A 56,411-nucleotide genomic window follows, 5' to 3' on the forward strand; every position below is an offset into this window, starting at 1 on the left:
CTACGTGTCCACGATTTGCGGGCAACCCCAGAATCTAGGATCAGATCTGCTAGTTTCGGAGCGCCCGTTGCGCCTTGGGCCATTTCGGACTCAATGTTCAGGCTTGCCTCTGTCGTTCGTCCGACTTCAATACCGTGGAAAACCAAGTTCATCCGGGTTAAATCCGATAAACCATAGTTGTTTCGAAAGGCACGAATATTAAATCGGAGTACAACCTTCTCGCCACTGACGTTCACGCCAAGCAACTCGTAGTACCCCTTCGCCTTTTCCAAAGCCTCATCCATTCGTGCGATATCGAAGTCTGCATCCTCGGTACGAGCAGCAATCATGAATGGGGTGTAAATCTTCAGAAATGCCATCGAGTTTTGAGCCGCGAAAACACTATAACCTTCGAGCTTCCTAATCTTCGCGTCCTCACCTGCAGATTTTAAATAGTCAGTGAGGATGGTGTTAGCCAGCGTTTTGCTAAGGATACTCTCGCCCGCAATAGAGGCTTCCGTGCCAGCCCCCAGATCGGCAGAGCCTCGCAGAAAAGGCAGCCAACTCAGCCTCGCGCTAAGTTTTGCATCGACGTCTGCGTGAGCTTCTGCGGTTCGGTTGCGAATATCTTCTTTAGTTGTAGAGAGATTACCTCCTGCAACGATGTCCAGGTAGTCGGACGCGGTCTCCTGGTCGAAATAGACAACCTTTACGATTTCCTGGCTCTCGCGCTTTTTACCTGCCATTTGCACTCCTGCGGATTAAACTTAGTCCTTTATATAATTATACGTTATTAATACATTGGTTCTGACCCACAAGACTCAGTCTCTGGTAGTGCTTTGTTAGGTGTCTCTTCGCCGGTGGCGCATCGAACCCGATTACCGCGAACTCAAGCATGGTTTGGGGCTGGATCAATTCGAGCGCCAGCACCACCATGTCACTTTGGTGATTGTGGCGCATCTGTTTGTCGGGATGAAACGGTCGGTGGATGATCCAAAAGTCCGGTCGGCGGGCTGGGTTCCTAAACCGTGCTCGCAGGGGCCCAGGCCGCCGTCATCCGCTTGGTGGGGTCACTGCCCGTACTGCCACCGGCCGAGAGACACCTAACAAAGCACTATAGGGCGTGTTACAAAATTCATTTCAGTCAGTACCGAATGGTTGCTGGCTGGCCGTTGCATCAAGCGCACCGCTAACTTGCCCAGATGGGTGGCGCACTCATGGTGTTGCTTTAACCGGTTGATTTCCGCACTATGGAATTACGCCTTCGGTATGCTTTCCGATCAAAAACAGTGTTCTACCACTGGCAGTGTCTCTACGCCTCTGATGAGCAGCTAGGTCGTTCGGTGGAGAGATTGTCGTCGTTGTCCACCGTGATCGCGGGAGATGGAAAGGCGTCGATGTGCGACAGTTGGAAACAAAAACCTTGCGCTTGGGAAAACGGCTGGCAGAAGTCTTGTAACCCTATGTTTCACAGGGGCCGTAATGTATAGGCGCTTTTCATCAGCGCCTGTCTTTGTCGGTGACCAATTATTCTCGTACACATGATGCAGAAAACGTTACTGGAGGCGTACGGCCTCGAATCCTGGTGGAACACGATGTTTACGGAGTCGGAGAAACAGCGCATCAGGGAGGTTTATGCGGAGCATACGGATGGTGACGTGATCGACAAGGACCCTCTTGTGCTCACAATTGGAGACAGTCAACTGGATCCCGAAGACGTCGATGTTACGAGAATTCTTCAGCTACTTACTCAGTGGTTCCATCGGAACAGTGACAAGGGTATTTGGATAAAGCTTTCAGAATCCTGGCATCATTTTGCTGACCCCTGCACGACACCCGTCGATAGGCATTTTGCTCTCAGCGACACAATGAAGGCGTACTACCGTAGGCGTGACGAACCAGAATTCCTGGCCAAAACAATTGCTACATGCAAGGTTATGATTTCGCTGGAAAAGACTGTGGCAGGGGCAATGTTTGACGCCGGGCTAGGACGATTCTTGCCTGAGAATGCTCACTTGTTCGAAGGTCGGGTGGTGCACACAGAGCTCGGTCCGCAGGTTCTCCCCGGACACCCGGGATTTAAGCAGCTGGCGATTATTTATGAGAAGCAGAAAGAGTTCCAAGCAGCCCTAGACCTCTGTGTCGAGGCCCGAGACGCAGGCTGGGACGGAGATTGGGACAAACGGATAGTTCGGCTCGAAAAGAAATTGAGCAAGTAAGGACTCGAAGCCTGAAGACGTCACCACCGGCCCGTGTTTTCGCCCGGCTAATGGGCTCAGGTCGTCATTCTTTTTAACGCATGCGTGCACTCGGATCACGGCGGGGCTCGTACGTATCGTCTACGAAAGGAATTGAGGAGGCCGAGTAGGTTATCTGACCTCGCGCCCACGCACGGATGCTGGGCGCACTATCTACCGGCTAGCGCTCAAGCTCACCCGCATTAGCACTATCGTGTTAGCACTATCGAGCAAGCCAGCCAATGGGGCGCACAACTGCATGAATTCGCCACGGTCTACCGCACCTGGTTAAACGAGAAGACCCTCGTCAAAGACCCCCAAACAGGCCGTTGGACACGAACTTGGATCCATGCCAACGTGCGCAAGGCCCACAACAGCCTCAACCACCTCTGGCGCAGCAACCTGCTATTTGTCTACCTCAACTCTCCCGAAGAAGTCATTGATACTGACCGGATCAAAGCCACCACCAACAGCCTTGAAGGCGGAATCAACTCCCAGCTGAAACTGCTAACACGAACACACCGCGGACGACGCGGAGAACACCAACGCCGAATGCTGGAGTGGTGGCTCTACCTAAAAAACTGAACTGCCCGGCGATCCCGTAGAAATCGCCAGGCAATCCAACTGGGGACAGGACCGACTCGCCAAAGTGCAAACCCTGACCCACAACGAGAACCAAGCCGGCCACGAAACAGGACGACCAGCCCTCTACGACAACGCTATCGACACCAACTACACCCATTAAATCGGCATCCAAAAGGCCAAATCTAGCCCCAGCGACACGCCGAACCAGACACACATTTTGGGCTTCGCGGTGCGGGCCGCGATGCACGGGGGCGGCGCAAAAAATTAACCCCGCATCCTGCTCAAGCAGGATGCGGGGGTCTATTCGGGGTGGCTGACGGGGCTCGAACCCGCGACACCCAGGATCACAACCTGGTGCTCTACCAGCTGAACTACAGCCACCATCGTTGCCCGAAAGCAACGAGATACAGGTTAACCCACGTCGCCGGTTTTACAAAAACGCCTGGTAATCGGCGGTTGTGGCAGCCTTTAATTCCTCGGCTTCCGTGGAGGAGGGGCCGTCGTCGGTGCGAAAAACGCTGCGGCGGTAAAAATCGAGCTCGCGGATGGACTCGATAATGTCCTGAAGTGCCCGGTGCGCCATTCCCTTTTCCGGTTGGTTGTAATAAGCCCGCGGGTGCCAGCGGCGGGCGAGCTCTTTAATAGTGGAAACATCAATCATTCGGTAGTGCAGCGCGGCATCCAGACGTGGCATGTAAGCGCGGATGAAGGCGCGGTCTGTGGCGATTGAATTGCCCGCCAGGGGAGCAGGGTGGCTCGGATCGCAGTGCTTTTCGACGAGCTTCAGCACTGCGTCCTCTGCTTCTTCGATGGTGAGCGTGGATTCCCGAATTTCCTTGTCCAGTCCCGAGTTTGCGTGCATTGTGGTGACGAAGTCGTCCATCTCCGCGAGTTGCTCCTCCGTGGCGTGCACGACGAGGTCGATGCCGTCGTCAAGGATGTTCAGCTCGGCGTCGGTTATCACGGCGGCAACTTCCACGATGACGTGGCGCTGTGGTTCCAGTCCGGTCATTTCCAGATCGATCCAGACAAGGCGATCATTCTTAGCGGGGATATCACTCATGGGATCCACCATAGTTTCTCCTTGGGCGAGGTTCGGGAGGTGCCAGCGCGGGGGTAGATGGGGGTAGGTCAGATCTGTTGGTAAGGGAGGCGCTCCTTAAACGATGTGAACTGGTGATTTGGGGCGATTGCGGAGGTTGCGGCAGGCCCTTTTCTCAACTTTTTCATGATTTCGCTCACGAAAGCCTCAGTCGATGGGACATTATTAGGACAGCCTTTAACGTGATGGCACTCACATATTTCGAAGGATGGTTACCCACCGATGTCAGCCTTTCTCGACACCCTCAATGCCCTTATCTGGTCACCAGCGCTGGTCTTTCTATGTCTCGGCGCGGGAATCTATTTCACTTTGGCGACCAAGTTCCTGCAGGTACGCTGCATTCCGGACATGATTAAGCAGCTGAAGGATGGTGAGAGCTCCGATTCGGGTGTCTCGTCCTTCCAGTCGCTCATGATTTCCTTGGCCGGCCGTGTCGGCGTGGGCAACATCGCCGGCGTTGCTACGGCTATTGCGTTCGGCGGCCCAGGCGCTGTGTTCTGGATGTGGGCGGTGGCGCTGCTGGGTTCCGCAACGTCGTTCGTGGAATGTACCTTGGCGCAGGTCTACAAGGAGAAGGACCAGGACACTGGTGAGTACCGCGGCGGCCCGGCCTACTACATCGAGAAGGCCTACAAACACACCAAGGCTGGCCCGTTCATGGTGGTCTACGGCATCGTCTTCGCCATTGCGATGATCCTGGCTACCAGCTACTTCCTGCCGGGAATTCAGGCTAACGGTGTGGCTGCGGCAGTCCAGAACGCGTGGGGCATCGAAGTTGGTTGGTCTGCGCTGGTTCTGGGCGGAATTCTGGCCATCATCATTATCGGTGGCGTCAAGCGCATCGCGAACTTCGCGTCCCTCGTGGTTCCGTTCATGGCGGCTGCCTACATTCTCTTTGCCATCATCATTCTGATCATGAACTTTAACCAGATCCCTGAGGTCTTCGGCATGGTCTTTAAGTCTGCTTTCGGCGCCGAGCAGGCCTTCTCTGGCCTGTTGGGTTCGGCCATCATGTGGGGCGTGAAGCGAGGCATCTACTCTAACGAGGCAGGCCAGGGTACCGGTCCGCAGTCTGCTGCGGCCGCGGAAGTGTCCCACCCAGCGAAGCAGGGTTTCGTCCAGGCTTTCGCGGTGTACATCGATACCCTCTTCGTATGCTCCGCAACCGCCTTCATCATCATCTCCACGGACATGTACAAGGTCTTCGAGGGCGAATCTGAGGACGGTCCCGTGCGTTATGCCGGTTCTATCCCGGATGGTGTTGAGGTGGGTCCGGGCTTTGTCCAGCACGGCCTAGACACCCTGTTGGCAGGTTTCGGACCGAGCTTCATTGCCATCGCCATCGCGTTCTTTGCCTTCACCACCGTCTTGGCCTACTACTACATGGCAGAGGTCAACCTGACCTACTTCAACCGGTGGATTAGCAACAAGACCACCCGTCGCGCACTGGTTTGGCTCCTGCGCATTCTCCTCGTGGTGTCCGTGGTTATCGGTGCTACGACAACTCCAGGCGCTGCCTGGGCGCTGGGTGATATCGGTGTTGGCGCAACGGCCTGGCTCAACATCATTGCCATCCTTTTCCTGCAGGTTCCGGCTCTCAAGTGCCTTAAGGACTACAGCGCACAGAAGGCTGCTGGCAAGGATCCGCAGTTCGACCCAGAGGCGCTGGGTATCCAGAACGCTGATTTCTGGGTAGAACGCAAGCTCGCCCGCCAGGAGGCCGCGCAGAAGGCCATCGCGCAGGACTCTCCGCTCCAAGGTAAGTAAAGCAAAGCCCGCGCTCCTTGAAACGGAGCGCGGGCTTTGGCGTGTTTTAGGCCATCTTGGAATAGAAGCTGCCGATGATCGGCGCAACAATCGGGGTCGGCACAATCTTGCCCAACGCGTTCATCACCTTGGAGAGCGGGCCGGGGACCACGCGCCGCTGGTTGCGGGCCATGGCCTCGAGGGTTTCTTCGGAGCAGGACTCGTAGGTGGTCCACAAGAAGTCCGGGACGACCTTATCCACGATGGACTGCTCCTCCTCGGGGATAACAGCATCGCGCACCGGGCCAGGAGCCAGCAGAGTGCAGGTCACCCCCGAGCCCTTGAGCTCATAGTGCAGGGCCTCAGTAAAGGCATTGACACCTGCCTTGGTGAAAACATAGGTGGCGTTGTTCGGAATGGAGACGTTGCCCGCAGCCGAGCCCACGTTACAAATAGCGCCGCTGCGCCGCGGCAGCATCTGCTCCAGTGCGGCACGGGTCAGACGGTGAACGGCCTTGCCGTTGAGATCGAACTGCCGGGTTTCATAATCCCAGTCCTGATCCATGAACTTACCAAAGCTGGCGATGCCCGCCGAGTTAACGATGATGGAGATTTCCTTGCCCGCCATGAATTCGATAACGCGGTCAACGTCCGCCGCCTCGGAGAGATCCGCAGCCAGCGCAATGGCATCAACCTCGTGACGGGAGCGTAGGTCCGCAGCGATGGATTCGAGGACCTCTTCACGGCGAGCAACGAGAATGACGTTGTAGCCGCGAGCGGCCAGATCTTTGGCCATCGCAGCGCCAATGCCCTGGCTGGCACCAGTTAGCAGCGCATACGATGAGCGGGTAGGGGCGGGCAGCCCAGGGGAGTGAGCCATGAAACGGCGTCCTTTCTCTCAGGGGTGGGAAGTCTCCACCCAGCGTAGAGCACTCAGGGTCTAAATCAGGGTAAACACTGATGTCTCCTCGGCCCCAACTCTGGATAATAGAAAGCGAAAGGAGACATCATGACCAACCAACGTTTAACTCGTTCCACTACTGACACGATGTTCGGCGGCGTCTGCGGCGGCATTGCGCAGACCTACAACCTCGATCCGACCCTGGTGCGCATTCTCTTCGTTGTTGCGACTCTGCTGGGCTTCTCAGGAATCCTGCTCTATCTCATCCTCTGGGTTGTTATCCCGGTGGAGTAGCTACTGCAGCGGGCCGAAAGCCATAAACCTCTTCCACGTTTCCCACTCCTCCTGCAGACGCGGCAAGGCGCTGGGCGGGGTGGCGGAGGCGTCGACAAGCACGGCGTCCTGCATACGTACGCCGTTGTCGAAGAAGAGTGCTGCGTGCCCGGAGGCGCCGTAGCGGAGCACCGGAACCAGATTGAGACCGTCGAAGGACAGCGGGGCGTTGGGGCGCACATCCAGCCCCGCGATTGCCGCGAGCGTGGGCGCTAGGTCGAGAGGGGAGACGAGCTCTGCGCAGACCCCAGACTCCGCTACGCCGGGCCATAGGAGGGACATCGCGGACTTCTCGCCCTGTAGGGAACAGACCGCCACGACGCCCTCCAGGTCATTCAGCAGCTGGGGATGCGGCTGCTCGAGGAGGCGAAAGACCGGTGAGGACGCGGGGAGGGCATCTTCTCTGACCTCGAAGCCGGCGGCCGCGAAAATCTCCGTGATGCGGGTGGTGGCGCCGCGCTGCGGGTACTGTCCGGTGAGCACCCCGCGGCGCGATTCCGCATAGCTTGGCGACGGCACCCAGGCGTTACTAAAGCGCAGTCCGCGCAGCGCGGATTCCGGGGCGTAGTCAAAAGTGGCGAGAGTAATGTCCATAGGAGTGTGCCCAAAAGGTTCCTAAAGGCCACTTTTTGGCGTTATAGAACACCTCAAAAAGTGGCTCTGAACTGCGTGCCCCCAGCAGGATTCGAACCCGCGACACATGGGGTAGAAACCCACTGCTCTAATCCACTGAGCTATGGAGGCGTACCGAGCCATCATAACGCACCGGAGAGCGAAGTCAGACTATCGGGCTACTGCTGGCGTTGATTCGGTGCTGGTGCTGAGGAGGGCGGAGACCAACGTGCGCGCTGCCGGACTCAAGGCGCGGTCCGTACGGTGGATGAGAAGCGCCTGCATAGTAGGCAGCGTTTCCGCAACGCGACGGAAATGAACGCCGCTCTGGCCCAAGGCCTGCGCGGTGTGCGGCATGAGGCTGATGCCATAGTCGCCGGCAACGAGCGGCAAGCCTGTTTGCAGCGTGGAAATTTCCTGGACGCCCATAGGTTTGCTGAGCGGGGCCGCGGCCCATACCTGGTCCAACACTTCGGGCAGGCTGCTGAGCTCCGGACAGCGCGGCGGCAGGAGCCACGTTTCGGCGGCAAGATCGGAGAGCTGGACTGGGTCGGGTAGGTCCGCCAGACGCTGGGGGAGTGCGACGCGCAGGTCCATCTCGGCGGCGCAGTCAATGGTGAGCTGTGTGCCGTAGTCCTGGCGGAAGCGCTGTGGGTTGGTGGTGAGGATGATGCCGATCTCCACGGAGCCATCCAGGACCTGCTTGAGCGTGGTGGTAGGTTCTAAGTCCTTTAAGGAAACACTTACCTCTGGCGCGCGTTGCCGCATGCGGCGCAGAACCGCCGGCATATACAGCCAATTGAACTCGGGCGCGGAACACAGCGTGACTGACCCGGCGCTGCCCGACGCAATCTCGGCTAGGCGCACGGCAGCGGTGTTGAGGAGGGAATCGATCGAGGTCGCGACACCATAGAGGTAATCTCCGGCCTCCGTGGTTTGGACTCCGCCGCGCCCGCGGGAGAGCAGCTTCACGTTGAGATCTTTTTCGAGTTTGCGCACGGTAAGGCTCAGGGAAGGTTGCGTGAGCTGCAGCGATTCCGCGGCCTGCGTAAACGAACCGTGGTCCACGACGGTTCGAAAGTGGTGAAGCTGGCGTGAGTCCATAAGTGCAGACTACCCGAAAGCTGAGAGTTGTCTACCTTTTAGGTAAGAGAACATGTGTGGCGGTAGACTGCCCACCATGCACACAGAGAAGGAAAACACCAGCTCACAGTACTCGCCTGGGCTGGCGCACTCGGCGTCGGGAGCGCGGCCCTCCCGTTTGTTGAATCTTTCTTTCGTCGTCTTCGCCGGTCTTGTGGGCGGGATCATTTCCCTGTTCTTCCTTGCAGATTCGCTCGCCGCCCTCGGTATCCCCGACCCGGGGCGCATGACGACCTTTGGTCTGCCCTTCTTCCGTGCCGTCGCTTGGATGCTGATGGCGCTGTCCATTGGCTCATTCATGTCCAGCGCGTTCTTGATCTACCCGGCCGTGCCTGATAAGGACAACGAGCGTTTGATCAAGGCGCGTCTCACCGTCGACGGGCACATCGCTGCGCGGACCGGTGCCTGGGCCGCTGTGGGGGCCGCGGTGGTGTCCTTGCTCGAGGTTCCCCTTGTTATGTCGGATCTCACCGGTACCCCGTTGCGGCAGGTCCTTAACCCGGAGCTGATGGGCATGGCGGTGGGCCAGATTGCGGCTTCGCAAGTCTGGCTCCTCACCGCGGGGATCGCAGCGATCGTCGCCGTGGCGGGGTTTGTTGCGCGCACGTGGGCGGGACAGGTCGGTACGTTCTTCTTGTCGCTGTTGCTCACCGTGCCCCTCGGGATGGAGGGGCACTCGGCCTCTGGCGGCGACCATGACTACGGCACGAACTCACTGCTCTTGCACCTGTTCTTCATCATGCTGTGGGTCGGTGGGCTCATGGGCCTCATTGCGCATGGCCGCCGCCTAGGGCCGGACATGGGCGTGGCGGTTCGCCGTTATTCTACGGTTGCGCTGCTGTCCATCTTGGGGCTGGCGGCGACCGGTGTGGTCAACGCGCTCATCCGCGTTGAGTTAGGGGATTTATTCACCACTCGCTATGGCTTGCTGGTGTTGAGCAAAGCGGTGCTCACGGTGGTGCTCGCGGCCATAGGCTTTGTGCATCGCCGAGTCACCATCCCGCAGCTGAAGAGTGCCCCGCGCCTGTTTATTCGGGTGGCCGTGGTGGAGGTCTTCATCATGGCGGCCACAGTCGGCGTGGCCATCTCGATGGGCCGTACACCGCCCCCGCCGCCGCGGGATCCGAATCTCAACGCCATGCAGATCCTCGTGGGCTACGAGCTTTTCGACGCCCCCACGGCCACCAACGTCTGGACCATGTTCCGCTTTGATCTCATGTTTGGCTCGCTGGGCCTCGTGCTGGCTGGTTTCTATCTCTATGCGTTGTGGCGCCTGAAGCAGCGCGGGCTGACGTGGTCGGCGGGGCGTACGACCTGGTTCCTGGTGGGCTCGTTGGGCATGACCATCATCATGAGCAACGGTATTGGCCTGTACATGCCGGCGCTGTACTCCATGCACATGCTCGTGCACATGATTTTGTCCATGGCGATTCCGCTCTGCCTCGTGTTGGGTGCCCCAGTGACCTTGGTTATGGAGGCGTTTGAACCGGGTGAGCCGGGCAAGCCCACGCTTCACGACGCCGCTGTCGCCCTCACCAAATCCACCACGCTGCGCATCCTGACGCATCCGGCGGTCAACGTCCTGCAGTTTCTGGCCATTCTCTACGTGCTCTACCTCTTTCCGAGCTTCTACGAGGTTGCCATTTCGGAACATGCCGGGCACGTCATCATGAACTGGGTCTTCCTGATTTCCGGCTACATCTACTACTGGGAGGTTATTGGCCCGGATCCGTTGCCATGGCGCGCGCCCACTGGCGTTCGCCTGCTTATCCTGTTTGTGTCGATGCCTCTGCACCTGTTCGCCGGTGTCTACCTCATGCAGATGCAGGTTATTCTGGGCTTGGATTTCTATGAATCCTTGAACCTGCCGTGGAACCCGGACTTTGTCACGGATCAGCGGACCGGCGGTGGCATTTCGTGGGGCTTTGGCCAGTTCCCGCTGGTGATCGTGTTTGGTTCACTATTCCTGGATTGGCTGCGAGAGGATCGCGCCACTGCTCGCCGCCACGATGCTAAGGCGGATGTTGACGGCGATGCCGACTTGGCAAGCTACAACGCCATGCTCAAGCAGATGAACGAAGGCGACGATTCCAGCTTCCGCCAGCACTAGGGGCGCCAGCACTAGAGAGCTGGCGCGTCCAGGGTGATGGAAAAGGGTCTATGAACTGTGTGAATGGATATTTTGTTGAGTCTTTCAACAAGTTATCCACAGGTTGGCGGTGACGCCATTGCGGGTGCGGTGATCGGTGGCGATGATGCGAGGTAAGGGAGGCGTATTGCTTCCTCGCACTCAAGAAGATCACCAACCACACATGGCAAAGGAATCACGCAATGTCTCAATACCCAATCTCACTTACTGGGCGTTTGACCCACGACCCGCACCTGACCAAGATTAGCGACACCATGTACAAGGCCCGCCTGCGCTTTGCCTCCTCCCGCAGCGTTCCGGAAAAGGATGAAGAAGGCAAGACGGTGTGGCGAGAGCTGGACCTCAACTATATCGACGGCGAGGTGTGGGGCCAGTGCGCCATCAACGTCAAAAAGTCCCTGTTTAAGGGCATGCCGGTCTTTGTTATGGGCTCCATCGTCACGGATCGATGGGAGGATCAGCGCGGAGCGACGCGTTCTAGGACCTATATCAAGATTGCTCACGTGGGGCTCGACCTCAACCGCTTCTGCATTACCTCCACCAAAATTGGCACCTCTTACGGCGAGGAGGGCAGTGAAGCCCTCTGGCTGGGGGAGAATCCACCGGTGCCGGACGTAGATTACACGGCGCCACCCAGCACCACGGAGAATGAAGCAATGCCGGCTGCCCTGCAGTCGGGAGATACTCCGCAGGACACCGCGGCGGACCGTCAGCAAGCGCAGTCTGCGGCCGAGTCACACGTCGAACCGGAACCTGAGGACGCGATGGTCTAAGGACAGAGGACCACCGCCGCCCATGTGATGTAGTCTTTGTACTGTTATTTACCAATCCTGACAGAAGCAAAGGGTGAAACATGGGCGAATTCATCTACACGATGAAAAACGTGCGTAAGGCCATCGGTGACAAGGTTATTTTGGACAACGTCACCATGGCTTTCTACCCGGGCGCCAAGATTGGCGTCGTGGGCCCCAACGGTGCAGGTAAGTCCTCGATCCTGAAGATCATGGCCGGCCTTGATCAGCCTTCCAACGGTGAGGCTTTCCTGGATCCGGGCAAGACGGTCGGCATACTCCTCCAGGAGCCGCCGCTCAATGAGGAGAAGACGGTCCGCGAAAACGTCGAAGAAGGCCTCGGTGAAATCTTCCAGAAGAAGCAGCGCTTCGAGGAGATCGCGGAGGAGATGGCCACCAATTACTCCGACGAGCTCATGGAGGAAATGGGCAAGCTGCAGGAGGAGCTCGACGCCGCCGATGCCTGGGAGGTCGATTCCAAGATCGAGCAGGCTATGGAAGCACTGCGCTGCCCGCCGTCCGATGCCCCGGTAACCAACCTCTCCGGTGGTGAGCGCCGCCGCGTCGCGCTGGCCAAGCTGTTGCTGAGTGAGCCCGACCTGCTGCTGCTCGACGAGCCCACGAACCACCTGGACGCCGAGTCTGTCCAGTGGCTGGAGAAGCACCTCGAGTCTTACCCGGGTGCGGTCCTGGCCGTGACCCACGACCGTTACTTCCTCGACCACGTCGCGGGCTGGATCTGTGAGGTTGACCGCGGCAAGCTCTACCCCTACGAGGGCAACTACTCCACCTACCTGGAGAAGAAGGCTGAGCGTCTGGAAATTGCCGGTGCCAAGGACAAGAAGCTGCAGAAGCGCCTCAAGGACGAGCTCGCATGGGTTCGCTCCGGTGCGAAGGCCCGCCAGGCCAAGAACAAGGCCCGTCTCCAGCGCTACGAGGAGATGGCTGCGGAAGCCGAGAAGTACAAGAAGCTGGACTTTGAGGAGATCCAGATTCCGACCCCGCCGCGCCTGGGCAACAAGGTGGTAGAGGTCAAGAACCTGACCAAGGGCTTCGATGATCGTGTGCTCATCAAGGACTTGTCCTTCACCCTGCCGCGCAACGGCATTGTCGGCGTGATCGGCCCGAACGGTGTTGGTAAGTCCACGCTGTTCAAGACCATCGTGGGTCTGGAGCAGCCGGATTCCGGCAGCGTGGACGTTGGCGAGACCGTCAAGCTGTCCTATGTTGATCAGGGCCGCGAGAACATCGACCCCGAGGCCACCGTGTGGGAGGTAGTCTCCGACGGGCTGGATTACATTCACGTCGGCCAGAACGAAATGCCGTCCCGCGCTTACCTCTCCGCTTTCGGTTTCAAGGGTGCCGATCAGCAGAAGCCTTCCAAGGTTCTCTCCGGCGGTGAGCGCAACCGCTTGAACCTGGCCCTGACCCTTAAAGAGGGCGGCAACCTGATCCTCCTCGATGAGCCGACCAACGACTTGGACGTGGAAACCCTGGGCTCGCTGGAAAACGCCCTGGAGAAGTTCCCCGGCTGCGCCGTGGTTATTTCTCACGACCGCTGGTTCCTCGACCGCACCTGTACCCACATCCTGGCCTGGGAGGGCAACGTGGCAGAAGGTCAGTGGTTCTGGTTCGAGGGCAACTTCGGTGACTACGAGAAGAACAAGGTTGAGCGCCTCGGTGAGGAAGCTGCCCGTCCGTCTCGCGTTACCCACCGCAAGCTCAGCCGTTAGGGCGAACTGGCCCTAACACTCAGAGGAAGAACTCCGAAAGGAACCTGGAATGTCCGCTCAAAAGGTTGTGTCGGAAAAGGCCACGGACAATGTCCATGCGCTCACCGTAGGTGTGCGCTGGTCGGACTTCGACATGTACGGCCACATGATGAACTCCAATTTCATCGAGCTGGCGCAGGAGGCGCGCTTGGCTTTTGCCATGCACAACTTCTACGCCCGCGGTGTCAACATGGTGGCATTCGTCCGCCATATCGACGCGGACTATGTCCGCCCCATTAAATGGGATGGGCAGCACGGCACGGTCACGGTGGAAACCACGGTGGTGCGTCTTGGCACCACGTCCTTCACCACCCGCCAAAAGATCAAGGATGCCCAGGGCCAGGTGGCCTGCGTCATCGACTGCGTGCAGGTCGCCATCGACCCGGGTACACAGATGCCACGCGAGGTTACTGAGGAGGAGCGCAACATCATCCTGGAACACGCCGTCGTCGAGCTGGATGAGCAGCGCGATCATGGAGAGTGAAACTCTCCGGGTGCGCAGCGGTGGGGGAGGGCTGCGTGCTCTCCTCGCCCGCGCGACGGGGCTCGATGCCTCAGCCTCGGTGCGTCTGCGCCAGCATGACGCCAACCAGGTCGAGGTCTTTGTCACGACGCCCTTCGATGTCGTTGTGGCACGGCGGTGCGGAGGCACCGTGGGCCGCGACGGGGCAGTGGTGTCCGCGCAAGCGCTTGCCGACGCCCTCCACACCGCCCCCGACCCTGTCCTTGCGGAGGACGGAGTGGAGCTTTCGCTGGGGCCGGCGCGCGATCCATCGTGGCCAGGCGCGTTGCCGCCGGCGCAGGGATTCCGCGAGATCGATTCCTTGCCGGTCGACGTCGTTCGCGAGCTCGCCGATAAGGGCCGCCAGCTGGCCCGCCAGTTTTCAGGGCCGATGGGCCCGCCAAAAAGCCTGTTGAATCAGACAGTGCTCACCGTGGAGAGCTCGGAGGCGCAGGTGGAGATTCCCATGCGGATGATCTTCGCCTGCACCAGCCTCGGCCTCATTCCGGGGTTTGCCGCATCACTCAAGATCCCCCGTCACTTGCGCGTGTCCGGCAAGGGGCGCTGGGTTCGCCTAGACGCGCCCTATGGCAGCGTCTACCACTCGACGCGCCTGTCACTGTTCTAGAGCAGTACGAATCCCGCCAGTGCGGCGCCGACGGCGACCGTCCACGGCGGGGCCTTGCAGAAGAGGGCTATGCCCGCGCCGACTGCAATGAGCGCCGAAGCCCACCCTGTCACCCCGTGGGTGATGATGGGATCCCAGAGCGCCGCGATGAGCAGGCCGACCACGGCCGCGTTGATGGCCGAGAACGCGCCGCGCAGCCAACCGAGATGATTCCAGCGCGCCCACAAATGCAAAGCCGCGAGCGTGAGTAAGGCGCCCGGCACGAAGATAAGAACGGTCCCCAGGAGCGCTCGGCCGATCCCGCCGTCGACTGCCCCAAGGTAAGACGCGAAGGTAAACAGCGGCCCCGGCACGCCCTGGGCTACCGAGTAGCCCGCGAGAAACTCCTGCTGGCTGAGCCAGCCCGCGCCGACGAATTGTTCCTCCAGCAGTGGCAGGACCACGTGCCCGCCGCCAAAGACCAGGGCGCCGGACTGGTAGAAGGCGTTGGCGCGGGTGATGAGGTAGGCGTCGCTAAGCTGTGCCCCCACCGCCAGCCCGCCTAGCAGGAGGAAGAACGCTGCTACACAGCCCCACGCCAGGCGGGCGGGTACCGCGCGCAGGCCACTATCGGCGGCGGGCGCCGAGGTCGTCGGCAGCCATGTTCTCAACACGGTGGCCCCCAGCAGCCCAGCCACGGCGAGGACAGCCAGCTGCCACGCGGACCCGGCGACGAGCAGCACGGCGGCGCTGATGAGCGCAAGCGCCCACGCGGTGGGGGTAAGCAGGAGCTTCTTTGCCATCCCCACGATGGCGTGGACCACCACACCGGCGGCGGCAGCGAGGAGTCCCCCTAAGATGCCCTGGATCCACCCACTGTTGGGCGCAACGAGGAGCCCAAACAAGGCGAGGATGAGCGCGGAGGGGAAGGTGAACAGGAACCATGAATAGATGAGGCCCAGGAGGCCCGCGCGCCCGTAGCCCAGCGCCATCCCGACCTTCGAGCTAGCCGGGCCGGGGAGAAACTGGGACATGGCCACGAGATCTGCATAGGCGGAATCGCTGAGCCACTTCCGGCGGCTGACAAACTCAGCGCGGAAATAACCCAGGTGGGCAGCCGGCCCGCCAAACGCAGTCCACCCGAGGGGGAGGAAGGAGCGCCGTACATCGCCTAGTGTGCTCATGCTCCGCATACTAATTCTTTAAGAATCACCCCGCTCGGTGAACAAGAGCGACGCACGCAGGAGGTGATCTGCGTTACTCTGAAGGGGTCGAATTCAGTTTTCTTCAACAAAAGGAGATGGCTCTCACCATGCGTATTGCTGTACCCAAAGAAATCATGAACAACGAAAACCGCGTCGCCCTTACTCCTAGTGCCGCGGACATCTTGATCAAGGACGGTCACGAGGTCCTGGTGGAAACAGCGGCCGGGGAAGGCGCCTCATTCCCGGACTCCGACTATGAAGCCGTCGGCGCGACCATTGTCCCTTCCGCTGCGGAGGCCTGGGCGGCGGATATGGTGGTCAAGGTCAAGGAGCCTCTCGAATCCGAGTACGGCTACCTGCGCGAAGACCTCCTGCTGTTTACTTACCTGCACCTGGCTGCGGATCGCCCGCTGACGGAAGCGCTCATGAAGGCCGGTACGACGGCCGTGGCCTATGAAACTGTGACCGATTCCCGTGGCACGCTGCCGCTGCTGACACCGATGTCCCAGGTGGCTGGCCGCCTGGCGGTTACTGAGGGCGCGCACCACCTGCTGTCTACTGAGGGCGGGCGCGGATTGCTGGTAGCCGGTGTGCCGGGCACGCGCCCGGCCCGCGTTGTCGTCATCGGTGGTGGCCAGGTGGGAGCTTCGGCGGTGGCGATGGCGCAAGGATTGCGCGCGGAGGTAACCGTGCTGGACCTTGACCCGCACGTGCTGCAGCGCTTCGACGAGCAGTACCATGGAAACGTGCGCACGATTGTCTCGGACCCCGCGGCGCTGGAGTCCGAGCTGCTGGAGGCAGATCTGGTCATCGGTGCAGTCCTGGTTCCGGGCGCGGCGGCCCCGAAGCTGGTGCGCGAAGACGTGGTCCAGCGGATGAAGAAGGGGGCAGTGCTTGTCGACGTCGCCATTGACCAAGGCGGTTGCTTCGAAAACTCCCGCAAGACGTCCCACGACGATCCCACCTTCAAGGTGCACGACACCATCTTCTATTGCGTGGCCAATATGCCCGGCGCGGTGGCGAACACCTCTGCCCGTGCGCTGGGTTCTGCCACTCTGCCCTACATTCGCGCAGTGGCTGCCGACGGCTTCGACGGTGCTGTGGAGCGCTTCTCGGGATTGGCCGATGGGCTTATGACCCGCGGGGGAGAACTGGTCTCCCAGCCGGTGAAGGAGGCCTTCGGGCTTTAAGGGGCGCGGTTGATGAGCATCGCCGCGACTCGCTCCATGTGGTCCCAGATCATGGCGCGGTAAGCGGGCGGGATGGTGTCCTCGTCGATCTGCGCCAGGGAGTTGCCCATGAGTTCGAGCCAGCGATCATGGGCAGCTATGTCGATGGGGTAGGGCGCATGCCGCATGCGCAGGCGCGGGTGGCCGCGCTGTTCGGAGAAGAGCTGCGGACCTCCCCAATACTGCACGAGGAACCAGGTCAAGCGTTGCTGTGCGCCTTCCCAGTCTTGCTGGGGGTACATCGGCCCGATGAGATCGTCTTCGCGCACCTGGGCGTAGAAACCACCGACGAGTTTCTCAAAGGTCTCCATTCCGCCAATGGCCTCGTACACGCTCGTTGGCTGCACGTCTAGTCTTCCTTTCGCGTCAGGCCGGGTTCTTCCAGATCAAAGATAGCCATCCCGCGCGGGTAGGGGGTGGTGATCCCCTCTTCGTGCATGGCTGTGAGGATCTTCGCCTGCATCGCGCGCTGCACATCCCATTGCTTGCCTGGCAGCGTCTTGACCGACACACGGTAGGACATGTGGTCGACCTCAAGGCCGGACATGCCGTTGACCGTGGGCGTGGCCAGGATGTAGTCCTTGATTTCGGGATCGCGGGCGGCCTCCTCGGCTGCGGACGTGATGACGTCGACTGCTCGCGTGGGATCGTTGCTCAGCGCAATCGGGACCTGGACGCGGGCCACGGAGTAGCGGTCGGAATGGTTGGCCACCTGCAGGATTTCGCCGTTGCGTACGTACCACAGCGCGCCGTCGATATCGCGGACGGTGGTAATGCGCAGGGAGATGGACTCGACATCACCGAAGACCCCGTTGCCGAGGTCGATGGTGTCACCGATGCCGTACTGGTCCTCCATGAGCATGAAGATGCCGGAGAGGAAGTCCTTGACCAGCGCTTGCGCGCCGAAACCAAGGGCGACACCAACCACACCGGCAGAGGCCACGAGCGGGGCGACGTTGACGCCGAGCTTGTCCAGGATGGCGAGCACGGCCCAGACCCAGACGAAGATGGAGACCGCGGAGCGGCCTACGCCGGCGAGCGTTTGGATGCGGGAGGTGCGCCGTGCCTCTTGTGTTCGCGCGAGAACCTTGTCGGTCTCGCGGTGCACCTTCCGCGGGGAAAGCGGCGAGCTGAGCTTGCCCTTTTTGATGCTGTTATCCGCCAGCTTGCTGATAAGCCGGCGCAGCAGCCAGTTGCCGATGACGGCGACGATGAGGATGAGCGCGATGCCGATGGGTTTGTCGATGAGCCAGGATTGCATGTTCTCGGTCTGCCACCAACGGGTGACCGCGTCGACGGCCCCGTTGGTCTGCTCGGCGGAAGCGCTGAGGTATGCGGTAGGTCTGGTCACGTGTGTCCTTTCTACTGTCGCTCACGACTGACGTCTACCGATGGTAGGGAAGAGAACTGAATATAAAAAGCTCGTCTTTCTCCCAACTGAACAGCTTGGTCTAGACTTGTGCCTCATGACTGACAACCGCACCCTTGGCTTTTCCTCCCGTTCCATCCATGCCGGTTACCAGCCGGATCCTCACATGGGATCCATCAACGTACCGATCTACGCTTCCACCACGTTCCAGCAGGATGGCCTCGCGCAGCTGCGCGGCGGCTATGAGTATGGCCGTGTGGCCAACCCCACCGTTCACTCCCTCGAGAAGACCCTCGCGGCGCTAGAGAACGCTGAATACGCCCGCTGTTTCGCCACGGGCATGGCGGCCGTCGATACCCTCATCCGCATCCTCGTGCGTCCGGGTGACCACGTGATTCTGGGCAACGATGCCTACGGCGGCATGTATCGCTTGCTGCACCACGACTATGGCCAGTGGGGCATCGAGCTGTCCATCGTCAACACCGCCGATACCGCGGCGGTAGAGGCGGCGCTGCAGGAGAACACCAAGCTGATTTGGCTGGAGACCCCGACCAACCCGGCGACAACAATCACGGATATCGCTGCGGTCGCTAAGGCAGTCAAGGCGGCTGGCGACGCCCAGATCGTCGTCGACAACACCTTCGCCACGCCCTACCTGCAGAATCCTTTGGAGCTGGGCGCGGATCACGTGCTGCACTCCACTACGAAGTACCTGGGCGGCCACTCGGATGTGCTGGGCGGCGCGGTCGTGACCAACTCCGCGGAGATGGACGAGCGCCTGCTGTACTTCCAAGGCAATGTCGGTGCGGTGTCCTCGCCTTTCGACGCCTACCTCACCGCCCGTGGCATCAAGACCTTGGAAGTCCGCATGGATCGCCACTGTTCCAATGCGCAGGCCGTGGCTGAGTTCTTGGAATCCCGTCCGGAGGTCAAGCAGGTTCTCTACCCAGGCCTGCCCTCGCACCCGGGCCACGAACTGGCGAAGAAGCAGATGCGTGGCTTCGGCGGCATGATGTCCGTGCGCTTCCACAGCGAGGAGCACGCCCGCCAGATTTGTCTCAACACTAAGCTCATCTCGCTGGCGGAATCCCTCGGCGGCGTGGAGTCCCTCATCGAGCACCCGCAGAACATGACGCATATCTCCGCGGAGGGCTCCGAGCTCGTCCCGCCGACAGACCTCGTGCGCATCTCTGTGGGCATCGAGTCCATCGATGACCTGCTCGCGGACTTGGAGCAGGCCCTCGACGCCCTGGATTAAACCGCCGCGTGATTAGAGGGAAGTGAGCAGGGAGCCGGCCGTGCGGTCGGTCTCCTGCAGCATGAGCGGATCCGTGCCGGGCATGGGGGAGATGGTGGTATCCGGCCACTGCGAATAGGTGGGGATGCCCACGATGTGCAGGCGCGGGTCCTCGGTGCCACCGGGGTTGACCGCGCGGCGGCTCCACGTCGTCTCCGGCGAGCCGGTGGCCTGGCCATGATCGACGAAGGCGCGCACGCGCCCATTGAGGGACACTGCGAGTGGATCGCCGGCGCGGCGGACATCGGGGGAGTGCATCCAGGCGTCGATAAGCCAGGTGGAGGAAGCCTCACCGTGCGCGGTGCGCAGCGTGAACTTCTCGCCGATCTCCAGCTGGGGGCGCTGGCCTAGGAAGGTGACGAGGCCGGCGTCGACAAGCGCGAGCAGCTGACGGGTGCGGAAGAGTGGCGGGCCGGAGCCCACCATCTGCCCGAAGGCCATGAACTCCTTGTAGGTGCTGGTGCGGGACTCCCACGTCATCCGGCCTTCCGAGCCGGCGATGGAGGAAGGCTTGCGCGCGGCCGAGATGGCCCACAGTGCGGACTTCAGCGGGGAATCGGCGGCGGCGACGGCCTCCCGGATATCGCGGGCGAGGCCCTCGGCGATGTACTCGGTGAGCTCGGCGTTCTCAGTGCCATCGAAATCCGCCAGCGGGTGCGCCCAGTGCGCCAGGTCGAGCGGCTCAGTCGATGCGCCGTCGAGCGCGACGCGCAGCTGATCCGCCATGCCCCGAAGATCCGGGGCAGTGAGCTCCGTGGAATCGATCGTGGCGAGGATATCCTCGAGCGGGCGCTGCAGAGCATCCGGTGCCACCCGCGCCTGGTTTTCGTAGTACTCGGCGTAGGCATCGCGCAGGATGTGCGGCAGCAGCTGCGTGCCGAAGTCCAGCTCCACCTTCGGATCGAGCGCGGCGGCTGCGGCACGGAAGCGGGTCAGCTCAGCCTTCGGCGGCAGCGCGTGGTACTCCGACTTCGGGATATAAGGGTAGCCGCGGCCGGAGGAGACGATGAAGTGCGGCTCCTCGCCGTTCGGCTCGTAGCGCAGCCCGGAGCGGGTGGAGGGGTCCTCGACGAACTCGCCGCCGCGGTCGATGGTGAGCAGCGCCATGACGTCAAAGAAGCCCATGCCCAAACCGCGGACCAGGACCTTCTCGCCCGCAGGGACCTCAGACACCGGCTGCTCCACGGGGTTATCCGGGCGCACCCAGTGCAAGCCGGAATCTGCGGCCTCGGCCAGCGCGCGTTCGGATTCGCTCAGCGCGGGTACCTGCCAGCCGTAGGCCAGGACGGTGGCGTCGGCGGTGACGGTAGTGCCGTCGGAAAGCGCAATGACATCGTGGCCCTCGGCCGCGTCGATGGACAGCGCGCGGGCACGGTGCTGGACGACGTCCACGCTCTCCGGCAGCTGCGCCAGTGCCACCTCGAAAACCCACTCCAGGTAGGCGCCGTAAAGCGCGCGGGAAGGGTTGGACTCGGGGCGGGTCTGCGCGAGCTCTTCGGCAAAAGAGGAGGCGAGCCCCTCGCGCGGCGGGTGGGAATCATAAAGCTCCAGCTTGGCGGGGGAGATGGAGGGGCGCTCGCCGCGCAGAAGCTGAATCCACTCGTAGAGGATGGGGCCTTCAAGTACCGGCGCAGTGGTCGTGGAGCCGGGCTCGGTGAATAGCGTGACCGCGCCAGCCAATGTGTTCATGCACAGCGTGCGGGTCTGTTCGGTGTCCCAAATGCGACCAGCGCCCAGCGGGGCATCATCGATGATGTGGAGCCGCAGGGGTGACTGAAGGGGGGTCGCGCGCAGGTGGGCTGCAAGGCGCTCGACCAGCGAGATACCACGCGGGCCGGCCCCGACGATGGCGATGGCGGGCATATAAATCAACCTCAAACTTTTAGACTGTGCTGTCTAGTGGAATAATACCGCTCAGTATGCGTTGTGTTAAATCCAGAGACGCACTGCACACCGACTATCTACTTTCTGAAAGCATTACCGTGAAAACTCTACGCGCACTCGCCGCCACCTTGGCAGCAGCCCTTGCCCTAGCGGGCTGCTCTGCTGCGGACCGGCCGGAAGGGGAGGACAACGTCCTTACCTACCTCGAGCCGCAGTTCTTCCGCACGCTCTACCCGCCGGCCGCGGGCTTCTACCCCAACGGTGGCGTGGTCAACCAGCTGACCGACCGCCTCCTCTACCAAGACCCCGAGACCCTCGAGCTCTCGCCGTGGATCGCCACGGAGATGCCCAAGGTTAACGAGGATGCCACGGAGTACACGTTTACTATCCGCACCGACGTGACCTACTCCGATGGCTCTCCTTTGACTGCCGAGAACGTCGTGGCCAACTTCGATCTCTTCGGGCGCGGTGACAAATCCCGCACGCTGACCAGCTCCGAGCAGATCGCCAACTATGACCGCGGCGAAGTCGTGGACGAGGACACCGTGAAGTTCTACTTCACCCAGCCTTCCCCGGGCTTCCTTCAGGCCACCTCCGCCTATAACGCCGGCCTGCTCTCCGATTCCACGCTGGCCTTGGACAACGAAGGCTTTGGCCCTGGCAACGCGGTCAACGTCATCGGCTCCGGCCCCTTCGTAGTGGAGTCGGAAGAAATCGGCACCGACCTTAAGCTTAAGACCCGCGAGGACTATGACTGGGCCCCGCCGGCGGTCAAGCACCAGGGCCGCGCGGACATCGACGGCGTCCACTATATCCTCGCCGCCGAAGAGTCCGTGCGCACCGGCGCTATCCTCTCCGGCCAGGCCGATATCGCTCGCCAGATCTCCGCCCCGCAGGAGCCGCTGCTTCAGGAACAAGGCATCAACATTATTGCCCGCGGCACGAACTCCATGAACAACCAATTCGCCTTCCGCTTCGACCACCCGCTGCTGCAGGACAAGCGCGTGCGTGAGGCCATCATCCACGGCGTGGACCGCGAGGAGATCCTCCGCGTGCTCTTCTCTGACTCCTACCCGCTCGCCACCTCCTCGGTGGCCAAGACCGGCCTGGCCTACAAGGACCAGTCTTCCGCTTATACCTTCGACCCCGAGGAATCCAAGCGCCTCCTCGACGAGGCCGGCTGGGAGCCCGGCCCCGACGGCATCCGCGTCAAGGACGGCCAGCGACTCGTCCTGCGCACCAACACCGCCTTGCCACAGCCGCGCTCCAAGGAAGTCATGACCATGGTCCAGGACCAGCTGCGCGCCCTGGGCATTGGCATCCAGGTCAACGCCGGCGACCAGGCCACCCAGAACGCCGATGCCAAGGACATCAACAAGGTGCAGATCTACCACTCGATGGTGGGCCGCGCCGACTACGACGTCATCACCTCGCTCTACGGGATCAACAACCGCGATGCCTTCCTCAACCAGGACGCGGAGGGCAATCCCATCGACGAGCACCTGCAGGAGCTTCTCGACGCCGTCCTCGACACCCCCGACAAAGAAGGCCGCATCAAGGCCACGGAAGAGGTCCAGGACTACCTCACCGAGCAGGCCTACGTGCTCCCGCTCTTCGAGGAACCTGTGGTCTACGCCGTGCGACCGGGCATCACTGGCTTTAGCCCGGAATCGGTAGCGCGCCCGTGGTTCTACGAGGTCAGCATCGACGCCGCGCCATCGGATGAGGAGGAAAAATAGATGACAACCCGCCAGATCTTCAGCCGCATTGGGCAGGCTCTCCTCGTGCTGCTCATTACTTACACCGTGGCCTTCCTGCTTCTTTCGGCGCTGCCGTCGGATGCCGTGCAGTCCCGCTTCGGCGATCCCGCCCTGGGCCTATCCCAGGCGGAGATTGAGGCTATTCGGGAGGAGATGGGCGTCGACAAGCCGCTTGTAGTGCAGTACTTCACCTCCCTGGGCGGCTTCCTCACCGGGCACTTTGGTAACTCCACGCAGTCCGGCGCCCCGGTGGCTACGCTGCTTGCCGACGCCCTTCCCCACACCCTCATCCTGGCCATCAGCGCCATCGGCTTGGCACTCATCGTGGCCGTATTCGTCGCCTTCCTTGCCACGCTGCCCGGTCTCGGCGCCATCGGCTCCTTCTTCCGGGGTCTGCCTTCCTTCATGGTCTCGCTGCCCGGCTTCTGGATCGCGATCCTGCTCATCCAGTTCTTTTCCTTCCAGCTGGGCTGGGTGCGCGTTATCGAACCTGGGTCTGTCGAAGGCCTCATCCTGCCGACCTTGACGCTGTCCGTGCCCATGGCCGCACCGCTCATCCAGGTTCTGATTCGCTCCATTGATGAGACGCAGTCGCGGCCCTTCGTCCAGGCGGTGCGCTCTCGTGGTGCCTCGGAGTCCTGGATCTTCTGGCGCACCGTCCTGCGTAATTCGCTGCTGCCTACCTTGACCATGGCGGGCCTGCTCTTTGGTGAGCTCGTCGGCGGTGCCGTGGTGACCGAAACCGTCTTCGGCCGTACCGGCTTGGGCTACATGGTGGCCCAAGCGGTGGCTAACCGCGATACCCCGGTTCTGCTGGCGGTGGTTCTCATCGCCGCAACTTCCTACATCATCATCAACCTCGTGGTGGATCTGCTCTACCCGGTGCTGGATCCGCGCCTGCGCGCCAGCACCCCGAAGCGCCGCGCTGCCGCCACTGAAGAAAGGACGGTGCGCTCATGAGTGTGACGTTCACCAAACCCCTGCGAACCTCGCGCCGCGCTCCCGCGGGGCAGGCCAACCCATGGCTGGCGCCGGGTTCCGTCATCGCCATTATCGTCCTCGCGGTGGCGTTCTTGGCCGCCCTGTTCCCGAGCCTGTTTACCTCGGCTGACCCGTACGCGGGCACCGACGTAGCCCTGTTGGCGCCGGGGGAGTCCGGCCACCTCATGGGAACGGACGCGGTGGGCCGCGACCTGTATGCGCGCATCGTCTACGGTGCCCGCCAGTCGTTGCTCGGCGCGCTGATCGCCGTGGCTGTCGGCCTCGTCGTCGGCACGCTGATCGGTCTTCTCGCCGGCTCCCTGCGAGGAGCGGTGGATAGCGTGCTCATGCGCGTCGTCGACGTGCTGCTGTCCATCCCCGGCATCCTGCTGTCGCTGTCGATCATCATCGTGCTGGGCTTCGGCTCCGTGCAAGCGGCTGTGGCCGTCGGCGCGACCTCGGTCGCGACCTTCGCGCGCCTAGCTCGCTCCCAGGTGATCACCGTGGCCAGCTCGGACTACATCGAGGCCGCATACGGCGCTGGCGCCACCCACGCCACCGTGCTCTTCCGCCACATCCTTCCCAATTCACTCACCCCGGTTATCGCCCTGGCTACCCTGCAGTTCGGTACAGCCATCCTGCAGCTGTCCATCCTCGGCTTCCTGGGCTACGGGGCCCCGCCGCCGACCCCGGAATGGGGCCTCATTATCGCCGAGGGCCGCGACTTCATGGCCACCGCCTGGTGGCTCATCATCCTGCCCGGCATTGCGCTGGTCGCCGTGGTGATGTCCGCCAATCGCCTGTCCCAAAACTTCCCCGTGGAGGCCTAACATGACTGTTATAAAAAATGCAGCGCAGCCCCTGCTCAGCGTGCGGGATCTGAACGTGTCCTATTCCACCGCAGGTGGTGACGTTTCCGCCGTGCAAGGCGTCAACCTCGAGGTTCACCCGGGGCAGATGACCGCCATCGTGGGCGAGTCCGGCTCCGGCAAGACCACCTCCGCCATGGCAGCCATCGGCTTGCTGCCCTCGAATGCCACCATCGATGCCGGAACCATCACCTTCGATGGCCGCGATATCACTTCGCTGCGTCGCCGCGAGTGGCGTGAGCTGCGTGGGCGGCGCATCGGCCTCATCCCGCAGGACCCGAACAACTCCCTCAACCCGGTGCAGACCATCGGCGCCTCGGTGGAGGAGGGGCTGCGCATCCACAAGGTTGGTACTGCGGCCGAGCGCAAGGCTAAGGCGTTGGAGTTGCTGGAGCGCGTCGGCATCGATGACCCTGCGCGCCGCTATCACCAGTACCCGCACGAGCTGTCCGGCGGCATGAAGCAGCGCGTGCTCATCGCCGCCGCCGTGGCGCTGGAGCCCGACCTCATCATCGCCGATGAGCCCACCTCCGCGCTGGATGTCACCGTGCAGAAGATCATCCTCGACCTCCTCGATGACATGCGCGCGGAGCTCGGCATGGGCATCCTCTTCATTACCCACGACCTCGCCGTGGCCGGTGACCGCGCCGACCGCGTCGTGGTCATGGAGTCCGGCCAGCTGCGCGAGGAGGGCCTAGCCGCCACGGTGCTGACGAACCCGCGCCACGACTACACCAAACGCCTGCTTGCCGACGCCCCCTCCCTCACCGTCGCCGACGCCGGCGCCGCAGCTAAGGCCAACGCAATCACTGACCGCGCGGCGGTCGAGCCCCTAGTGCGCGTCGAGGGCCTGACCCAGCGTTTCGGCGACTTCACCGCGGTCGATGACATCTCCTTCACCGTGGCCAAGGGATCCACCCACGCCATCGTGGGCGAGTCCGGCTCCGGCAAGACCACGACTGGGCGCAGCATCGCCATGTTCAACACCCCGACATCGGGCAGCATCACCGTGGGCGGGCGTGACATCGTGGGCCTGCGCGGCAAGGCCTTGCGTGAAGAGCGTAACAACATCCAGCTGGTCTACCAGAACCCCTACGGCTCCCTGGACCCCAAGCAGTCCATCGGCCAGACGGTAGCGGAGCCGCTGAGGAACTTGAAGGGGGCGCGTGCAAGTGCGGCCAAGGAAAAGGCTAAGGAGTTCTTGGACCTGGTGGCGCTGAACCCGGACTACTACGACCGCCGCCCGCGCGAGCTCTCCGGCGGCCAGCGCCAACGCGTGGCCATTGCGCGCGCCATGATCGTGGAACCGGAGCTGGTCATCCTCGACGAGGCAGTATCCGCCCTCGACGTCACCGTGCAGGCCCAGATCCTGCGGCTGCTGGCGCGGCTGCAGGAGGAGCTCGGCCTGACCTACATTTTCATCTCGCACGACCTCGCGGTGGTCAACCAAATCTCCGATACCGTATCGGTGCTCTCGAAGGGCCAGCAGGTGGAGTGCGGGCCTACGGCAGAGGTCTTCAGCAACCCGCAGTCACCGTTTACCCGGAAGCTCATCGAGGCCATCCCCGGCTCGCGCTACCGCGCCGGCGACCTCAACCTGGGCCTGTAGCCTGGGCGAAAACGAAAGGATTAATTCATGGCAGACATCATAAACCTGTTGGCGGGTGTTGAGGGAGACGTGGCTCAGCTGCGCGAGCGCCGGCCCGAAGCAAAGGAGAACGCACAAGCCTCCTTCGCCGCGCTCCTCGAGCCTTCAGCGCCCGGCACGTTTAGCTATGCGGAGCGCTACGCTATCGCGACGTTTGTTGCGGGCGTGTATCAGGCGGCTCCTGCCGTCGCCTTTTATTCTGACCTGCTGGCGGAGGAATCGGAGGAGCTCGCCGCCGAGATAGCCCGCGCTGTAGAGCGCGGCATCACCAGCGGCCCGTACATCGATGGCGGCTTCACGCTTTTCGAGGGCTCACCGCGCCTCGCCGCCGCCCTTGACTTCGCCCACCTTCTGGTCTTCCACCCCAAGGACGCCTCCCCGGCTGCGATTGGTCACCTGCAGGCGGCCGGGTGGTCCAACGATGACATCGTGACGCTGGCGCAGCTGGTCAGCTTCCTATCCTTCCAGCTGCGCGTGGTGTACGGCCTCTCCGTGCTTGCCGGTGCCGCGCAGCCCGCGCCCGTGACTGAGGCGCCGCGCCCCACCCAGACCCCGGAGTGGGTGCCGGGGGAGGGGACGTTGGTGCCGGACGTCGCCAAGCCGCAGGGCTTCGTGGCGCACTCGCTGGGCTGGAAGCCCTGGGTGCCGCCGCAGCCGAAGGAGGAGTTCACGGACGCGCAGCGTGATGCGCTGATTAAGCCCGAGCGCATCGACATGGAGTACTTCCGCCTGCTAGCCCGCGACCCAGCAGCGCTCAAGGCGCGCACGCTCACGGACCTGGACATCTTCTACAACACCGACGGCGGCCTCGGCCGCGCCGAGCGTGAGCTGGCCGCCACGGTAGTCTCGCGCCTCAACGGTTGCGAGTACTGCGCGTCGGTGCACCAGCAGCGCGCGAAGGAGGAGGGCGGTGACGCCGCGGCGATTGACCGCCTGCTCGAGGAAGGCGTAGATGCTGACCTGGGCTCGGCGCAGTGGTCTGCCATCCGCGATGCCGCTCTGGCCCTGACCGAGTCTCCCTTTGCGTTCGACGCCTCCCACGTTGAGCGCCTCGAGGCCGTGGGATTCGATACCCTAGCCATCATCGATGTCATCAACTCCACCGCGTTCTTCAACTGGGCCAACCGCCTGATGCTGACGCTGGGGGAGCCGGATGTACCGAAGCGTTTCCGCTAACGAGAAGGAGGAACAACCATGGTGAAAACTGCCGTTGTAACTGGTGCGACGGGTGGAATGGGCGCGGAGATCATCAAGGATCTTGCCCGGGACCACCGCGTGTATGCCCTGGGCCGGCGCGCCGGGGAGCTGCCGGAGGCGGAGAACATCGTGCCGGTGGAAATCGACTTGCTGTCGCTTCTCGACGGCGCAGCGCTCCCCACCGAACTGGCTTCGCTTGAACGCGTCGACGTGCTCGTGCATGCGGCGGCGCGGGCGGATAAGCGCTCTGTGGAAAGCGCTAGGCCAGAGGATTGGCGCGCGCAGATGGACCTCAACGTGCACGTGCCAGCCGAGCTGACCCGCCAGCTTCTGCCCGCGCTGCGTGCGGCGGAAGGGCTTGTGGTGTTCATTAACTCCGGTGCCGGCATTCACTCCTATGGTGACAACGTCATTTACGCCGCCACGAAGCATGCTTTGTACGCGCTTGCCGACGGCTTGCGCCTCGGCGAGCTCGGCATCCGCGTGTCCACCGTCGCGCCGGGCCCGACGGATACCCCGATGCTGCAGGGCCTGCAGGACTACAACCCGGAGCATGTCATCGCCCCAGTCGAGGTGGCGAAGGCTATCCGCGCCACCGTTGATGCCGGCCCTACCACGCAGCTCACTGAGATCCGCGTGCGCCCACGCATTGAGCTAAACCAGCGCAAGTAGGTGGCGCGTTTTCTCTCAAGATGCGAAAAACCCAGCACACGGTACAGTTATGAGGCGTGTCCACCTCTCAACGCCGCCGCCCCGCCTATTTGGTGATCGCGGATTCGCTGCGGAGCAAGATTGAATCCGGCGAACTGAAGCCGGGTGATCGCTTCCCCACGGAGCGGGAATTGGTTCAGGAATACAAGGTGGCGCGCATGACAGTGCGCCACGCCCTGGACATCGTCCAGATCGAGGGACTTATCGACCGCAAGCGTGGGCGCACCGGCGGCACCTTCGTGCGTGCCACCCCGCCGACGCTGAGCCTGACGAGCGGGCGCAGCGCCCTCGACCAGCTGCGTGAGCATGGCCTTGAGGTTGAGGTGCGGGTGCTGTCGTTGGCGTTGATTGAAACTCCGGGCCATCTTGCCTCCGCCTTCGGGATTGAGGAGGGTGATGCCGTGTGGGAGTGCCGTACGGTGCAGATGACTGAAGGATCGCCCATCATGGTCTCCACGCTTCTTATCCCGCAGGCCTTGGCACCGCACCTCACGGAAGAGGAAATGCAGAAGCCGCTGACTGAACTATTGACGGAGCTTGACCTGGCACCCGTATTTAAGCGGGATTCTCTCGTGGCCGCCACCGCGCGCACGGAGGAGCAGAAAGCCCTGGGCGTTGGACGCAACCAACCGGTCTTGCGCATTACGCGAACCGTCAAAGCAGAGGGCGGCCTCGTAGCCGCTCAGCTGGAGGAGACCCTGCGCCCTGATGCGGTCACGGTGGAAGTTGTCGTCGGCGAGGACCCCACGCCGACCCTCGACTAAACACTATGAGTCTGCGACCCTGCGGGGGCAGCCGTCATTAGGTGTGTCCCTTTGGGGAGGCGTTAAAGCACGCCAACTCGTCAGCCATCTTTCGGTTGGCGGGTTTCGTTCTTTAAGGGCTTAACCCTCAGCGGGAAGCGCGTGAATCGTGCTCAAGGATCGCCGATATGCCCGCGTGCCTTGATGTGGTCTGCGGGTGGCAGTGTTGTCGCTGGTGGTTAGCTGTTTCCTTTCTGCCGTTGCTGCGTGTGGTGGCTGTGGGTGTTAGCTGCTGTCGGGTGGTTCCTCTGGTGGTTGTCCTGCTTGTTCGGTGTTGAGTCTGGCGACTGCTTCCTGGTATTCGGGCATCGCGGTTATCGGTGTTCCCCAGGGTGGGATGAAACTAACCCCGGTATTCAGCCGGTACATGTAGCCGCGCCCGGTGGGTTTTAAAGGGTCATCATCGTTAATACCGTTGTGGTAGGCGCACAGGAAGGTCAGGTTCTTAATGTTGGTGTAGCCGCCTGCTTGCCAGGGGATGAGGTGATGGATTTGGCAGTAATCAGCTGGCTTATTACACCCTGGTCTAGAACACGTGTGGAATTCGGCGTGCAGGGTAAGGCGTTGGTTGAAGTTTGCTCCGCGTTCTAGCCGCCAGGTGTTAATAGGCCCTTCGACAGGGTGGACGATGGTGGCGTAGCCGATTTCGGCAAACTTGTGGGTGAGAAACTCAGCGCCTGTCATGCGCCCACCGTTGGTGAGGTTGAGTTCGATCTCGTCCCCGTCACCGTTGATGATTTGATCCAACTCGTTCAGGGTGACGATGACTTGGGTGCGCACGGAAGGCTTAGTGCCGGCTGTTTCTTGGTTGAAGAAGACGTCGTTGGCGGCTTGAAGCAGGTCGGTGTTGGTGGATTCTAGGACTGCGCGCATGTTGGCAATCGTGGTGGCATCGTCAGTAATGGAAAGGGTGTTGGGGCCTTGTGCGCGGTAGGTGATGCGCACCCCTGGTTTGGCTATGCGTTTGGAACGCAGTTCTTTCAGGCGTGTGGCGGCGACGGTGGGGATGCGGTGTGCGGGTGTGGCGGTAAGTCTGACTCTCAGGTTCCAGGCGTCGAGGGTTTTCTTTACTTTTGAAACGTAGGTTTCAATGAGTGTGAGGGTGCCCAGGCTGTGGCGTTGGGTGAGTGCGGACGCACGGGCTTTGCGTTGTTTGCCGGTAAAGCGGGTGGGGCCGAAGTACACTTGGTGCAGGCCTGCGAGTTCGGTGGCGTCGGCTGGGTCTGCACCGAGCGCGCGAAGCTCATCGGGTGTGCCAGGTATGTTTTCCACCAGCGCAATCCCCAAGTTGCGGAGGCGGAGGTAGGTTTCGATATCCCCCATGGGCACGAAGATTAAAGCAGCACCCGCAGCCTCGCAACCGGAGGAACAAAATCCCTGCTTAGAAGGGATGCGTCACGTGTAGTGGGGAGATTGTGGATCACAGGTCGGGATAAGCGCCAAACACGGGCTCGGAACTGGCATGAGAAAAGCCCCTCAGGGGAGGGGCTAGATGCGTGTGCTAACCGCGGTCGACGGCGCGGTTGCGCAGGGCGCGGGCGAGGCGGTCACGCTGCTCGGTCACGGCGCGGCGCAGGCCACCGGCCAGGTCGCGGGAGAGGAACTCGTCGGCGCGGTCGAGGGTCTCCTGGCTGACATCCCAGCGCGGGAACAAGCCGGTCACCGTGGTCAAGGCAATCTCGTTGGACTGCGCGGACCAGATCTTTTCCGCCACGTCGAAGAACTCTGCACTCGGCAGGAGCTCGTCGGCGCCTACGAACGTCAGGCCCGCCAGCTTCGACTCCAAGTCGCGGTTGCCCAGCTCACCGGCGACAATCTCGTCCCACACCGCGCGCTTGTTGTCCTCGGTGTTTACGGCAGCCAACGCCTTAAGCGAGGCCTGGTAGCCCGTCGCGGTGTTATCGCGTTTGAGTTCCTCCGCCACCGCCGTCATGGCGGCGCCGGCGGCCTCGGGGCCGGTGACGTCGGCAAGCGAGCCATCGGCGATAAGCGCGGTGAGCACCTTCCAGCGCAGGCCCGCATCCGAGGAAGTCTGAAGGAGCTCTTGGAAGAAGGTGCGGGAGGCGTCGTGAAGCTTGATGCCAGCCAGCGCCTGGGTGAAGACGATGGAGCGCTCGGCGTTATCGGAGCGGGCGCCGTCAAGGAGGGCGTCGGCAAGCTGCGTATCCTCCTTTGCCCACTCGGGGTCCGCATAGGTGGACTGGGCCGTTGCGGCCTGGGAGAGGATGCGCTCCAGCACGGCGAGCTCGGTCTCCGCCGCCGCGCCGCGGGCGACAAGCGCCACGAAATCGCGGGCGCGCATGGTACCTGCCCGGGTCATCTCCCAGGCGGTGGACCAGCACAAAGTGCGGGCCATGGGGTCTTCGAACTTGTCGACATTCTCCAATAGGAACTGCAAGGAACCGGCGTCCAGCTCGATGAGGCAGTAGGTCAGGTCATCGTCGTTAGGCAGCACAAAGTCGATGTCCGCCTGCTTGCGGCCAATGAGTTCCGGAATCTCGGTAAAGGCGCCATCGATATCCATCTCGATGCGCTCGGTGCGCACCACCTTCTCTCCTTGCAGGGCGTAGACGCCGACGGCGACGCGGTGGGTGCGCAGAGTATCGCCACGTTGGGTGAGATAGGCCTGTGTGATGGTGCCGGACTCGTCCGTCTCCAACGCCACACCCAGAGTGTTCACTCCCGTGGTCTTCAGCCACTGCTGTGCCCAGAAGGACAGGTCGCGCCCCGAGGCCTCCTCGAGGTGGCGCAGCAAATCCCCGAAAGTAGCGTTGGCCCACTGGTGCTCCTGGAAGTGGCGGCGCACGCCAGCGAAGAAATTCTCGCGGCCCACGTACGCCTGCAACTGCTTCAGCACCGACGCCCCCTTGGCGTAGGTGATGCCGTCGAAGTTCTGCTCCACAGTCTCAATATCGGAGGCATCCGTGGAAATCGGGTGCGTCGTGGGCAGCTGGTCCTGCTGGTAGGCCCAGGCTTTCTCCACGTTGGCAAAGGTCACCCACGCGGTGTCGTACTGGGTCTCCTCCGCCTGGGAAATCGCCGCCGACCAGGTGGCGAAGGACTCGTTGAGCCACAGGTCATCCCACCACTGCATGGTCACGAGGTCACCGAACCACATGTGCGCCAGCTCGTGCAGAATGGTGTCCGCGCGGCGCTCGTACTTGTAGTGCGAGGCTTGCGACGTAAAAACATACTCGTCGCGGATGGTCACGCAGCCGGCGTTCTCCATTGCGCCGGCGTTGAACTCCGGAACGAAAATCTGGTCGTACTTGCCAAAGGGGTAGGCAAAGCCGAAGTTGCGGTGGTAGAAATCAAAACCCTGCTTGGTCTCCGTGAACAGGCGCTCGGCGTCGAGCGAATCCAGCAGCGAGGGGCGGCAATAAATACCCAACGGCACCTCAACGGTTTTAGCAGGCGAGCCCTCCGGGTGCTCCGCCAGCGTGCCCGTCCACGTATCCGTCACGCCCACATACGGGCCCGCACACAGAGCAATCAGGTACGTCGACAGCGGGTAATCCACCGCCGCGCGCACGGTGTTGCCTGAACGCGTGATGGGGGAGTTCGTAATCACTGTCCAGTGCTCCGGAACCTCAAGAGCCAGCGAGTACGTAGCCTTCAGATCCGGCTGGTCAAAGCAGGCGAAGACGCGCTTGGCGTCGGCAGTCTCGAACTGGGTGTAGAGGTAAGCCTCGCCGTCGACCGGGTCGACGAAGCGGTGCAGGCCCTCGCCCGTGCGGGAGTATCGAATCTTCGCCACGACCTTCAGCTCATACTCCGCCACCTGCAAACCCGACAGCGGGATCCCGTACGTCGGGTCATAAGCACTGGTGGGCAGGGGAGCGCCGTTTAGGCGGACCTCGAGAAGCTCGTCACCGCGCAAGTCAATAAACGTAGAACCGGCCTTCTTAACTCGGAACTTCACCACCGTGGTGGAGGTGAAAAACTCTTCCCCAGTGAGGTCGAGGGCGACGTCGTAGTGGCTTACCTCCAGCATGCCGGAGCGCTGCTGGGCTTCCTCGCGGGTGAGGTTAATCGAGGTCATGTAGGTTACTCCTCTTCGTCGGTGATTAAGTCTCTGCACCAGCGTAGTCACACGCCTAGGGTGGGGTGCCACAGACTACACAAGCAAAGGAGATTTACTGTGGCCCAACAAGTAACCTTCTGGTTCGACTGCTCCTGCCCCTTCGCATGGCTGACCTCGCGCTGGATTAAGGAGGTGGAGAAGGTCCGCGATATCGAGGTGACCTTCCAGCCGATGTCCCTCTCCGTGCTCAACAAGGGCCGCGACTTGGACCCGGAGTACATGAAGATGATGGAGGCCAACTGGGGCCCTGCCCGCGTAGCAGCCAAGATTGCCGTGGAGGCCCCGGACAAGGTCGACGCCTTCTACACCGCCATGGGCACCCGCATCCACACGGAGGGCCAGGGCGGCAAGAAGGGTTACGGCGCCTACGACGACATCATCAAGCAGGCGCTTGACGACGTCTCCCTCCCCTCCACCTTCGCCTCCGTGGCCAACACCGAAGAGATGGATGAGAAGCTCACCGAGTTCCACAACCGCGGCATCTCTGAGGTTGGCGATGAGGTCGGCACCCCGGTGGTGAAGTTCGGCGATACCGCTTTCTTCGGCCCGGTCATTACCCGCGTTCCCACCGGCGAGGAAGCCGGCGAGCTTTTCGACGCCTCCGTGCGCCTCGCCAAGTTCCCGTACTTCTTCGAACTCAAGCGCTCCCGCACCGAATCCCCGCAGGTTTAGTGCGTGGGATGGCCCACAGGCCGGTAGGATGTGGGCCATGCGCGTTTATTTAGGAGCAGACCACGCAGGGTTCGAGATGAAAAACATCATCGCCGAGCACCTGAAGAAGCAGGGCCACGACGTCATTGACTGCGGTGCCCACGAGTACGACGCCGAGGATGACTACCCGGCATTTTGCATTGAGGCCGCGCTGCGAACCGTCAACGATCCGGGCTCGCTCGGCATCGTACTGGGCGGTTCCGGCAACGGCGAGCAGATCGCCGCGAATAAGGTGAAGGGCGCGCGCTGCGCCCTGGCGTGGTCCCCGGAGACCGCACGCCTGGCCCGCGAGCACAACAACGCCCAGCTCATCGGTATCGGTGGCCGCATGCACTCCGAGGAGGAGGCACTCGCGATCGTGGATGCCTTCCTGGATCAGGAATGGTCCCGTGCTGAGCGCCACCAGCGCCGCATCGACATTCTTGCTGAGTACGAGCGCACCAACATTCCGCCGGAGCTTCCGGAGGCCTAGTTCATGTCCTTGGGGTGAGTGCCGCCGCGGCCCTCTTCCCCGAGGTCAAGATCAGTAATCGCAGCCATCTCGGATTCATCGAGTTCGAAGCCGAATACATCGAAGTTCTGCGCGATGCGCTCCGGGTTTTCGGACTTCGGGAACACGATGACGCCATTTTGCAGGTGCCAGCGGATGATCACCTGGGCGGGGGAGACGCCATACTTTTCGGCAGGCTCGGTGATTTCCGGCTGCTCGAAAAGGTCCGTCTTACCCTGGCCTAGTGGGCCCCAGGCTTCGATGTGCACCTGGTGGGCGCGGAAGGCATCGAGCTCACGCCAGCGCTGTAGGTAGGGGTGCAGCTCCACCTGGTTGACCACGGGGGTCTCATCAGTCTGGGTTTCTAGCTGGTCCAGGTGCTCGAGTTCGAAGTTGGAAACACCGATGGACTTGGCCTTGCCGGCCTTCTTTAGTTCAATGAGCTGCTTCCATGCCTCGACGTAGTGGCCGTTATCTGGGCAGGGCCAGTGGATGAGGTAGAGGTCCACGTAATCGAGACCTAGCTTCTCCAAAGACTCGTCGAGAGCTGCGGCCGCATCAGTCTGGCGGTCGTTCCACAGCTTCGTGGTGATGAACAGCTCCTCGCGGGGGATGCCGGACTTGGCAATCGCGCGGCCCACACCTTCCTCGTTGCCGTAGATGGCAGCGGTATCGATGTGCCGGTAGCCCACCTTGAGGGCTTCGAGGACCAGTTCCTCGGTCTTGGCGGGGTCGACTTTGAAGACACCGTAGCCGAGCTGGGGGATGGTGTTGCCGTCGTTGAGTTCAATATTGGGTACAGTCATGCGGCCCACTCTACGTAGGGGCGGCGCCTTCTGACAGAAAAGATGCATGGCCAGGCATGATGCGGCGGCAATCCGAGCGGTCATCCCCAGCGGGTGCGAAAACGACTAAAACTGCACCGGCTACCTAAAAGAGGTGCTCAGTGCAGCTTTTCTTGGAGGGAATGACGGGAATCGAACCCGCGTCTTCAGCTTGGAAGGCTGAGGTATTAGCCACTATACGACATTCCCACAACCGGCAATCTTCAACTTTCAAGGCCTTGACTTTGAAAGCCGTTGAATCGGCGTGCCGATTACTTTAGCGCACGTGGTCGCTGAAAGAAAAATGGGAACTAGAACAGGGCCAAGGGCGTTAGTTTGGGTAGGTAGACAATTGCAACAACGCACAATTCGACTCTGAGATGAAAGTGGTGCTTTCGTGAGCTCTTTATTGCTCCTTATCCTTGTCGTCGGTGGCGGCGCATGGTTTCTGTCCTCGCGTAACGGGAAGAAGCAGCAGGAGCTGCGAGAATCCCAACGTTTTGATGACGCGATGGCGGATGCGCGCCGCTGGACTGAGCGTCTCGGCGGTCAGGTGATGAACCTCAGCGGCACGGATACCGCCTCCCAGCAGGCCATGGCGGATGCTTCCGAGCGTTTCACCGCCGCCAATTCGGCAATTTCTCAGGCCACGACAGCGAAGCAGGCGCACCTGGCGCGCGAATCTGCACTGGAGGGGCTCTACTACGTTGCGGCCGCGCGCGAGATTATGGGCATGGATCCGGGCCCGGAGCTGCCACCGCTGGAGGGCCAGCGCCAGGCCGGCAAGGTGACGGAGACCCGTACGGTGGAGGCAAACGGGGAGACGCTGACGGCGTCGCCAAGCGCATCTGCAGAAACCCCCAACTACTACCCGGGCGGTGTCGTGGCTGGACGCCCGGTCCCGGCCGGTTGGTATTCCCGCCCGTGGTGGGCCGATGCGCTGACCACCGGCGTGTGGATGGTGGGCTACTCCATGATGTTTAACGCGATGTTTGCCGGCATGGCGGGAGTGGGCTACTCCGCCGCGGCGGCTGAAAGCGGCGACTGGGGTGGAGACCTCGGCGGCGCTGAAGGCATGGACGGCGGTGCCATGGACGGAGCCGGTGATATGGGCGCTGGCGATGTCGGAGGAGGCGAGGAAGGCGGCTTCTTCGATGGCCTCTTTGGCGGCGACGGGGGTGATGGCGGAATGTTTGATTTCGACTTCGACTTCTAGCGCTAAAGCTGCCCCTGACGTGGGGAAACAAAGTTTAATTGGGGCCGGTGTTGGGATAGTCAAGCAGCTATCGGTACACTAGCCCCAGTATGAAGCGCAGCTGCGTGCGGAACTTCCGGGCGCAGAGGCTTTCCATACGGGGCGTGGCGCAGCTTGGTAGCGCACCTGCTTTGGGAGCAGGGGGTCGCAGGTTCAAATCCTGTCGCCCCGACGTATGGGGGCCTGGACACTCATCCAGGCCCCTTAATTTCATCTTTGAACGATCACAATCAGGAGAGTTTCTCGTGAAGACCACCGTAGACAAGCTGAGCGATACCCGCGTCAAGCTCACCGTCAACGTTCCGTTCGCTGAGCTGGACAAGGAAATCGATCAGGCCTACGCGGCGATCGCGCAGCAGGTTTCCATCCCGGGCTTCCGTAAGGGCAAGGCTCCGCGCCAGCTTATCGACGCCCGCTTTGGTCGTGGCCCCATCCTCGAGCAGGTAGTCAATGACATGTTGCCGTCCCGCTACGAGCAGGCTGTTACCGAAAACGATCTCAAGGTCATTGGTCAGCCGGAGATCGACATTGCCAAGCTGGAGGACAACGATTTTGTCGAGTTCACCGCTGAGGTAGATATCCGCCCCGAGTTTGAGGTACCGGACTTCTCCAAGATCTCCGTTAAGGTGCCGGCGCTGGAGACCTCCGAAGAGGACGTCGACAAGGCGCTTGAGGATCTGGCTTCCCGCTTCGGTGAGCTCAAGGACACCAAGCGCAAGATGAAGACCGGTGACTACGCCATCATCGACATCACCACTGAGGTTGATGGCACCAAGCTCGATGAGGCTTCCCACGAGGGTATGACCTACCGCATCGGTGACGACAACCTGATTAAGGGTCTCGATACCGCACTGCGCGGCATGAAGACCGATGAGGACAACGAGTTCACCACCACCATCCAGTCCGGTGAGCACGAGGGCGACGAGGCCACCGTGAAGGTCCACGTCCAGCAGACCAAGGAGCGCAAGCTGCCGGATCTCGACGACGAGTTCGCACAGATGGCCTCCGAGTTTGACACCATCGACGAGCTGCGCGAGGATACCAAGACCCGCGTCGAGGAGACCAAGAAGTCTGAGCAGGCTGCCGCCATCCGCGATGAGGTCCTGAAGGCCGCTCTGGCAGAGGTTTCCTTCGAGCTGCCGTCCTCCATCGTTGATGAGCAGGTTCACGCTCAGCTGCACCAGGTCATGGGTCAGCTGGCTCACGACGAGAAGGCGCTGGCCCAGCTGCTTGAGGCACAGGGAACGACCCGCGAGGAGTTCGACGCTGATGCTCGCAAGTCCGCTGAGGAATCCGTTCGCACCCAGCTCTTCCTCGACGCCCTGGCTGAGATCGAGGAGCCGGAGGTGTCCCAGCAGGAGCTGACCGACCACATCCTGTTCACCGCGCAGTCTTACGGCATGGACCCGAACCAGTTCATCCAGCAGCTGCAGTCCAGCAACCAGCTGGGCAACCTGTTCTCCGACGTTCGCCGCGGCAAGGCCCTGGCAACGGCTATCTGCCGCGCCGAGGTCACCGACGAGGCCGGCAACAAGGTTGACGTTGACCAGTACTTCGGTGAGATCGAAGAAGAGGACGCTGCTGAAGCTTCCGAGGAGAAGTAATCTCCCGCTTGTAACGCGCTGCTGCCACATGTGTGGTGGCGAGCGCGCATGAAACCCCGGATTCAGGTAACTCAAGGATGAGCCTGAATCCGGGGTTTTGTCATTGTGAACGCCCTCTAGGAGTCTTTGAGTACTTCGTAGAGGGCGTGATGGGTGTTGGCTAGGGATATCGCTAGCCGTTCGTGGCTCTACCGGCCTCGTCGGTTAGCTGCAGGAAGCGCATGACGTAATCCTTGACAAAGTCTGCGGTGCGTTGATTGAGATGTCCGGACTCTTCGAAAAGGGTGGGGGATTGGCCCAGAAATACTTCGGGCTGACCAGGGAGCGGCATATCGAAGTAGGACAGGGCGAGGCGAAGGTTCTTCTGTGAACTGTAGCCGCCCATGCGGCCTACAGAGTGGCTAATGATACCTGCGGGAAGGTTCTTCCACGCCACATCTGAGTTGGGTTTAGAGCCGATGTCCACTGCGTTTTTGAGGCAGGCAGGGATAGTGCGGTTGTTCTCGGGCGTAATGAAGAGGATCCCGCTCGAGTTCTTGATGGTCTCGCGAAAGGTGGTGTACTCAGCCGGAGTGGGCTTGTCCGTGACGGCGGGGTCATCGTAGTCGAAGTCATAGAGCGGCAAGTCACGGATTTCCACGATGTTTGCCTCGTAGTCTTCAGGGATCATCGTGAGCACCTCGTGTGCAATCTTGCGTGCAAATGACTCTCGGCGCAGGCTGCCGACGATAACGCTGATACGTGGGGTGGTCATGGTAAACCTTCTTTCTTAGTTGGGTGTAGGGAGACGTGGTCAAGGGAGAAAAGGCTTGCAGCCAAAGGCCGGTGGTGGGCCGGCAGCGTGGGCGGCGGTGAGGAAGCCATCTACTTTGTCTCCTTCTTCATGGCGGAAGTACAGTTCGATGAGCCCTAGAAGACCCCCGAGGACGGCCTCTCGTGCGGCGGATGTATTCAACAGCCGCATGGCTGCGGGTTGGTTTCCTTCGCGGATGGCTTCAAACAGCGCGATGGTCTCAAGCCAGCTTCCTTGGTCCGGTCGCGGAAAAGGTTTAGAAATCCCAGTCATCATCACTCGTTTCTTCAGCAGTACCAATGACATAGGAGGAACCAGATCCGGAGAAGAAGTCATGGTTCTCATCTGCTCCGGGGGCTAGGGCCGCGAGGATTTCTGGGTTCACTTCCGTTTCTTCGGGCGGGAAATAGTCCGGGTAGCCCAAATTCATGAGTGCCTTATTGGCGTTATAGCGAACGAACACGGCTACATCATCCATGAGTCCCAAAGGCTCATATAGCTCGCCGGAATAGTCCAGCTCTAGTGCATAAAGCTCTTCGAGCAAAGAAATGGTGAAATCATGCATTTCCTTCTGCCGTAGCGGGGTCGTGGATTCCAAACCGCGCTGATACTTGTAGCCCGAGTAGTAGCCGTGCACTGCCTTGTCACGCAGAATGAGGCGAATCATGTCTGCCGTATTTGTCAGGGTGGCGTGGACAGAAAAGTGCAAGGGAAGATAGAAACCCGCGTAGAGAAGCAATGAGGAAAGCAGCGTCGATGACACCTTGCGTTTGAGTGGATCCGGCCCAAAATAGTGCGCGAGCACTTTCTTGGCGCGTGCCTGGAGAAGGTCGTTATTCACCGCCCAGCGGTATGCTTCATCAATTTCCTTTGTACTGCTCAGGGTAGAAAACACTGAAGAGTATGAACGGGCATGGACTGACTGCATGAAGGCGATGTTGGTATACACGGCCTCCTCGTGTTCGGTGCGGGCATCTTGAATCTGACAGATTTCTCCCACAGTGGCCTGGACAGTATCCAGGGTGGTGAGTCCCGTGAACACCCGCATGGTGAGGTTGCGTTCCTCGGGTGTCATCTTCTGCCACGCCGGGAGATCATTAGAAAGCGGGACCTTCTCTGGCAACCAAAAATTGGCGGTGAGACGGTTCCACACTTCAAGATCCTTGCCATCGCTCACCCGGTTCCAATTGATGGCGCGGATGCGGGCTGAAGGATCATGCCGGTAGCTCGGCGGAGTAACTGAAATGCTGGTTAGTTCAGCACTGTTTGATGTTGAAGACATAGCTTCCTTCTTTCTGAGTGAATGGTTGTAGACAAGGGGAGGGCCGTGCTCCTACAAAGCACAGGAGACGCAGCCTTCGACCTCGGTTCCTTGGAGCGCGGATTGGCGTAAACGGATGTAGTAGAGGGTCTTGATTCCGGCTTTCCAGGCATAGATTTGTGCCTTGTTGATGTCCCGCGTGGTGGTATCAGCGGTAAAGAACAAGGTCAGGGAAAGTCCTTGGTCCACGTGTTGGGTGGCCATGGCGTAGGTGTCGATGATTTTTTTGTATCCCACGGCGTAGGAGTCATCGAAATACTCCAGGTTGTCGTTGGTCATTTCCGGCGCGGGGTAGTACACGCGCCCCAAGCGGCCTTCCTTGCGTATTTCAATTTTGGAGGCAATCGGGTGGATGGACGCGGTGGAGTCATTGATGTAGGAAATTGATCCAGTGGGTGGAACTGCCTGCAAGTAGGCGTTGTAGATGCCGTCTTGCATCACTTGTTTCTTGAGCCGTAGCCAATCCTCGCGTTGAGGAATCTGCACGCCTGCTTCATGGAAGAGCTGTTTTACGTGTTCAGTGGCTGGCACCCAGTCTTTGTCGATGTATTTGTCAAAGTAGGCGCCAGTGGCATAGGTGGATTCTTCGAAGCCTGTGAATCGTTGACCTTTTTCAACCGCGAGTGCATGGGATGCGCGGAGCGCATGGTAGGTCACCGTGAGGAAATAGATATTTGTAAAGTCCAGTGCCTCGGCGCAGCCATAAGGAATACGCTGTGAAGCAAGGAAGCCGTGGAGATTCATTTGGCCCAGACCAATGGCATGCATGGAGGCATTTCCGTGAGCGATGGAAGGAACAGCTTCGATATTCGTCAGGTCTGAAACCTTCGTGAGGGCACGTACTGCGGTTTCGACGGTCTCCCCAAAGTCCGGTGATTCAAAAGCCTTCGCAATGTTGAGCGAACCTAGATTGCAGGAAATATCCTGGCCGACGGTGGTGTAGTCACCCGAAGCTCCGTAGGTCGATGGCGTGTTGACCTGGAGGATTTCACTACACAGGTTGGACATATTGATATGTCCTTTGAGGGGATTAGCGCGGTTGACCGTATCCTCAAAGAGGATGTAGGGGTATCCGGATTCAAACTGAAGCTCAGCCAGCGTGGTGAAAAACTCGCGGGCCTTAATGGTCGTGTGAGAAATTCGCGGATTGGCAACCAACTCGTCGTAATACTCGGTGATAGACATGTCAGACATGGCTACGCCGTACTCGCGAGCGATGTCATACGGGCTAAAAAGATGCATATCCTTGTTCTCTTTGGCCAGCCGGAAGGTTATATCTGGAATAACAACCCCCAGCGAAAGAGTCTTAATGCGGACTTTCTCATCGGCATTTTCCCGCTTGGTATCCAGGAAGCGAAGAATATCTGGATGGTGCGCATGCAGGTAGACGGCTCCAGCGCCCTGCCGGGCGCCCAATTGGTTGGCATAGCTGAAGCTATCTTCGAGAATTTTCATGACTGGGACTACGCCGGAAGCCTGGTTCTCAATCTTTTTGATCGGGGCTCCGGATTCGCGCAGATTGCTCAGTAACAAGGCCACACCACCGCCGCGTTTTGAAAGCTGCAGTGCAGAGTTCACGCTGCGGCCAATGCTTTCCAAATTGTCTTCGATTCGCAGAAGGAAGCAGGAGACCATTTCGCCACGCTGGGCTTTGCCTGCGTTGAGAAAAGTAGGGGTGGCGGGCTGGAAGCGTCCGGTCATGATGTCATCCACCAGCTTCCCCGCAAGCTCTTCATCGCCCTGTGCAAGGTACAAAGCTGTGGTGGCGACGCGTTCTTCGTAGCCTTCCAGAAATCGCGAGCCATCAAAGGTTTTCAGTGCATATGAAGTAAAGAACTTAAATGCGCCGAGGAAGGTGCGGAACTGGTGTTTAGCTTGGTGTGCTCTGTCGTACATGGCGCACAGAAAGGCGTCATCATAAAGCTCAAGGAAATCCCGCTCGTAGTACTCGTTATCAACCAACCATTCCAAGCGTTGCTTGGTGGAATCGAACTGTTGCATGCGGGGAGCGACATGGTGCGTGACATAGTCTTGTGCTGCCTGAATGTCCTTGTCAAACTGGATTTTTCCAAAAGCGTCGAACAAGTTCAGCTGCGCGTTGAGTGCGTGGTAGCTTTTGCGCTTGCCGACACCGCCGGCATTGTCTGCTGAAGCAGTGCGGGGCGTAGCGCCAATAGTCTGTGTGGGGGTGGCATCAAGAGGCCGCATTGTGTTGTCCAATCTGTGTGATGCGGATGTGTTCTTCATCTTGTGGGGGATTAATGGGGTGTCATCGTTAGCTGCTTTTGCTGCTCCCAAAACTTTTGAAGGCCCTGCTTTACGGCGGCAATGTCCTTCTGGGTGCCGAGAAGCTCGAAGTGATACAGCTCCGGTACGTGGCACTTGGCGGAAATGATGCGTCCGGCGACGCAGTAAGCACTTCCGAAGTTGGTATTCCCTGAGGTAATAACGCCCCGGATAAAGGAGCGGTTGATTGGGTCATTGAGGAAGTCGATGACCTGTTTGGGGACTGCGCGTTTGAGCGAGCCTCCGCCGTAGGTGGGAACGATGAGTACGTACGGGTGTGAAACCTGGATCATCCCGGTTTTCTTGGGGCGCAGCGGAATGCGCACCGCGGGTCTATCTAAGCGTTCGACGAATCTTTTTGTATTTTCTGAAACGCTAGAAAAATACACCAAATCTGGTGAGTCTGACATAGCAATCCTGCTCATCCTGGCCTTAGCCATAAGTGGGATAGGTGATATTCGAAAAGACTAACTACGCAATGGCGTAGTTGCAACTACGGCCCAACGTAGTTTTGAAAAGGGCAGGTGAGAGTAGGATTAATGCAAAGGGGAAGGTCTAACGGCTGTGGTGTGCTACAAACACTGCGTCGGTAGCTGGGCGTCCAAGCACTACCCACTGAGTGCTGCCGGCCACCTGTATTTCGAGAGAGTCTGAAAAGGGCGCTCCCTCGCGCGTGCTAAGAACAGCCCCAGTGACAATGCCGCGCTCTTCAAGGAACTTCAGCAGTTCTGGGTCGGAATCAGAAATGCGTTCCACGGTCACTTGCGGTTGTGCACCGCTGTCGGTGAGACGGTGCGCACTGGGGATTGTGATCTGTCCATCAACCGTAGGGATAGGATCGCCGTGCGGATCCCTAGTGGGGTAATCAAGGAACTTATCCACACGTTCTATGAGCATGTCGGACACCGCGTGTTCGAGATTTTCGGCTTCATTATGGACTTCGTCCCACGTGTAGTCCAATGCTTGAACCAAAAAAGACTCAAGCAATCGGTGGCGGCGCACCATGACCAATGCGTACTGCCTGCCAAGTTCGGTTAACTCCACAGAGCCATAGGGCGTGTGTGACACGAGCCCTTGCTTCGACATTTTGCGCACTGCATCGGAGACCGAGGAGAGCTTGAGTCCCAGCTGTTTCGCTATAAGTGTGGCGGTAACGGGCTCGGATGACCATTCTTTTAGCCCCCAGATAGCTTTCAAATAATTCTGGGTACTGGTGGACAGCTCGGAAACAGACATGAGTAAATGTTAACCCAGCTTCCGTATGTGCCTTTGGCGCTGTGCCCCAACGCTTATAGCGAACAGAGGCCAAGTTTGAGAGGAATGCCGGTAAGGTGGGGCCAGTTAAAGCATTCTTCACTTCAAGGAGAACCACTAATGTCTGAGAATATTTCCATGGACTCATCCTCAACGGGTATGAACCTGGGTGATAGCGTCTATGAGCGCCTTTTGCGCGAGCGCATTATTTTCCTGGGAACCCAGGTTGATGATGAGATTGCGAACAAGCTGTGCGCCCAGATCCTCCTGCTGTCCGCAGAGGACCCAACGCGCGACATTTCGCTCTACATCAACTCCCCGGGTGGCTCCGTTACCGCGGGCATGGCCATCTACGACACGATGAAGTACTCGCCGTGCGATGTGGCTACCTATGGCATGGGCCTGGCTGCCTCGATGGGCCAATTCCTCCTGTCCGGCGGCACCAAGGGCAAGCGCTACGCGCTGCCGCACGCCCGCATCATGATGCACCAGCCTTCCGCTGGTGTGGGTGGTACCGCCGCAGATATCGCCATCCAGGCCGAGCAGTTCGCGCAGACCAAGCGCGAGATGGCTGAGCTCATCGCTGAGCACACCGGCCAGACCTTCGAGCAAATCACCAAGGATTCGGACCGCGACCGCTGGTTTACCGCCCAGCAGGCCAAGGAATACGGCATCGTCGACCATGTCATCGAGTCCGTCAACGGTCCTATCACCAACTAGGGAACAAGGAGCTTTATCACTATGTCTAGCCTTCAGATGCCTTCTTCCCGCTACGTTCTGCCGGAGTTCATTGAGCAGAATGCACAGGGATCGAAGACCACCAACCCGTATTCCAAGCTTTTTGAAGAGCGCATCATCTTCCTGGGCACCCAGGTCGATGACACCTCCGCCAACGACATCATGGCGCAGCTGCTGGTCCTGGAGTCTCAGGATCCGGACCGCGACATCACGATGTACATCAACTCCCCGGGCGGATCCTTCACCGCGCTGATGGCCATCTACGACACCATGCGCTACGTGCGTCCTGACGTGCAGACCGTCTGCCTGGGCCAGGCTGCTTCCGCTGCCGCCGTGCTGCTGGCAGCCGGTGCTCCGGGCAAGCGCGCCGCTCTGCCGAACTCTCGTGTGCTGATTCACCAGCCGCGCACGCAGGGCACGCAGGGCCAGGTCTCTGACCTTGAGATCGAGGCCAACGAGATCGAGCGCATGCGCCGCCTCATGGAGGAGACCCTGGCTGAGCACACCGGCCGCACTGCGGAGCAGGTGCGCATCGATACCGACCGTGACAAGATCCTCACTGCGCAGGAAGCCGTCGAATACGGTCTTATCGATACCGTCTTTGATTACCGCAAGCTCAACGCATAGCTGAATAGACGAATTCAGCCCCGCTTTCGGATGTTTCCGGTAGCGGGGCTTGACGTCGTTATAAGGCTCTTAGCTCTCGTAGGGAGGCAGGATAGCCTCCGGGGACTCAGGCAGGATCTGGCCGCCGTCAATGATGATGGTCTGTCCCGTTATGTAGCCTGCCTCGCGGGAGGCGAGGAAGGCCGCGGCGTTGCCGATATCGCGTGGGGAACCTAAGCGGTGCATGGGGATGGAGCGTGCCATTTGGTCGAGGTACTCCTGGCCTTGGCCCTCCAAGCCCTCGGTGAGGATGTTGCCCGGCAGAACACCGTTGATGGTGATGCCATCACGGGCAACTTCCAGTGCCGCGGAGCGCATGAAGCCTTGTTGTGCGGCCTTCGATGCGCCGTAGTGCGCCCAGCCTGGGTAACCGGTGTGCGAGCCGGTGATAGACGTCGTGATGACGATGCGCCCGTAGCCCGCCTCCTTCATATAGGGCAGCGCTTCCTGCACCACGGTGAACGTGCCGTGCGTATTGATGGCGAACATGGTGTCCCATTGCTCGTCGGTCATGTCCTCGAGTGGGCAGTTGGGGAAGACACCGGCGTTGGAACAGACGATGTCGATGCGGCCATAGCGCTTGACGACGTCCCTGTAGAGGTTGCGGACGGAGTCGCGCGAGGTGACGTCGACAAGCAGGGCGTCCGCCCCGAGTTCCTCGGCGGCCTTCTGGGCGGCCTCGAGGTTGAGGTCGGCGATGACGACCGTGGCACCTGCTTCGCGCAGAGCGCTGACGATGCCGCGGCCGATTCCGGCGGCGGCGCCGGTGACGATGGCGACGTGGTCCTGAAGATCAAACATGTGGTGCTCCTCAGCGGTTGGGTCTGTGTGCGCCCTCCAGCCTAGGCCGCCACAGGCTGGGGTGCTGTCTGCTTGGTGGTTGCCGTGTAGGCGCGCACACCGATGAGGGAGACTGCTGCAAGTACTGCGGTGACACCAGCAAGGGTGTACAGGCCGGTGGGGGTCCAGCCGCTTTCGAGGAGGTAGCCCGCCAGGATGGGGGCGAGGGTAGCGCCCACGCGAGCGATGCCGATGGCAGCGCCCGTGCCGGTGGTGCGCAGCGCCGAAGGGTAAGCCTCCGGGGTGACGGTGTAGAGGCCGGAGATGCAGGCGTTGAGAGTAAGGCCTACGCCGACGCCGAGAGCAAACATGAGGGAAGGCACGGTGGTGGAGTTAATGAAGCCGATAAGGACGACGGAGGAGATAAGACAGAAGACGATGAGCAAGGGACGGGCGTCGATGCGCGTGGTAAATAGGCCGAAGAGAATGGCGCCGATGGCACCGCCGAAGGAGAGCATGATGCCCCCGATGATGCCCTGTTGCGCGGTAAGTCCCTCGGCGGTGAGCAACTTCGGGGTCCACTGCGAGGTGAAGTTGTAGGCAAACATGATGAAGCTGAAGGCCAGCCACAGCTTGATGGAGGTGCGCAGGAACTGCGGCGAGACGAGGTCCTTGAAGGAGGCCTTGTGGGCGGTGCGGGGGCGGACGCTGACTTCGCCCGTGAGGCCGAGTTTGGCAGCGATGGTACGGACAGAATCCATGCGGCCGCGAGCGGCGAGGAAGTCGGCGGATTCGGGGACGAAAGCAACCGTGAGGAGAAGGGCGACGACGGTCAGTGCGGCACCGACCCAGAAGATGGGCTGCCAGGTATCGAAGGAAGAGGCGACGACGCCGCAGAAGGAGGCACCGAGGCCGTAGCCGGAGGCGTAGATGGCGACGGCGAGACCGCGGAAGCGCAGGTTGGAGTATTCGCTGACGAGCACGGTGACGCAGACGAGGACGCCGCCGACGCCGATGCCGGTGATCAGGCGGCACAGCAACAGCAGGCTAAAAGTAGGCGCGAGGGCGGTGAGCACGAGGCCGACGAGGTCGATGACGAGCGAGGCCGTGATGAGCGTGGTGCGGCCAAGGCGGTCAGCCAACGGGGCGAGGAAGAGCGAGCCAAGGCCGATACCGATGAGGGCAGCGGACAGGAGCCAGCCGAGGGAAGAGTCGGACAGCGCGAATTCTTCGCTGACGGTGCCGGCGCCGAAGGCCATGGCGACCATGTCGTAGCCGTCGAGGGCATTGAGGAAGAGGGCAATGGCGATGATGAGCCACTGGCGCGCGCCCATGGGGGAGCGGTCGATGAGTTCGCGGATGTCCATGAAAATCTTTCTGCGGATAGAGCGGTTTCGATGTAAGTTAGTGAACCGCTCTGTCTATGTCTACTAACTGCCGTTTTAAATTCAAGGGCGCGCCGTCGCGTGCGGAATAGCGCTTGGGTCCAAGTGGTTTACTAGAGTGGAACAAACTGCGGTAAAATCGCCCCACCATAGCCCCAGAGAAAAGAGTTGAAAGGCCTTCATGGCACGTATGCAAGAAAGCGCTGACTTGCTCAAGTGTTCCTTCTGCGGAAAGAGCCAGAAGCAGGTGAAGAAGCTTATCGCCGGCGGCGGCGTCTACATTTGTGACGAGTGCATCGAGCTCTGCAACGAAATCATCGAGGAGGAGCTCGGCGCGGCTCAGGCCGAGGCGGACGAAGAGAAGGAGATGCGCCTTCCGCGTCCTTCGGAGATTTCGGCTTTTCTGGATAAGTACGTCATTGGTCAGGATCAAGCCAAGCGCGTGTTGTCGGTGGCGGTCTACAACCACTACAAGCGCATCAAGGCTGAAGAGGCCGCGGGCCTGGAGGGCCGCCGGAAGAAGGCACAGGATGAAGAAGTTGAGATTTCCAAGTCCAACATCCTGATGCTGGGGCCGACGGGCTCCGGTAAGACCTACCTGGCGCAGACCCTGGCGCGTTTGTTGGACGTCCCCTTCGCCATCGCGGATGCCACCAGCCTGACCGAGGCTGGCTACGTGGGCGAGGACGTCGAGAACATCCTGCTTAAGCTGTTGCAGGCAGCGGACTTTGACGTGGAGCGCGCGCAGCACGGCATCATCTACGTCGATGAGGTGGATAAGATCTCCCGCAAGTCGGAGAACCCCTCGATTACGCGTGATGTGTCCGGTGAGGGCGTGCAGCAGGCGCTGCTGAAGATCCTCGAGGGCACCGTGGCGGCGATTCCGCCGCAGGGCGGGCGCAAGCACCCGAACCAGGAATTCATCCAGCTGGATACGACGAACATCCTCTTCATCGTGGCCGGTGCTTTTGCGGGCTTGGACAAGGTGATTTCGGAGCGCGTGGGCAAGAAGGGCGTGGGCTTTGGCGCCAAGCTGGAAACTAAGGATGAGAAGGAATCAGTCGACTTCTTCTCACAGGTGCGCCCGGAGGACCTGGTGAAATTCGGCCTCATCCCTGAGTTCATCGGCCGCCTGCCGGTGGTTGCCACGGTGGATAACCTGGACCGCGAATCGCTAGTTAAGGTGCTCGTGGAGCCGAAGAACTCTCTGGTCAAGCAATACCAGCGCCTGTTCAGCATGGATGGTGCGGAGCTGCACTTCGAAGACGCAGCGCTGGAAGCGATCGCTGAGCTCGCGCTCGAGCGCAAGACTGGTGCACGTGGCCTGCGCGCCATCATGGAGGAGCTGCTCGTGCCCATCATGTATGACCTCCCAGACCGCGAGGACATCGCCAGCGTCCACATCACGAAGGACTGCGTGACTGACGGCGGCGAGCCGGAGTTCGTGTACTCGGACGAGGCGAAGGAATCCGCCTAAACGGCATCTCTTAAAAGGCATCTTCAAGGCTGAAGATGCCTTTTGTGCTGTCTACATGGCGTTTTCAGCCCGAAAACGCCGTCTGTCAGATGCCATCTGCCTGTTGGGGGCAAAGGAACCAGATGAATGGGACCATGTAGCTGTGGCGTGAGATCGTGACCTGGGCTTTTGCTCAGGCCGGCGCGCACATGGTTCCTCTGCTTTGGTCTCTTTGCCCGCGCGGTGCTGGGAGAGGGCTCTACCCGTACAGGCCCGTGGGCACGTCGCCCTCGTCCTCGGTGGAGTAGACGTCCAAGGGTGCTGACTCGGCGTCAAGCTCAGTTTCGTTCTGAGCGAGGTAGGACTCAAAACCGATGTCGGGGATATTCGCAGTGAGGAAGGCCAGCACGGCATCGACGGCCATGCGGTGTAGGCCTTCGGTGTTGTTGTGGGTATGCATGTCGATGTCGAGCAGGTTGCTCATCATCGCGTGATTCGTCACCCGGTACATCGTGAGCGCAGAAATCAACGTGAAGATGTCGTTGGCGGAAATGCCCGGGCGGAACGCGCCGGAATCTTGGCCCAGCATAAGCAGCCGGTCTAGGTGGAGGGAGATCTCGGAAACGTCGACAAGCGCCTGCGAGGACTCCAGCACACTGTGGGAGGATTCCATCGTCAGCATCCGAATGGCTTCAGGGTTATCCACATGCTGGCGGAACAACCAATCCACCAAGGTGCGCACGCCCTCGACCGGAACGGCGGAGTTGATCTCCAGGCTGTCCTCCGGCGGGTTGAGGCGCCGCGCCGCCGCCGCCAAGGCTTGCTGGTAGAGGCCCTTCTTGTCCCCGAAGTAGTAGTGGATCATGCGCTTGGACATCCCAGAGAGCTTCGACACGGATTCGAGCTTGGTCTCGGCATAGCCGTGCTCAGCAAACTCTGCAATCGCAACATCGATCACGCGCTCAACAGAGCCGGAGTCGACCGATGCAGTCTCAGTGCTCATGGAAAGTCCCGTCTAGTCGATGAATATGCGTACAGTTGTCCACTATGCCGAAAAAAGACGGTCATGGAGCTCAAGTACAAAGAACTCGCATCTTTCGGGGGTAAAATTACACCCCATGGGGGCGAAAAACGGGACTAGGCTGGGAAGGTGAGTACCGAGCCGAAAGGATTCACACATGACTGCTTCCCAACCCGTCAAGATTACCGTGACCGGCGCCGCCGGAAATATCGCTTACTCCCTGCTGTGGCGCATCGCTGCGGGCGATGTCTATGGCAAGGACACCCCGGTGGAGCTGGCTTTGCTGGAAATCCCGGACGCCATTGGCGCAGCTGAAGGCGTGGCCATGGAGCTTCATGATTCCGCATTCCCGCTGGTACGCGGCATCACCGTGACCGATGATCCAAACGTGGCTTTCAAGGACACCAAGGCCGCTTTCCTCGTGGGCTCCCGCCCGCGCACCAAGGGCATGGAGCGCGCAGACCTGCTGGAGGCTAACGGTGCCATCTTTACCGTGCAGGGCAAGGCGCTGAACGACGTCGCCGCGCGCGATGTCCGCGTCCTCGTCGTGGGTAACCCGGCCAACACTAACGCTTATATCGCTGCCAACAGTGCACCGGACCTGGACCCGAGCCAGTTCACCGCGCTCATGCGCCTGGACCACAACCGCACCCAGAGCCAGGTCTCCCTCAAGACGGGCATGCCCACCGCGGAGCTGACCAAGGTTGCCGTCTGGGGCAACCACTCTGCATCCCAGTTCCCGGACCTGACCTTCTCCAACGCGGAGGTTGATGAGACCTGGTACAAGGAAGAAATGATTCCGAAGGTGGCTAAGCGCGGCGCCGAGATCATTGCTGTGCGCGGTAAGTCCTCAGCCGCTTCCGCAGCGTCTGCGGCGGTGGATCACATGCACGACTGGATCCACGGCACTGAGGATTGGCGCACCGCAGCCGTCGTCTCCGATGGCTCCTATGGCGTGGACGAGGGCCTCGTTGCAGGTTTCCCCACCGTCGCCCGCGACGGCAAGTGGGAAATCGTTCAGGGTCTCGAGCTCAACGATTTCCAGAAGGAGCGCATCGAGGCCTCCGTGCAGGAGCTGCGTGAGGAGCGCGAGGCCGTAGCTCACCTGCTCGAGGGCTAAGCCTCAAGCACTAAGTTATCGATGAGCCGCACCGGCCCCACCTGCGCCGCCACCAGCGCCAGGGCGGGCCGGTGTTGCGCATCAATGGGCTCCAGCGTGGCCGGGTCCACCACGGTGAGGTAGTCCACCGTGACGCCGGGGGAGGAGGCGAGCTGGGCTTCAGCCTCCTCGAGGGAAGCACCGTCGTGCAGAGCGAAGAGCGCCTGGGACAGCGCCACGGCTTGCTCGCGCTCGGCAGGGCTCAGGCGAGCATTGCGGCTGGACTCGGCCACGCCGTCCGCTGCGCGCACGATGGGCGCGCTGATGATCTCCAGCGGCAGGTCGAGGTCCGCCACCAAGCGCCGGATAACGGCCACCTGCTGGGCATCCTTCTGCCCAAAGTAGGCATGGTCGGGGCGCACGAGGTTGAACAGCTTGCTCACCACGGTGGCCACGCCGTCAAAGTGGCCGGGCCGCGAGGCACCTTCCAAAACCGAGCCCATCTCGCCGGTGCGCACCCACACCCGCGGGGTGCCATCCGGGTACATCTCCTCCACGCTGGGGGCGAAGACAGCATCAACACCCAGCGAGTCCAGCAGCGCGGCATCCGCATCCAGATCGCGCGGGTAGGCGCGGTAGTCTTCGCAGTCGCCCAGGTCGGTGAATTGGAGGGGGTTGACGAAGACCGAGCACACCACGGTGTCGTTCTCTTCGCGGGCGCGGCGGAGGAGGGACGCGTGGCCGTCGTGAAGCGCGCCCATCGTGGGCACCAAGCCCACGGTGCCGGAGGCTGCGGCGCGGAAGGCGCGGAGTTCAGATTTAGTTGTGAGGATCTGCATGGCCAAAACCTTAGTCCTCGAAGGACTCCTCGGCGTTGGGGAAGGAGCGTTCGCTCACATCCGCTACGTATTCCTTCGCACCTTCCAGTAGCGCACCGCGCAGGTCTGCGTAGCGGCGCACGAAGCGCGGGGCCTTGGGCCCGCCCAGGCCGAAGGCATCGGTCCACACCAGAATCTGGCCATCGGTCTGCGCACCCGCGCCGATGCCGATGGTGGGAATGGGCAGCTCCTTGGTGACCTGCTCAGCAAGGGCAGCCGGGACCATCTCCAGCACCACGGCGAAGGCGCCGGCCTCGGCGAGGGCGCGGGCGTCGTCGTGAAGCTTCTCCGCGCCGGCACCGCGGCCCTGGACCACGAAGCCGCCCAAGGCGTGGACCTGCTGAGGCGTGAATCCGATGTGGGCGCAGACGGGGATGCCAGCGGCGACAAGCGCGGCAACAATGGGAGCGCGCTCCGCACCGCCCTCCAGCTTGACTCCTTGCGCACCCGTTTCCTTCATGACGCGCACAGCAGACTCCAGTGCCTGGGTGGGGCCGGCCTCATAGGAACCAAAGGGCAGATCCACCACCACGAAGGCACGGGAGGTCGATGCAACCACCGCGCGGGCGAGGGGGATCATCTCATCCAGCGTGAGCGAGAGCGTGGTTTCGCGGCCCAGGACCACGTTGGCCAGAGAATCGCCGACGAGCAGGAGATCGACCCCGGCTTCGTCGAAGATTTCGGCGGTCATGCAGTCATAGCTCGTCAAGCACGCGAAGGCCTGAGAGTTTTCTTTGGCACGGGCGAAATGGCGGGTGCGGAGACGGGCGCGGCGGCCAGGATTGTGAGACATGCCCTTACTCTAGACAGGGCGCTGGTGCCAGTTGACGCACAGGGTAGAGTTGGCCAGGTGACTGATCAGAATAAAGAGCAACTCGTTGGCACCAACCGCGCGGACCAGCTTCCCAAGTCCTGGGAGCCGCAGGCAGTAGAGAAGGACCTCTACGAAGGCTGGGTGAACGCCGGTTACTTCACCCCGGACGCGTCCTCGGAGGCGGAGCCCTATTCCATCGTGCTGCCGCCGCCGAACGTCACCGGCCAGCTGCACATGGGCCACGCCCTGGACCATACTCTGATCGACTCCATCATTCGCCGCAAGCGCATGCAGGGCTATGCCACCTTGTGGCTGCCGGGTGCTGACCATGCCGGTATCGCCACACAGACCAAGGTGGAGGCCCGCCTGCGTGAGCAGGAGGGCAAGAAGCGCTGGGACTATGAGCGCGAGGAATTCATCAACAAGGTCTGGGAGTGGAAGGAAGAATTCGGCGGCACCATCCAGAACCAGATGCGCGCCATCGGTGACTCGGTGGACTGGTCCCGCGAGCGCTTCACCTTGGATGATGGTCTTTCCCGCGCCGTGCAGACCATCTTCAAGACCCTCTACGACGAGGGCCTGATCTACCAGGCCAACCGCCTGGTCAACTGGTCCCCAGTGCTGGAGACCGCCGTCTCTGATATTGAGGTCGTGTACAAGGACGTCGAGGGCGAGCTCGTGTCCATTCGCTATGGCTCGCTGAACGACGATGAACCGCACCTCATCGTGGCCACCACCCGTGTGGAGACCATGCTGGGCGACGTCGCCATCGCCGTCCACCCCGACGACGAGCGCTACGCCCACCTGGTGGGCCAGGAGCTGCCGCACCCCTTCCGCGATGACCTGAGCCTGAAGATCATCGCCGATGACTACGTGGACATGGAATTCGGTACCGGTGCAGTGAAGATCACCCCGGCGCACGATCCGAATGACTACGCTATGGGCCTGCGCCACGACCTGGACATGCCGACCATCATGGACACCACCGGGCATATCGCGAATACAGGCACGAAGTTTGACGGCCTGACCCGCGAGGAAGCCCGCGTGGAGATCCGCGAGGCGCTGCGCGAGCAGGGCCGCATTGTCAAGGAGATTCGCCCCTACGTCCACTCCGTGGGCCACTCGGAGCGCTCCGGCGAGCCCATCGAGCCGCGCCTGAGCCTGCAGTGGTTCGTGGCCGTGGAGAAGATGGCGAAGATGTCTGGCGACGCCGTCCGCGAGGGCGATACCACCATCCACCCGAAGTCCCTGGAGCCGCGCTACTTCGAGTGGGTCGATGACATGCACGATTGGTGCATCTCCCGCCAGCTGTGGTGGGGACACCGCATCCCGATCTGGTATGGCCCGGAGGGCGAGGACGGCCAGCGAGACATCATCTGCCTCGGCCCCGATGAGGAAGCCCCAGAAGGCTATGTCCAGGACCCGGACGTGCTGGACACCTGGTTCTCCTCCGCGCTGTGGCCTTTCTCCACGATGGGCTGGCCGGATAAGACCGCAGATCTGGAGAAGTTCTTCCCCACGAACGTGCTGGTCACCGCCTATGACATCCTCTTCTTCTGGGTCGCACGCATGATGATGTTCGGCACCTTCGCCGGCGCCCACACCCCGGAGCTGCTCGGCGAAGGCAAGGATGGCCGCCCGCAGGTTCCGTTCACCGACATCTACCTGCACGGCCTGGTGCGCGATGAGCAGGGTCGCAAGATGTCGAAGTCCCTGGGCAATGGCATCGACCCGATGGATTGGGTGCGCGACTATGGTGCGGACGCACTGCGTTTCACCCTGGCTCGCGGCGCGAACCCGGGCGTGGACTTGCCGCTGGCTGTCGACGCTGCCGCCGCCGGACGTAACTTCGCCACCAAGCTCTTCAACGCCACCAAGTTCGCGCTCATGAACGGCGCGGGTGTGGCTAAGCTGCCGGCACGTGACGCGCTGACCGACGCCGACCGTTGGATCCTCGACCGCTCCGAAGAAGTCCGCGCCAAGGTGGACGCCTACCTGGATGACTACCAGTTTGCCAAGGCCAACGAGCTGCTCTACCACTTCGTGTGGGATGAGCTGTGTGACTGGTACCTGGAGATTGCCAAGACCCAGATCCCGCGCGACTTCGATGCGGCGAGCGCCGAGGAGCAGGCCACCGGACGCACCACTCAGATCGTTCTGGGCCGCGTGCTTGACCTGGTTCTGCGCCTGCTGCACCCGACCATGCCTTTCGTCACCGAGGTCCTGTGGAAGGCTCTGACTGGCGGGGAGACCATCGTCACCGCGCAGTGGCCTACCCAGGAGCACACCAACGGTGGCGCGGAGAAGGATGAGGTGGCTGCCCGCCGCATTCAGGACGCCGACAAGCTCATCACCGAGCTGCGTCGCTTCCGCTCCGATCAGGGTGTCAAGCCTTCCCAGAAGGTCCCGGGCCGCCTCGACTTCGCCGCGGCCGACCTGCAGGAGCAGGAGGGGCTCATCCGCAACTTGGCCAACACCACGGAGCCGGGCGAAGACTTCACCGCCTCTGCTTCCATCGAGGTGCGCCTGTCCCAGGCCACCGTCGAGGTCACCCTGGATACCTCCGGCGCCGTCGACGTCGAAGCCGAGCGCAAGCGCCTGGAGAAGGATCTGGCCAAGGCCCAGAAGGAACTGGACCAGACCGGCAAGAAGCTGGGCAACGAGGCCTTCCTGTCCAAGGCGCCGGAGGCAGTCGTGGAGAAGATCCGCGTTCGCCAGCAGGTGGCCCAGGAAGAAGTCGAGCGCATCACCGCACGTCTGAAGGGACTCAAGTAGTGGCGGGGGAGAAAGACCGCGAGGAATTTGAGGTCGTCGATGCCCTCGCGGAGGGCACCGATGGCGGGCCGGTCGAAATCACCGACTCCGGCCTAACACTCAACCTCGGCGGCGAGGATGACTACGAGGAGGCAGCGCCCGAGCAGGCCACGCCGGAGGAGCTCGCGGAGCTGGCTCAGGTAACCGCGGAGCTCAACGCGCGCGCCCCAGAGACCATCATTGAGCCCAGCCTCGAGCGCATCGAGATGCTCATGGATCTGTTGGGCAATCCGGAGCGTTCCTTCCACGTCATCCAGGTCGCTGGAACCAACGGCAAGTCCTCGACCGCCCGCATGATCGATTCGCTGCTGCGCTCCTTCCACCGCCGCGTAGGCCTCGTCACCAGCCCCCACCTACAGCTGGTGACCGAGCGCATCGGCATCGACGGCCACCCCATCCACCCGCGCGACTTCGTGCGCATCTGGCGCGAAATCAAGCCTTATGTGGAGATGGTGGATTCCCGCTCCGACATTCCCATGTCCACCTTCGAAGTGCTTGTTGCCATTTCCTACGCAGCCTTTGCCGATGCCCCCATCGACGTCGCCGTCGTCGAGGTGGGCCTCGGCGGCACGTGGGATGCCACCAACGTGGTTAACGCGGAAGTGGCCGTGGTCATGCCGGTAGGCCTCGACCACACGGACTACCTCGGTGACACCATCACCGAGATCGCCGGTGAGAAGGCCGGCATTATCAAGGCCCGTGAGCACGATGCCGACGACGTGCTCA

The 56,411-nt window shown here is 61.2% G+C and carries 50 protein-coding genes, 4 tRNA genes and 2 pseudogenes (1 of these 56 running past the window's edge); 30 read left to right on the top strand and 26 right to left on the bottom strand.

All coding sequences use genetic code 11. The features are described 5' to 3' along the window. A partial coding sequence (locus HMPREF3056_RS11955) for a DUF6414 family protein (RefSeq protein ID WP_070754934.1) occupies positions 1-725 on the bottom strand: 725 nt, incomplete at its 3' end. Between the two features lie 112 nt (positions 726-837). Between HMPREF3056_RS11955 and HMPREF3056_RS13835 the strand changes: the two are divergent. From HMPREF3056_RS13835 to HMPREF3056_RS11965, 3 genes and pseudogenes are all read left to right on the top strand, one after another. Beyond that, positions 838-984: pseudogene (locus HMPREF3056_RS13835) on the top strand (IS701 family transposase); the annotation flags it as partial. Between the two features lie 536 nt (positions 985-1,520). Further along, positions 1,521-2,198 carry a hypothetical protein gene (locus HMPREF3056_RS11960; protein WP_070754935.1) on the top strand — a complete coding sequence of 226 codons (678 nt, stop codon included), beginning with the start codon at positions 1,521-1,523 and terminating at the stop codon, positions 2,196-2,198. A gap of 151 nt (positions 2,199-2,349) precedes the next feature. After that, positions 2,350-2,961 (top strand): annotated as a pseudogene (locus HMPREF3056_RS11965) (IS256 family transposase); the annotation flags it as partial. Positions 2,962-3,109: 148 nt separating this feature from the next. Here HMPREF3056_RS11965 and HMPREF3056_RS11970 read toward each other — a convergent pair. Together HMPREF3056_RS11970 and orn are read right to left on the bottom strand one after the other, a co-directional pair. After that, positions 3,110-3,182: transfer RNA gene (locus HMPREF3056_RS11970), tRNA-His, on the bottom strand. A gap of 49 nt (positions 3,183-3,231) precedes the next feature. Continuing rightward, positions 3,232-3,864, bottom strand: a complete 633-nt coding sequence (gene orn, locus HMPREF3056_RS11975; protein ID WP_070754969.1) for an oligoribonuclease — start codon at positions 3,862-3,864, stop codon at positions 3,232-3,234. A gap of 261 nt (positions 3,865-4,125) precedes the next feature. Between orn and HMPREF3056_RS11980 the strand changes: the two genes are divergently transcribed. Then, positions 4,126-5,670 (top strand): alanine/glycine:cation symporter family protein, encoded by a 1,545-nt coding sequence (locus tag HMPREF3056_RS11980; protein WP_070754936.1) that lies wholly within the window; start codon positions 4,126-4,128, stop codon positions 5,668-5,670. Between the two features lie 46 nt (positions 5,671-5,716). On the opposite strand, the gene cmrA is transcribed toward HMPREF3056_RS11980, so the two are convergent. After that, positions 5,717-6,529, bottom strand: a complete 813-nt coding sequence (gene cmrA / locus HMPREF3056_RS11985) for a mycolate reductase (protein WP_049155810.1) — start codon at positions 6,527-6,529, stop codon at positions 5,717-5,719. 129 nt (positions 6,530-6,658) lie between these two features. Between cmrA and HMPREF3056_RS11990 the strand changes: the two genes are divergently transcribed. Next, on the top strand, positions 6,659-6,844 hold the full coding sequence (locus tag HMPREF3056_RS11990) for a PspC domain-containing protein (protein WP_070754937.1): 186 nt from the start codon (positions 6,659-6,661) through the stop codon (positions 6,842-6,844). Here the strand turns inward: HMPREF3056_RS11990 and HMPREF3056_RS11995 are convergent, their stop codons facing one another. The 3 genes from HMPREF3056_RS11995 to HMPREF3056_RS12005 all read right to left on the bottom strand — a co-directional run bounded on the left by HMPREF3056_RS11995 (position 6,845) and on the right by HMPREF3056_RS12005 (position 8,599). Next, positions 6,845-7,477, bottom strand: coding sequence for an alkaline phosphatase family protein (locus HMPREF3056_RS11995; protein ID WP_070754938.1), 633 nt, complete (start codon positions 7,475-7,477; stop codon positions 6,845-6,847). 76 nt (positions 7,478-7,553) lie between these two features. Beyond that, a tRNA-Arg gene (locus tag HMPREF3056_RS12000) sits at positions 7,554-7,627 on the bottom strand. 39 nt (positions 7,628-7,666) lie between these two features. Then, positions 7,667-8,599, bottom strand: coding sequence for a LysR family transcriptional regulator (locus HMPREF3056_RS12005; protein ID WP_070516060.1), 933 nt, complete (start codon positions 8,597-8,599; stop codon positions 7,667-7,669). A 76-nt stretch (positions 8,600-8,675) separates the two neighbouring features. Between HMPREF3056_RS12005 and HMPREF3056_RS12010 the strand changes: the two genes are divergently transcribed. The 5 genes from HMPREF3056_RS12010 to HMPREF3056_RS12030 all read left to right on the top strand — a co-directional run bounded on the left by HMPREF3056_RS12010 (position 8,676) and on the right by HMPREF3056_RS12030 (position 14,480). Beyond that, complete coding sequence (locus tag HMPREF3056_RS12010) at positions 8,676-10,748, top strand: bifunctional copper resistance protein CopD/cytochrome c oxidase assembly protein (protein WP_070754939.1); 2,073 nt, start codon at positions 8,676-8,678, stop codon at positions 10,746-10,748. A 221-nt stretch (positions 10,749-10,969) separates the two neighbouring features. Beyond that, entirely contained in the window at positions 10,970-11,560 is a 591-nt protein-coding gene (locus tag HMPREF3056_RS12015; RefSeq protein WP_070754940.1) for a single-stranded DNA-binding protein, read from the top strand. Between the two features lie 80 nt (positions 11,561-11,640). Continuing rightward, positions 11,641-13,311 (top strand): energy-dependent translational throttle protein EttA, encoded by a 1,671-nt coding sequence (ettA, locus tag HMPREF3056_RS12020; RefSeq protein WP_070516054.1) that lies wholly within the window; start codon positions 11,641-11,643, stop codon positions 13,309-13,311. A 49-nt stretch (positions 13,312-13,360) separates the two neighbouring features. Beyond that, the gene (locus tag HMPREF3056_RS12025; protein ID WP_070754941.1) at positions 13,361-13,834 is read left to right on the top strand and encodes an acyl-CoA thioesterase; all 474 of its coding nucleotides are present in this window, start codon (positions 13,361-13,363) and stop codon (positions 13,832-13,834) included. Beyond that, positions 13,824-14,480 (top strand): DUF8185 domain-containing protein, encoded by a 657-nt coding sequence (locus HMPREF3056_RS12030; protein WP_070702307.1) that lies wholly within the window; start codon positions 13,824-13,826, stop codon positions 14,478-14,480. The genes HMPREF3056_RS12025 and HMPREF3056_RS12030 overlap by 11 nt, the downstream gene beginning before the upstream one ends. On the opposite strand, the gene chrA is transcribed toward HMPREF3056_RS12030, so the two are convergent. Then, on the bottom strand, positions 14,477-15,643 hold the full coding sequence (chrA, locus tag HMPREF3056_RS12035) for a chromate efflux transporter (protein ID WP_070754970.1): 1,167 nt from the start codon (positions 15,641-15,643) through the stop codon (positions 14,477-14,479). The two genes, HMPREF3056_RS12030 and chrA, sit on opposite strands and share 4 nt — an antisense overlap. A 128-nt stretch (positions 15,644-15,771) precedes the next feature. On the opposite strand from chrA, the gene ald reads away from it, so the two are divergent. After that, the gene (gene ald, locus HMPREF3056_RS12040) at positions 15,772-16,854 is read left to right on the top strand and encodes an alanine dehydrogenase (RefSeq protein ID WP_049155868.1); all 1,083 of its coding nucleotides are present in this window, start codon (positions 15,772-15,774) and stop codon (positions 16,852-16,854) included. Here ald and HMPREF3056_RS12045 read toward each other — a convergent pair. Together HMPREF3056_RS12045 and HMPREF3056_RS12050 are read right to left on the bottom strand one after the other, a co-directional pair. Beyond that, positions 16,851-17,240 (bottom strand): globin, encoded by a 390-nt coding sequence (locus tag HMPREF3056_RS12045; protein ID WP_049155831.1) that lies wholly within the window; start codon positions 17,238-17,240, stop codon positions 16,851-16,853. The two genes, ald and HMPREF3056_RS12045, sit on opposite strands and share 4 nt — an antisense overlap. A gap of 2 nt (positions 17,241-17,242) precedes the next feature. Then, positions 17,243-18,244, bottom strand: coding sequence for a mechanosensitive ion channel family protein (locus tag HMPREF3056_RS12050; protein ID WP_070754942.1), 1,002 nt, complete (start codon positions 18,242-18,244; stop codon positions 17,243-17,245). A gap of 115 nt (positions 18,245-18,359) precedes the next feature. Here HMPREF3056_RS12050 and HMPREF3056_RS12055 point away from each other — a divergent pair, with 115 nt between their 5' ends. Then, the gene (locus HMPREF3056_RS12055) at positions 18,360-19,520 is read left to right on the top strand and encodes a cystathionine gamma-synthase (protein WP_070754943.1); all 1,161 of its coding nucleotides are present in this window, start codon (positions 18,360-18,362) and stop codon (positions 19,518-19,520) included. Between the two features lie 12 nt (positions 19,521-19,532). Here the strand turns inward: HMPREF3056_RS12055 and HMPREF3056_RS12060 are convergent, their stop codons facing one another. After that, complete coding sequence (locus tag HMPREF3056_RS12060; protein WP_070546585.1) at positions 19,533-21,422, bottom strand: FAD/NAD(P)-binding protein; 1,890 nt, start codon at positions 21,420-21,422, stop codon at positions 19,533-19,535. Between the two features lie 56 nt (positions 21,423-21,478). Between HMPREF3056_RS12060 and HMPREF3056_RS12065 the strand changes: the two genes are divergently transcribed. The 7 genes from HMPREF3056_RS12065 to HMPREF3056_RS12095 are packed head-to-tail and all read left to right on the top strand — an operon-like array spanning position 21,479 to position 29,373. Beyond that, complete coding sequence (locus HMPREF3056_RS12065; protein ID WP_141759878.1) at positions 21,479-23,182, top strand: TIGR04028 family ABC transporter substrate-binding protein; 1,704 nt, start codon at positions 21,479-21,481, stop codon at positions 23,180-23,182. Next, positions 23,183-24,163: an ABC transporter permease gene (locus tag HMPREF3056_RS12070; protein ID WP_070754945.1), complete on the top strand. Its 981-nt coding sequence runs from the start codon at positions 23,183-23,185 to the stop codon at positions 24,161-24,163. Further along, complete coding sequence (locus HMPREF3056_RS12075) at positions 24,160-25,014, top strand: ABC transporter permease (protein WP_046647321.1); 855 nt, start codon at positions 24,160-24,162, stop codon at positions 25,012-25,014. Before HMPREF3056_RS12070 ends, HMPREF3056_RS12075 begins: the two co-directional genes overlap by 4 nt. Position 25,015: 1 nt before the next feature. Further along, entirely contained in the window at positions 25,016-26,662 is a 1,647-nt protein-coding gene (locus tag HMPREF3056_RS12080; RefSeq protein ID WP_070754946.1) for a dipeptide ABC transporter ATP-binding protein, read from the top strand. Between the two features lie 27 nt (positions 26,663-26,689). After that, positions 26,690-27,877, top strand: coding sequence for an alkylhydroperoxidase domain protein (locus HMPREF3056_RS12085; RefSeq protein WP_070511980.1), 1,188 nt, complete (start codon positions 26,690-26,692; stop codon positions 27,875-27,877). Positions 27,878-27,895: 18 nt separating this feature from the next. After that, complete coding sequence (locus tag HMPREF3056_RS12090; RefSeq protein ID WP_070511984.1) at positions 27,896-28,570, top strand: SDR family oxidoreductase; 675 nt, start codon at positions 27,896-27,898, stop codon at positions 28,568-28,570. A 56-nt stretch (positions 28,571-28,626) separates the two neighbouring features. Continuing rightward, positions 28,627-29,373 (top strand): GntR family transcriptional regulator, encoded by a 747-nt coding sequence (locus HMPREF3056_RS12095; protein ID WP_070546577.1) that lies wholly within the window; start codon positions 28,627-28,629, stop codon positions 29,371-29,373. A 264-nt stretch (positions 29,374-29,637) separates the two neighbouring features. On the opposite strand, the gene HMPREF3056_RS12100 is transcribed toward HMPREF3056_RS12095, so the two are convergent. Next, positions 29,638-30,735, bottom strand: coding sequence for an HNH endonuclease signature motif containing protein (locus HMPREF3056_RS12100; protein WP_070754947.1), 1,098 nt, complete (start codon positions 30,733-30,735; stop codon positions 29,638-29,640). 178 nt (positions 30,736-30,913) lie between these two features. After that, positions 30,914-33,454 carry an aminopeptidase N gene (pepN, locus tag HMPREF3056_RS12105; RefSeq protein WP_070701691.1) on the bottom strand — a complete coding sequence of 847 codons (2,541 nt, stop codon included), beginning with the start codon at positions 33,452-33,454 and terminating at the stop codon, positions 30,914-30,916. A gap of 99 nt (positions 33,455-33,553) precedes the next feature. Here pepN and HMPREF3056_RS12110 point away from each other — a divergent pair, with 99 nt between their 5' ends. Both HMPREF3056_RS12110 and HMPREF3056_RS12115 read left to right on the top strand, forming a co-directional pair. Then, positions 33,554-34,168 carry a mycothiol-dependent nitroreductase Rv2466c family protein gene (locus tag HMPREF3056_RS12110; RefSeq protein ID WP_070511991.1) on the top strand — a complete coding sequence of 205 codons (615 nt, stop codon included), beginning with the start codon at positions 33,554-33,556 and terminating at the stop codon, positions 34,166-34,168. A 37-nt stretch (positions 34,169-34,205) separates the two neighbouring features. Next, complete coding sequence (locus HMPREF3056_RS12115) at positions 34,206-34,679, top strand: ribose-5-phosphate isomerase (protein WP_046647313.1); 474 nt, start codon at positions 34,206-34,208, stop codon at positions 34,677-34,679. Here the strand turns inward: HMPREF3056_RS12115 and HMPREF3056_RS12120 are convergent. Both HMPREF3056_RS12120 and HMPREF3056_RS12125 read right to left on the bottom strand, forming a co-directional pair. Beyond that, entirely contained in the window at positions 34,676-35,503 is an 828-nt protein-coding gene (locus tag HMPREF3056_RS12120) for an aldo/keto reductase (RefSeq protein WP_070517926.1), read from the bottom strand. The two genes, HMPREF3056_RS12115 and HMPREF3056_RS12120, sit on opposite strands and share 4 nt — an antisense overlap. Before the next feature lie 153 nt (positions 35,504-35,656). Beyond that, a tRNA-Gly gene (locus HMPREF3056_RS12125) sits at positions 35,657-35,731 on the bottom strand. Between the two features lie 187 nt (positions 35,732-35,918). Here HMPREF3056_RS12125 and HMPREF3056_RS12130 point away from each other — a divergent pair. The 3 genes from HMPREF3056_RS12130 (at position 35,919) to tig (ending at position 38,380) form a co-directional block, all read left to right on the top strand. After that, on the top strand, positions 35,919-36,737 hold the full coding sequence (locus HMPREF3056_RS12130; RefSeq protein ID WP_070754948.1) for a hypothetical protein: 819 nt from the start codon (positions 35,919-35,921) through the stop codon (positions 36,735-36,737). 137 nt (positions 36,738-36,874) lie between these two features. Next, positions 36,875-36,948 (top strand) — tRNA-Pro (locus HMPREF3056_RS12135). Between the two features lie 73 nt (positions 36,949-37,021). Then, positions 37,022-38,380, top strand: a complete 1,359-nt coding sequence (gene tig, locus HMPREF3056_RS12140; protein WP_070754949.1) for a trigger factor — start codon at positions 37,022-37,024, stop codon at positions 38,378-38,380. 172 nt (positions 38,381-38,552) lie between these two features. On the opposite strand, the gene HMPREF3056_RS12145 is transcribed toward tig, so the two are convergent. From HMPREF3056_RS12145 to HMPREF3056_RS13910, 6 genes are all read right to left on the bottom strand, one after another. Beyond that, complete coding sequence (locus HMPREF3056_RS12145; protein ID WP_049154325.1) at positions 38,553-39,134, bottom strand: NADPH-dependent FMN reductase; 582 nt, start codon at positions 39,132-39,134, stop codon at positions 38,553-38,555. 39 nt (positions 39,135-39,173) lie between these two features. Beyond that, positions 39,174-39,446 carry a hypothetical protein gene (locus HMPREF3056_RS12150; RefSeq protein ID WP_034655492.1) on the bottom strand — a complete coding sequence of 91 codons (273 nt, stop codon included), beginning with the start codon at positions 39,444-39,446 and terminating at the stop codon, positions 39,174-39,176. Continuing rightward, positions 39,430-40,455: a class 1b ribonucleoside-diphosphate reductase subunit beta gene (gene nrdF / locus HMPREF3056_RS12155; protein ID WP_083306556.1), complete on the bottom strand. Its 1,026-nt coding sequence runs from the start codon at positions 40,453-40,455 to the stop codon at positions 39,430-39,432. Before nrdF ends, HMPREF3056_RS12150 begins: the two co-directional genes overlap by 17 nt. A 51-nt stretch (positions 40,456-40,506) precedes the next feature. Next, positions 40,507-42,702: a class 1b ribonucleoside-diphosphate reductase subunit alpha gene (gene nrdE, locus HMPREF3056_RS12160; protein ID WP_070517923.1), complete on the bottom strand. Its 2,196-nt coding sequence runs from the start codon at positions 42,700-42,702 to the stop codon at positions 40,507-40,509. A 50-nt stretch (positions 42,703-42,752) separates the two neighbouring features. Beyond that, the gene (gene nrdI / locus HMPREF3056_RS12165) at positions 42,753-43,190 is read right to left on the bottom strand and encodes a class Ib ribonucleoside-diphosphate reductase assembly flavoprotein NrdI (RefSeq protein ID WP_012715214.1); all 438 of its coding nucleotides are present in this window, start codon (positions 43,188-43,190) and stop codon (positions 42,753-42,755) included. Positions 43,191-43,335: 145 nt separating this feature from the next. Continuing rightward, entirely contained in the window at positions 43,336-44,016 is a 681-nt protein-coding gene (locus HMPREF3056_RS13910) for a metal-dependent transcriptional regulator (RefSeq protein WP_070512005.1), read from the bottom strand. Between the two features lie 138 nt (positions 44,017-44,154). On the opposite strand from HMPREF3056_RS13910, the gene HMPREF3056_RS12175 reads away from it, so the two are divergent. Together HMPREF3056_RS12175 and HMPREF3056_RS12180 are read left to right on the top strand one after the other, a co-directional pair. Beyond that, entirely contained in the window at positions 44,155-44,754 is a 600-nt protein-coding gene (locus HMPREF3056_RS12175; protein WP_070517922.1) for an ATP-dependent Clp protease proteolytic subunit, read from the top strand. Positions 44,755-44,775: 21 nt separating this feature from the next. After that, positions 44,776-45,399, top strand: coding sequence for an ATP-dependent Clp protease proteolytic subunit (locus HMPREF3056_RS12180; protein ID WP_070517921.1), 624 nt, complete (start codon positions 44,776-44,778; stop codon positions 45,397-45,399). A 69-nt stretch (positions 45,400-45,468) separates the two neighbouring features. On the opposite strand, the gene fabG is transcribed toward HMPREF3056_RS12180, so the two are convergent. Together fabG and HMPREF3056_RS12190 are read right to left on the bottom strand one after the other, a co-directional pair. Beyond that, positions 45,469-46,239: a 3-oxoacyl-ACP reductase FabG gene (gene fabG / locus HMPREF3056_RS12185; RefSeq protein ID WP_070517920.1), complete on the bottom strand. Its 771-nt coding sequence runs from the start codon at positions 46,237-46,239 to the stop codon at positions 45,469-45,471. 41 nt (positions 46,240-46,280) lie between these two features. Further along, the gene (locus HMPREF3056_RS12190) at positions 46,281-47,585 is read right to left on the bottom strand and encodes an MFS transporter (RefSeq protein WP_070754950.1); all 1,305 of its coding nucleotides are present in this window, start codon (positions 47,583-47,585) and stop codon (positions 46,281-46,283) included. 199 nt (positions 47,586-47,784) lie between these two features. Between HMPREF3056_RS12190 and clpX the strand changes: the two genes are divergently transcribed. Continuing rightward, positions 47,785-49,080 carry an ATP-dependent Clp protease ATP-binding subunit ClpX gene (clpX, locus tag HMPREF3056_RS12195; protein ID WP_046648969.1) on the top strand — a complete coding sequence of 432 codons (1,296 nt, stop codon included), beginning with the start codon at positions 47,785-47,787 and terminating at the stop codon, positions 49,078-49,080. A gap of 238 nt (positions 49,081-49,318) precedes the next feature. Here the strand turns inward: clpX and HMPREF3056_RS12200 are convergent, their stop codons facing one another. After that, a complete protein-coding gene (locus HMPREF3056_RS12200) occupies positions 49,319-50,062 on the bottom strand; it encodes a TetR/AcrR family transcriptional regulator (RefSeq protein WP_070754951.1) in 744 nt (247 codons plus the stop codon). Between the two features lie 175 nt (positions 50,063-50,237). On the opposite strand from HMPREF3056_RS12200, the gene HMPREF3056_RS12205 reads away from it, so the two are divergent. Beyond that, positions 50,238-51,200: a malate dehydrogenase gene (locus HMPREF3056_RS12205; RefSeq protein ID WP_070680872.1), complete on the top strand. Its 963-nt coding sequence runs from the start codon at positions 50,238-50,240 to the stop codon at positions 51,198-51,200. Here HMPREF3056_RS12205 and panC read toward each other — a convergent pair. Together panC and panB are read right to left on the bottom strand one after the other, a co-directional pair. After that, entirely contained in the window at positions 51,197-52,018 is an 822-nt protein-coding gene (gene panC / locus HMPREF3056_RS12210; protein ID WP_070754952.1) for a pantoate--beta-alanine ligase, read from the bottom strand. The genes HMPREF3056_RS12205 and panC overlap by 4 nt on opposite strands. A 10-nt stretch (positions 52,019-52,028) precedes the next feature. Then, positions 52,029-52,850, bottom strand: a complete 822-nt coding sequence (panB, locus tag HMPREF3056_RS12215; RefSeq protein WP_070754953.1) for a 3-methyl-2-oxobutanoate hydroxymethyltransferase — start codon at positions 52,848-52,850, stop codon at positions 52,029-52,031. Positions 52,851-52,907: 57 nt separating this feature from the next. Between panB and HMPREF3056_RS12220 the strand changes: the two genes are divergently transcribed. Beyond that, the gene (locus HMPREF3056_RS12220; protein WP_070754954.1) at positions 52,908-55,646 is read left to right on the top strand and encodes a valine--tRNA ligase; all 2,739 of its coding nucleotides are present in this window, start codon (positions 52,908-52,910) and stop codon (positions 55,644-55,646) included. Further along, positions 55,646-56,411 carry the 5' portion of a bifunctional tetrahydrofolate synthase/dihydrofolate synthase gene (locus HMPREF3056_RS12225; RefSeq protein WP_070754955.1) on the top strand. It continues 764 nt past the right edge of the window, so only the first 766 of its 1,530 coding nucleotides appear in the window; its start codon is at positions 55,646-55,648; the stop codon falls past the right edge of the window. The genes HMPREF3056_RS12220 and HMPREF3056_RS12225 overlap by 1 nt, the downstream gene beginning before the upstream one ends.

Source organism: Corynebacterium sp. HMSC056F09 (assembly GCF_001815785.1).
Lineage (GTDB): Bacteria > Actinomycetota > Actinomycetes > Mycobacteriales > Mycobacteriaceae > Corynebacterium > Corynebacterium hiratae.

Bases quoted from the DNA above. Each gene is read 5' to 3' on its own strand.
- HMPREF3056_RS11960 (WP_070754935.1), top strand. From the start codon at position 1,521: ATGATGCAGAAAACGTTACTGGAGGCGTACGGCCTCGAATCCTGGTGG.
- orn (WP_070754969.1), bottom strand. From the start codon at position 3,864: ATGAGTGATATCCCCGCTAAGAATGATCGCCTTGTCTGGATCGATCTG.
- HMPREF3056_RS11980 (WP_070754936.1), top strand. From the start codon at position 4,126: ATGTCAGCCTTTCTCGACACCCTCAATGCCCTTATCTGGTCACCAGCG.
- cmrA (WP_049155810.1), bottom strand. From the start codon at position 6,529: ATGGCTCACTCCCCTGGGCTGCCCGCCCCTACCCGCTCATCGTATGCG.
- HMPREF3056_RS11990 (WP_070754937.1), top strand. From the start codon at position 6,659: ATGACCAACCAACGTTTAACTCGTTCCACTACTGACACGATGTTCGGC.
- HMPREF3056_RS11995 (WP_070754938.1), bottom strand. From the start codon at position 7,477: ATGGACATTACTCTCGCCACTTTTGACTACGCCCCGGAATCCGCGCTG.
- HMPREF3056_RS12005 (WP_070516060.1), bottom strand. From the start codon at position 8,599: ATGGACTCACGCCAGCTTCACCACTTTCGAACCGTCGTGGACCACGGT.
- HMPREF3056_RS12010 (WP_070754939.1), top strand. From the start codon at position 8,676: ATGCACACAGAGAAGGAAAACACCAGCTCACAGTACTCGCCTGGGCTG.
- HMPREF3056_RS12015 (WP_070754940.1), top strand. From the start codon at position 10,970: ATGTCTCAATACCCAATCTCACTTACTGGGCGTTTGACCCACGACCCG.
- ettA (WP_070516054.1), top strand. From the start codon at position 11,641: ATGGGCGAATTCATCTACACGATGAAAAACGTGCGTAAGGCCATCGGT.
- HMPREF3056_RS12025 (WP_070754941.1), top strand. From the start codon at position 13,361: ATGTCCGCTCAAAAGGTTGTGTCGGAAAAGGCCACGGACAATGTCCAT.
- HMPREF3056_RS12030 (WP_070702307.1), top strand. From the start codon at position 13,824: ATGGAGAGTGAAACTCTCCGGGTGCGCAGCGGTGGGGGAGGGCTGCGT.
- chrA (WP_070754970.1), bottom strand. From the start codon at position 15,643: ATGAGCACACTAGGCGATGTACGGCGCTCCTTCCTCCCCCTCGGGTGG.
- ald (WP_049155868.1), top strand. From the start codon at position 15,772: ATGCGTATTGCTGTACCCAAAGAAATCATGAACAACGAAAACCGCGTC.
- HMPREF3056_RS12055 (WP_070754943.1), top strand. From the start codon at position 18,360: ATGACTGACAACCGCACCCTTGGCTTTTCCTCCCGTTCCATCCATGCC.
- HMPREF3056_RS12060 (WP_070546585.1), bottom strand. From the start codon at position 21,422: ATGCCCGCCATCGCCATCGTCGGGGCCGGCCCGCGTGGTATCTCGCTG.
- HMPREF3056_RS12065 (WP_141759878.1), top strand. From the start codon at position 21,479: ATGCGTTGTGTTAAATCCAGAGACGCACTGCACACCGACTATCTACTT.
- HMPREF3056_RS12070 (WP_070754945.1), top strand. From the start codon at position 23,183: ATGACAACCCGCCAGATCTTCAGCCGCATTGGGCAGGCTCTCCTCGTG.
- HMPREF3056_RS12075 (WP_046647321.1), top strand. From the start codon at position 24,160: ATGAGTGTGACGTTCACCAAACCCCTGCGAACCTCGCGCCGCGCTCCC.
- HMPREF3056_RS12080 (WP_070754946.1), top strand. From the start codon at position 25,016: ATGACTGTTATAAAAAATGCAGCGCAGCCCCTGCTCAGCGTGCGGGAT.
- HMPREF3056_RS12085 (WP_070511980.1), top strand. From the start codon at position 26,690: ATGGCAGACATCATAAACCTGTTGGCGGGTGTTGAGGGAGACGTGGCT.
- HMPREF3056_RS12090 (WP_070511984.1), top strand. From the start codon at position 27,896: ATGGTGAAAACTGCCGTTGTAACTGGTGCGACGGGTGGAATGGGCGCG.
- HMPREF3056_RS12100 (WP_070754947.1), bottom strand. From the start codon at position 30,735: ATGGGGGATATCGAAACCTACCTCCGCCTCCGCAACTTGGGGATTGCG.
- pepN (WP_070701691.1), bottom strand. From the start codon at position 33,454: ATGACCTCGATTAACCTCACCCGCGAGGAAGCCCAGCAGCGCTCCGGC.
- HMPREF3056_RS12115 (WP_046647313.1), top strand. From the start codon at position 34,206: ATGCGCGTTTATTTAGGAGCAGACCACGCAGGGTTCGAGATGAAAAAC.
- HMPREF3056_RS12120 (WP_070517926.1), bottom strand. From the start codon at position 35,503: ATGACTGTACCCAATATTGAACTCAACGACGGCAACACCATCCCCCAG.
- HMPREF3056_RS12145 (WP_049154325.1), bottom strand. From the start codon at position 39,134: ATGACCACCCCACGTATCAGCGTTATCGTCGGCAGCCTGCGCCGAGAG.
- HMPREF3056_RS12150 (WP_034655492.1), bottom strand. From the start codon at position 39,446: ATGACTGGGATTTCTAAACCTTTTCCGCGACCGGACCAAGGAAGCTGG.
- nrdF (WP_083306556.1), bottom strand. From the start codon at position 40,455: ATGTCTTCAACATCAAACAGTGCTGAACTAACCAGCATTTCAGTTACT.
- nrdE (WP_070517923.1), bottom strand. From the start codon at position 42,702: ATGCGGCCTCTTGATGCCACCCCCACACAGACTATTGGCGCTACGCCC.
- nrdI (WP_012715214.1), bottom strand. From the start codon at position 43,190: ATGTCAGACTCACCAGATTTGGTGTATTTTTCTAGCGTTTCAGAAAAT.
- HMPREF3056_RS13910 (WP_070512005.1), bottom strand. From the start codon at position 44,016: ATGTCTGTTTCCGAGCTGTCCACCAGTACCCAGAATTATTTGAAAGCT.
- HMPREF3056_RS12175 (WP_070517922.1), top strand. From the start codon at position 44,155: ATGTCTGAGAATATTTCCATGGACTCATCCTCAACGGGTATGAACCTG.
- HMPREF3056_RS12180 (WP_070517921.1), top strand. From the start codon at position 44,776: ATGTCTAGCCTTCAGATGCCTTCTTCCCGCTACGTTCTGCCGGAGTTC.
- fabG (WP_070517920.1), bottom strand. From the start codon at position 46,239: ATGTTTGATCTTCAGGACCACGTCGCCATCGTCACCGGCGCCGCCGCC.
- HMPREF3056_RS12190 (WP_070754950.1), bottom strand. From the start codon at position 47,585: ATGGACATCCGCGAACTCATCGACCGCTCCCCCATGGGCGCGCGCCAG.
- clpX (WP_046648969.1), top strand. From the start codon at position 47,785: ATGGCACGTATGCAAGAAAGCGCTGACTTGCTCAAGTGTTCCTTCTGC.
- HMPREF3056_RS12200 (WP_070754951.1), bottom strand. From the start codon at position 50,062: ATGAGCACTGAGACTGCATCGGTCGACTCCGGCTCTGTTGAGCGCGTG.
- HMPREF3056_RS12205 (WP_070680872.1), top strand. From the start codon at position 50,238: ATGACTGCTTCCCAACCCGTCAAGATTACCGTGACCGGCGCCGCCGGA.
- panC (WP_070754952.1), bottom strand. From the start codon at position 52,018: ATGCAGATCCTCACAACTAAATCTGAACTCCGCGCCTTCCGCGCCGCA.
- panB (WP_070754953.1), bottom strand. From the start codon at position 52,850: ATGTCTCACAATCCTGGCCGCCGCGCCCGTCTCCGCACCCGCCATTTC.